Source organism: Nocardia sp. CA-135398 (assembly GCF_050955845.1).
Taxonomy (GTDB): Bacteria; Actinomycetota; Actinomycetes; order Mycobacteriales; family Mycobacteriaceae; genus Nocardia.
Genome location: NZ_CP192084.1, coordinates 2,241,105 through 2,298,775, shown reverse-complemented (window position 1 = coordinate 2,298,775; position 57,671 = coordinate 2,241,105). Strand labels below are relative to the sequence as shown.

General features: G+C 66.3%; 43 protein-coding genes (2 of these 43 cut by a window edge). 17 read left to right on the top strand and 26 right to left on the bottom strand.

The window, feature by feature from the left end; genetic code table 11:
- Together ACQP1T_RS10230 and ACQP1T_RS10225 are read right to left on the bottom strand one after the other, a co-directional pair.
- Positions 1-834, bottom strand: partial view of an electron transfer flavoprotein subunit alpha/FixB family protein gene (locus tag ACQP1T_RS10230; RefSeq protein ID WP_433759699.1) — the 5' portion only. Its footprint begins 123 nt before the window's first position; 834 of the gene's 957 nt are visible here — the first part of the coding sequence; it begins with the start codon at positions 832-834; its stop codon lies off the left edge, out of view.
- Positions 835-866: 32 nt separating this feature from the next.
- A complete protein-coding gene (locus ACQP1T_RS10225; protein WP_364359644.1) occupies positions 867-1,652 on the bottom strand; it encodes an electron transfer flavoprotein subunit beta/FixA family protein in 786 nt (261 codons plus the stop codon).
- A gap of 219 nt (positions 1,653-1,871) precedes the next feature.
- Here ACQP1T_RS10225 and ACQP1T_RS10220 point away from each other — a divergent pair, with 219 nt between their 5' ends.
- From ACQP1T_RS10220 to ACQP1T_RS10210, 3 genes are read left to right on the top strand one after another with little or no spacing between them, the layout of a single operon-like run.
- On the top strand, positions 1,872-2,648 hold the full coding sequence (locus ACQP1T_RS10220; RefSeq protein ID WP_433762125.1) for a class I SAM-dependent methyltransferase: 777 nt from the start codon (positions 1,872-1,874) through the stop codon (positions 2,646-2,648).
- On the top strand, positions 2,645-4,171 hold the full coding sequence (locus tag ACQP1T_RS10215) for a 1,4-alpha-glucan branching protein domain-containing protein (RefSeq protein WP_433759698.1): 1,527 nt from the start codon (positions 2,645-2,647) through the stop codon (positions 4,169-4,171). The genes ACQP1T_RS10220 and ACQP1T_RS10215 overlap by 4 nt, the downstream gene beginning before the upstream one ends.
- A gap of 11 nt (positions 4,172-4,182) precedes the next feature.
- Positions 4,183-5,436: a glycosyltransferase family 4 protein gene (locus ACQP1T_RS10210; RefSeq protein ID WP_433759697.1), complete on the top strand. Its 1,254-nt coding sequence runs from the start codon at positions 4,183-4,185 to the stop codon at positions 5,434-5,436.
- A 3-nt stretch (positions 5,437-5,439) separates the two neighbouring features.
- On the opposite strand, the gene ACQP1T_RS10205 is transcribed toward ACQP1T_RS10210, so the two are convergent.
- Both ACQP1T_RS10205 and ACQP1T_RS10200 read right to left on the bottom strand, forming a co-directional pair.
- Positions 5,440-5,985: a DUF1697 domain-containing protein gene (locus ACQP1T_RS10205; RefSeq protein ID WP_433759696.1), complete on the bottom strand. Its 546-nt coding sequence runs from the start codon at positions 5,983-5,985 to the stop codon at positions 5,440-5,442.
- 166 nt (positions 5,986-6,151) lie between these two features.
- Entirely contained in the window at positions 6,152-6,901 is a 750-nt protein-coding gene (locus tag ACQP1T_RS10200) for an acyltransferase (protein WP_355189333.1), read from the bottom strand.
- 237 nt (positions 6,902-7,138) lie between these two features.
- On the opposite strand from ACQP1T_RS10200, the gene ACQP1T_RS10195 reads away from it, so the two are divergent.
- Positions 7,139-8,470, top strand: a complete 1,332-nt coding sequence (locus ACQP1T_RS10195) for a PQQ-binding-like beta-propeller repeat protein (protein WP_433759695.1) — start codon at positions 7,139-7,141, stop codon at positions 8,468-8,470.
- Positions 8,471-8,662: 192 nt separating this feature from the next.
- Here the strand turns inward: ACQP1T_RS10195 and ACQP1T_RS10190 are convergent, their stop codons facing one another.
- From ACQP1T_RS10190 to ctaD, 8 genes are all read right to left on the bottom strand, one after another.
- Positions 8,663-9,820 (bottom strand): THUMP-like domain-containing protein, encoded by a 1,158-nt coding sequence (locus ACQP1T_RS10190; protein WP_433759694.1) that lies wholly within the window; start codon positions 9,818-9,820, stop codon positions 8,663-8,665.
- On the bottom strand, positions 9,820-10,797 hold the full coding sequence (locus ACQP1T_RS10185) for a class I SAM-dependent methyltransferase (RefSeq protein WP_062984990.1): 978 nt from the start codon (positions 10,795-10,797) through the stop codon (positions 9,820-9,822). The genes ACQP1T_RS10190 and ACQP1T_RS10185 overlap by 1 nt, the downstream gene beginning before the upstream one ends.
- Positions 10,798-11,196: 399 nt before the next feature.
- Positions 11,197-11,973 (bottom strand): enoyl-CoA hydratase-related protein, encoded by a 777-nt coding sequence (locus tag ACQP1T_RS10180; protein WP_433759693.1) that lies wholly within the window; start codon positions 11,971-11,973, stop codon positions 11,197-11,199.
- 18 nt (positions 11,974-11,991) lie between these two features.
- The gene (locus tag ACQP1T_RS10175; protein ID WP_433759692.1) at positions 11,992-12,819 is read right to left on the bottom strand and encodes an NUDIX hydrolase; all 828 of its coding nucleotides are present in this window, start codon (positions 12,817-12,819) and stop codon (positions 11,992-11,994) included.
- A gap of 284 nt (positions 12,820-13,103) precedes the next feature.
- Entirely contained in the window at positions 13,104-13,937 is an 834-nt protein-coding gene (locus ACQP1T_RS10170) for an ABC transporter ATP-binding protein (RefSeq protein WP_397032710.1), read from the bottom strand.
- A 207-nt stretch (positions 13,938-14,144) separates the two neighbouring features.
- Complete coding sequence (locus tag ACQP1T_RS10165) at positions 14,145-14,948, bottom strand: peptidyl-tRNA hydrolase (protein WP_433759691.1); 804 nt, start codon at positions 14,946-14,948, stop codon at positions 14,145-14,147.
- A 108-nt stretch (positions 14,949-15,056) separates the two neighbouring features.
- Positions 15,057-16,280, bottom strand: coding sequence for a phosphoserine phosphatase SerB (gene serB, locus ACQP1T_RS10160; protein WP_433759690.1), 1,224 nt, complete (start codon positions 16,278-16,280; stop codon positions 15,057-15,059).
- Positions 16,281-16,515: 235 nt separating this feature from the next.
- Entirely contained in the window at positions 16,516-18,258 is a 1,743-nt protein-coding gene (gene ctaD, locus ACQP1T_RS10155; RefSeq protein ID WP_062985000.1) for an aa3-type cytochrome oxidase subunit I, read from the bottom strand.
- A gap of 294 nt (positions 18,259-18,552) precedes the next feature.
- On the opposite strand from ctaD, the gene ACQP1T_RS10150 reads away from it, so the two are divergent.
- The 5 genes from ACQP1T_RS10150 to ACQP1T_RS10130 all read left to right on the top strand — a co-directional run bounded on the left by ACQP1T_RS10150 (position 18,553) and on the right by ACQP1T_RS10130 (position 35,931).
- Positions 18,553-19,350, top strand: coding sequence for a VOC family protein (locus ACQP1T_RS10150; RefSeq protein WP_433759689.1), 798 nt, complete (start codon positions 18,553-18,555; stop codon positions 19,348-19,350).
- Between the two features lie 136 nt (positions 19,351-19,486).
- Positions 19,487-20,620: an ABC transporter substrate-binding protein gene (locus ACQP1T_RS10145; protein ID WP_433759688.1), complete on the top strand. Its 1,134-nt coding sequence runs from the start codon at positions 19,487-19,489 to the stop codon at positions 20,618-20,620.
- Between the two features lie 396 nt (positions 20,621-21,016).
- Positions 21,017-21,460: an AMP-binding protein gene (locus tag ACQP1T_RS10140; RefSeq protein WP_433759687.1), complete on the top strand. Its 444-nt coding sequence runs from the start codon at positions 21,017-21,019 to the stop codon at positions 21,458-21,460.
- A gap of 159 nt (positions 21,461-21,619) precedes the next feature.
- Positions 21,620-34,933 (top strand): amino acid adenylation domain-containing protein, encoded by a 13,314-nt coding sequence (locus tag ACQP1T_RS10135; RefSeq protein ID WP_433759686.1) that lies wholly within the window; start codon positions 21,620-21,622, stop codon positions 34,931-34,933.
- A 119-nt stretch (positions 34,934-35,052) separates the two neighbouring features.
- Positions 35,053-35,931 carry an intradiol ring-cleavage dioxygenase gene (locus ACQP1T_RS10130; RefSeq protein ID WP_433762124.1) on the top strand — a complete coding sequence of 293 codons (879 nt, stop codon included), beginning with the start codon at positions 35,053-35,055 and terminating at the stop codon, positions 35,929-35,931.
- Between the two features lie 55 nt (positions 35,932-35,986).
- On the opposite strand, the gene ACQP1T_RS10125 is transcribed toward ACQP1T_RS10130, so the two are convergent.
- Both ACQP1T_RS10125 and ACQP1T_RS10120 read right to left on the bottom strand, forming a co-directional pair.
- Positions 35,987-36,400, bottom strand: coding sequence for a DUF7144 family membrane protein (locus ACQP1T_RS10125; RefSeq protein WP_433759685.1), 414 nt, complete (start codon positions 36,398-36,400; stop codon positions 35,987-35,989).
- 88 nt (positions 36,401-36,488) lie between these two features.
- A complete protein-coding gene (locus ACQP1T_RS10120; RefSeq protein WP_433759684.1) occupies positions 36,489-38,609 on the bottom strand; it encodes an MMPL family transporter in 2,121 nt (706 codons plus the stop codon).
- A gap of 289 nt (positions 38,610-38,898) precedes the next feature.
- Between ACQP1T_RS10120 and nrdF the strand changes: the two genes are divergently transcribed.
- Positions 38,899-39,861, top strand: a complete 963-nt coding sequence (gene nrdF, locus ACQP1T_RS10115; protein WP_364393736.1) for a class 1b ribonucleoside-diphosphate reductase subunit beta — start codon at positions 38,899-38,901, stop codon at positions 39,859-39,861.
- A gap of 105 nt (positions 39,862-39,966) precedes the next feature.
- Here nrdF and mgtE read toward each other — a convergent pair whose 3' ends face one another.
- On the bottom strand, positions 39,967-41,331 hold the full coding sequence (gene mgtE / locus ACQP1T_RS10110; RefSeq protein ID WP_433759683.1) for a magnesium transporter: 1,365 nt from the start codon (positions 41,329-41,331) through the stop codon (positions 39,967-39,969).
- A 493-nt stretch (positions 41,332-41,824) separates the two neighbouring features.
- On the opposite strand from mgtE, the gene ACQP1T_RS10105 reads away from it, so the two are divergent.
- Positions 41,825-42,817 carry an LLM class F420-dependent oxidoreductase gene (locus tag ACQP1T_RS10105; protein WP_433759682.1) on the top strand — a complete coding sequence of 331 codons (993 nt, stop codon included), beginning with the start codon at positions 41,825-41,827 and terminating at the stop codon, positions 42,815-42,817.
- Positions 42,818-42,895: 78 nt separating this feature from the next.
- On the opposite strand, the gene nrdE is transcribed toward ACQP1T_RS10105, so the two are convergent.
- From nrdE to ACQP1T_RS10085, 4 genes are all read right to left on the bottom strand, one after another.
- Positions 42,896-45,001, bottom strand: a complete 2,106-nt coding sequence (nrdE, locus tag ACQP1T_RS10100) for a class 1b ribonucleoside-diphosphate reductase subunit alpha (protein WP_433759681.1) — start codon at positions 44,999-45,001, stop codon at positions 42,896-42,898.
- 38 nt (positions 45,002-45,039) lie between these two features.
- A complete protein-coding gene (nrdI, locus tag ACQP1T_RS10095) occupies positions 45,040-45,501 on the bottom strand; it encodes a class Ib ribonucleoside-diphosphate reductase assembly flavoprotein NrdI (protein ID WP_433759680.1) in 462 nt (153 codons plus the stop codon).
- Positions 45,502-45,549: 48 nt separating this feature from the next.
- The gene (locus ACQP1T_RS10090) at positions 45,550-45,783 is read right to left on the bottom strand and encodes a redoxin NrdH (RefSeq protein ID WP_040693941.1); all 234 of its coding nucleotides are present in this window, start codon (positions 45,781-45,783) and stop codon (positions 45,550-45,552) included.
- A 393-nt stretch (positions 45,784-46,176) separates the two neighbouring features.
- Positions 46,177-46,791: an NAD(P)H-dependent oxidoreductase gene (locus ACQP1T_RS10085; RefSeq protein WP_433759679.1), complete on the bottom strand. Its 615-nt coding sequence runs from the start codon at positions 46,789-46,791 to the stop codon at positions 46,177-46,179.
- A 115-nt stretch (positions 46,792-46,906) separates the two neighbouring features.
- On the opposite strand from ACQP1T_RS10085, the gene ACQP1T_RS10080 reads away from it, so the two are divergent.
- Positions 46,907-47,548, top strand: a complete 642-nt coding sequence (locus ACQP1T_RS10080; RefSeq protein WP_433759678.1) for a TetR/AcrR family transcriptional regulator — start codon at positions 46,907-46,909, stop codon at positions 47,546-47,548.
- A 6-nt stretch (positions 47,549-47,554) separates the two neighbouring features.
- Positions 47,555-48,379: an ammonia-dependent NAD(+) synthetase gene (nadE, locus tag ACQP1T_RS10075; protein WP_433759677.1), complete on the top strand. Its 825-nt coding sequence runs from the start codon at positions 47,555-47,557 to the stop codon at positions 48,377-48,379.
- Here the strand turns inward: nadE and ACQP1T_RS10070 are convergent, their stop codons facing one another.
- From ACQP1T_RS10070 to moaA, 3 genes are all read right to left on the bottom strand, one after another.
- Entirely contained in the window at positions 48,380-48,787 is a 408-nt protein-coding gene (locus tag ACQP1T_RS10070) for a DUF1003 domain-containing protein (protein ID WP_433759676.1), read from the bottom strand.
- 79 nt (positions 48,788-48,866) lie between these two features.
- On the bottom strand, positions 48,867-49,109 hold the full coding sequence (locus tag ACQP1T_RS10065; RefSeq protein ID WP_433759675.1) for a MoaD/ThiS family protein: 243 nt from the start codon (positions 49,107-49,109) through the stop codon (positions 48,867-48,869).
- Positions 49,102-50,145 carry a GTP 3',8-cyclase MoaA gene (moaA, locus tag ACQP1T_RS10060; RefSeq protein ID WP_433762122.1) on the bottom strand — a complete coding sequence of 348 codons (1,044 nt, stop codon included), beginning with the start codon at positions 50,143-50,145 and terminating at the stop codon, positions 49,102-49,104. Before moaA ends, ACQP1T_RS10065 begins: the two co-directional genes overlap by 8 nt.
- A 155-nt stretch (positions 50,146-50,300) precedes the next feature.
- Between moaA and ACQP1T_RS10055 the strand changes: the two genes are divergently transcribed.
- The 4 genes from ACQP1T_RS10055 (at position 50,301) to ACQP1T_RS10040 (ending at position 54,188) form a co-directional block, all read left to right on the top strand.
- Positions 50,301-51,569 carry a molybdopterin molybdotransferase MoeA gene (locus ACQP1T_RS10055; protein WP_433759674.1) on the top strand — a complete coding sequence of 423 codons (1,269 nt, stop codon included), beginning with the start codon at positions 50,301-50,303 and terminating at the stop codon, positions 51,567-51,569.
- Positions 51,566-52,606, top strand: a complete 1,041-nt coding sequence (gene moaCB, locus ACQP1T_RS10050; protein WP_433759673.1) for a bifunctional molybdenum cofactor biosynthesis protein MoaC/MoaB — start codon at positions 51,566-51,568, stop codon at positions 52,604-52,606. The genes ACQP1T_RS10055 and moaCB overlap by 4 nt, the downstream gene beginning before the upstream one ends.
- The gene (locus tag ACQP1T_RS10045) at positions 52,593-53,030 is read left to right on the top strand and encodes a molybdenum cofactor biosynthesis protein MoaE (RefSeq protein WP_433759672.1); all 438 of its coding nucleotides are present in this window, start codon (positions 52,593-52,595) and stop codon (positions 53,028-53,030) included. The genes moaCB and ACQP1T_RS10045 overlap by 14 nt, the downstream gene beginning before the upstream one ends.
- A gap of 147 nt (positions 53,031-53,177) precedes the next feature.
- Positions 53,178-54,188, top strand: a complete 1,011-nt coding sequence (locus tag ACQP1T_RS10040; protein WP_433759671.1) for an AraC family transcriptional regulator ligand-binding domain-containing protein — start codon at positions 53,178-53,180, stop codon at positions 54,186-54,188.
- Between the two features lie 46 nt (positions 54,189-54,234).
- On the opposite strand, the gene ACQP1T_RS10035 is transcribed toward ACQP1T_RS10040, so the two are convergent.
- The 4 genes from ACQP1T_RS10035 to ACQP1T_RS10020 all read right to left on the bottom strand — a co-directional run.
- Positions 54,235-54,426, bottom strand: a complete 192-nt coding sequence (locus ACQP1T_RS10035) for a hypothetical protein (RefSeq protein WP_397035301.1) — start codon at positions 54,424-54,426, stop codon at positions 54,235-54,237.
- A gap of 197 nt (positions 54,427-54,623) precedes the next feature.
- Entirely contained in the window at positions 54,624-55,697 is a 1,074-nt protein-coding gene (locus ACQP1T_RS10030) for a CobW family GTP-binding protein (RefSeq protein WP_433762120.1), read from the bottom strand.
- 150 nt (positions 55,698-55,847) lie between these two features.
- Positions 55,848-57,320: an N-acetylmuramoyl-L-alanine amidase gene (locus ACQP1T_RS10025; RefSeq protein WP_433759670.1), complete on the bottom strand. Its 1,473-nt coding sequence runs from the start codon at positions 57,318-57,320 to the stop codon at positions 55,848-55,850.
- A gap of 207 nt (positions 57,321-57,527) precedes the next feature.
- Positions 57,528-57,671, bottom strand: partial view of a sigma-70 family RNA polymerase sigma factor gene (locus ACQP1T_RS10020; protein ID WP_433759669.1) — the final stretch only. Its footprint extends 432 nt past the window's final position; only the last 144 of its 576 coding nucleotides appear in the window; its start codon lies beyond the right edge, outside the window — the gene reads right to left on this strand; the stop codon is at positions 57,528-57,530.

Below are 57,671 nucleotides of genomic sequence, written 5' to 3'. Positions count from 1 at the left end.
GGTCTTCGAGGTCTGCATACCGGCGCGATGCTGGATGGCGCCGGAGATGCCGAGGGCGATGTAGAGCTGCGGGGAGACCGTCTTACCGGTCTGACCGACCTGGAACTGACCGGGGTAGTAGCCCGAGTCGACCGCGGCACGCGAGGCACCGACGGCGGCGCCGAGCGAATCGGCCAGCGCCTCGACGACCGCGAAGTTGTCCGCGGAACCGACACCGCGACCACCGGAGACGACGATGCTCGCCTCGGTGAGCTCCGGACGGTCGCCACCGACGATCGGCTCGCGCGAGGTCACCTTCACGACGCCCTCTTCCTGCGCGGGCACCTCGACGGTCACCTTCTCGCCCGCACCGGCCGAGGCGGTGGCCTCGACGGCGCCCGGACGCACCGAGATCACCGGCACGTCGCCGGTGGCCTTGGCGTCGACGGTGAACGCGCCACCGAAGATGGAGTGCACGACCGAACCGTCGGACTTGACGTCGATGACATCGACGAGCAGACCGGAGCCGATGCGCGCGGCGAGGCGGCCCGACACCTCCTTGCCCTCGGCGGTGGCGGCGACGATAACGGCGGCCGGGGAAACCGACTCGACCAGACCGGCGAGCACGTCGACCTTCGGGGTCACCAGGAAGTTCTCGACATCGTCGGATTCGGCGATGTAGATCTTCGCGGCGCCCGCGGCGGCCAGCGCGTCGGCCAGCTTCTCGCCGGTGCCGGCCGGGCCGGTCACGACGGCGGCGGGCTCACCGAGCACGCTCGCGGCGGTGAGCAGTTCGGTGCTGACCTTCTTGATCGCACCGTCGGCGTGCTCGACGAGCACAAGTACTTCTGCCATTTGTGTTCTCTCCTAAGCAGTCTCGGGCGGGATCAGATGATCTTCTGACCGACCAGGTACGCGGCGATCTTGGTGCCGCCGTCGCCCTCGTCCGCGATCTTCTCGCCCGCGGTGCGCGGGGGCTTGGGGGTGGCCGCGGTGACGGCGGTGCCCGAGTTGGCGACACCGACGGTCGACGGGTCGACGCCCAGGTCGGCCAGCGTGAAGGTCTGTACTTCCTTCTTCTTCGCGGCCATGATGCCCTTGAAGGACGGGAAGCGCGGCTCGTTGATCTTCTCGGTGACGCTGACGATGGCCGGGAGGGTGGCCTCCAGCTTGAACACGCCCTCGTCGGTCTCCCGCTCGCCGGTGATCTTGTCGCCGTCGACGGTCAGCTTGCGCAGGTGCGTCAGTTGCGGCAGACCCAGGTACTCCGCGATGATCGCGGGCACCGCACCGGAACGACCGTCGGTGGCCTCGTTGCCCGCGATGACCAGCTCGACACCCTCGACCTGGCCCAGCGCGCTGGCCAGCACCCAGGCGGTCTGCACGGCGTCGGAGCCGTGGATCGCCGGATCGTTGATGTGGATGGCCTTGTCGGCGCCCATGGAAAGCGCCTTGCGGATGGCCTCGGTGGCCCGGTCCGGTCCGGCGGCCAGCACGGTGACCTCGCCGCCCTGGGCCTCCTTGATCAGCAGCGCTTCTTCGACGGCGCGCTCGTTGATCTCGTCGAGAACGGCGTCGGCGGCTTCGCGATCGAGGGTGAAGTCACCGTCGGTCAGCTTGCGCTCGGACCAGGTGTCGGGAACCTGCTTGATGAGTACGACGATGTTCGGCATCGGTCTTCGTCGACCTCCTGTTCTGGTTACACGTGTGTGGTGGTCGCACGAGCTGCGCCGTACGTCCTTGTTTGTAGCTCAGGGCGTGACACTACCCTACGTTAAGTTACTCATGGGTAACTTAGTCGCTTCTCTCTCACAACAGTGGTCCTGGCGATATCTTGCGGCCGTCCAACCAGTAACGTCGGAGCGATGAGCGAGGCTGTGATCCCTGCCGCAATGGGCACCACCCCGGGCATTACTCCCGAGACGGCCGTCGAGCCGTTGCCGCTGACCGGCGAGCGGACCGTACCCGGCATCGCCGAGGAGAACTACTGGTTCCGTCGGCACGAGATCGTCTATGCGCGCCTGCTCGAGCGATGCGCCGGAAAGACGGTGCTGGAGGCCGGGTCCGGCGAGGGTTACGGCGCGAACATGATCGCCGACGTGGCCGCCGAGGTGATCGGTCTGGACTACGACACCAGCGCGGTCGAGCACGTGCGCGCCCGCTACCCGCGCGTAAAGATGATCCAGGGCAATCTCGCCGCGCTGCCGCTGGAGAACGAGTCGGTCGATGTCGTGGTGAATTTCCAAGTGATCGAACATCTCTGGGACCAGGGCCAGTTCATCCGGGAATGCCTGCGGGTGCTGCGCCCCGGCGGTGAACTGCTGATCAGCACGCCCAACCGGATCACCTTCTCCCCCGGTCGCGATACCCCGCTCAACCCGTTCCACACCCGCGAACTCAATGCCGACGAACTCACCGAACTGCTCGTCGACGCGGGTTTCCGGGTCACGCTCATGACCGGTGTGCACCACGGGCCGACCCTGAAGGCGTTGGACGTCAAGCACGGTGGTTCGTTCATCGATGCGCAGATCGAGCGCGCGCTTGCCGGACAACCGTGGCCCGCCGAGCTGACCGCCGATGTCGCCGCGGTCGCCATCGACGATTTCGCACTGATCACCGAGGACATCGATGCGAGCCTCGACCTGGTCGCCATCGCGGTGAAGCCGTGACTGAAGTTCCCGGCCAGTTCACCCTGGTCCTGCATTCCCATCTGCCCTGGCTGGCGCACCACGGCCGCTGGCCGGTCGGCGAGGAATGGCTCTACCAATCCTGGGCCGCGTCCTACCTTCCGCTCGTCGACGTACTGAGAACCCTTGCCGCCGAAGGGCGTTCACATCTGCTCAGCCTGGGCATCACGCCGGTGCTCGCCGCCCAGCTGGACGATCCGCATTGCCTTGCGGGCATGCATCATTGGCTCGGCAATTGGCAGCTGCGCGCCGACGAGGCCGCGATGGCGGGCAATATCGCGCTCGGCAGGCATGAGCACCGGCTGGCCGCGGCGGCACTCGCGGAATTCGAACGGCACTGGCGCCACGGCGCGGCTCCGGTGTGGCGACAGCTCATCGACGCCGACGCCATCGAACTGCTCGGTGGCCCGCTCGCGCACCCGTTCCAGCCGCTGCTGCACCCCCGCCTGCGCGCCTTCCAGCTCAGCGAGGGCTTGGTCGATGCCCGGCAGCGCTGGGGCCACACCCCGACCGGCATCTGGGCGCCCGAATGCGGCTACACCCCCGGCATGGAGACCGGATACGCGGCCGCGGGTGTGACGCATTTCATGGTCGACGGACCCGCCTTGCGCGGCGATACCACCCTCGGCCGCCCGGTCCGGGAATCGGATGTGGTGGCCTTCGGGCGGGATCTGCAAGTGAGCTACCGGGTTTGGTCGCCCAAGTCCGGCTATCCGGGGCAGAGCGCCTACCGTGACTTTCATCACTATGACCATGCGACGGGTCTCAAGCCCGCCCGCGTCACCGGCAAGACGGTGGCCGGTCCGGACAAGGCACCGTACGACCCGGAACTGGCGGCCTCGGCGGTGGTCCGCGACGTCGACGATTTCGTGCGGACCGTGCGCGAACGGCTGATCGACGAATCGGCGCGCATCGGACGTCCGGCCCTGGTCGTGGCCGCATTCGACACCGAATTGTTCGGGCACTGGTGGCATGAGGGTCCGCAGTGGCTGGCCCAGGTGTTGCGGGCACTGCCCGAGGCGGGCGTCACCGTCGGCACCCTGGCCGATGCCAGGGCGGGCGGGTTCGTCGGCGAGCCGGTGCCACTGGCTGATTCGTCCTGGGGTTCGGGTAAGGATTGGCGGGTATGGGCCGGTGACCAGGTCGAAGACCTGGTGGAACTGAACGACGATATCGTCCGGCTCACCCTCGATACGCTCGACAAAATGCGGGCTGCGGACGGTGGCCCCGCACTGCGCGACCCGATTGCCGATCAACTGCTGCGCGAGGCCATCCTCACCGTCTCCAGCGACTGGGCATTCATGGTCAGCAAGGACTCCGCGGCCGGCTACGCACGCGACCGCGCGCACCGACATGCCCACGCCGTGCGGGAGATCGCGGCCGCCGTCGGCGCGGGCCAAGTCGCCAAAGCACACCAGTTGGCGGCAGGATGGGGGGCGGCCGACGGGTTCTTCCCGAGTTTGGACGCGCGGCGGCTGGCGATCGCGGACCGAGACTCCGCCTGATAAGGACATTCATGAAGATCTTGATGGTGTCGTGGGAGTACCCACCGGTCGTGGTCGGTGGGCTTGGCCGCCATGTGCATCACCTGGCGGTCGAACTGGCCGCGGCCGGTCACGAAGTGGTCGTGCTCGCCCGCCGCCCCTCCGGCACCGACTCCGTGACCCACCCCACCCACTCCTTCATCGCCGAGGGCGTGCTGGTGGTCGCGGTCGCGGAGGATCCGCCGTGCTTCGACTTCGGCGAGGACATGCTCGCCTGGACGCTGGCCATGGGCCATGCGATGGTGCGCGCGGGTATCGCGCTCGGCAAGCCCGGCATCGGCGACGGCTGGGTGCCTGATGTCGTGCACGCGCACGATTGGCTGGTCGCGCATCCGGCGATCGCGCTGGCCGAGTACTACGACGTGCCGCTGGTGTCGACCATCCACGCCACCGAGGCAGGGCGGCACAGCGGTTGGGTCTCGGGGCGGGTCAACAAGCAGGTGCATTCGGTCGAATGGTGGCTTGCCAATGAATCGGACGCGCTGATCACCTGCTCGACGTCCATGCAGGACGAGGTGGAGCGGCTCTACGGCCCCGAGCGGGTGCCGATGACGGTGATCCGCAATGGAATCGATGTGGGCGCGTGGACCTTTCGGCCGCGGGCACCTCGCACCGGTCCGCCACGGCTGCTCTATGTGGGTCGGCTGGAATACGAGAAGGGCGTGCAGGACGCGATCGCCGCGCTGCCGCGCATCCGCCGCGCCCACCCCGGCACCACACTGACCGTCGCCGGTATCGGCACCCAGTTCGAATGGCTGCGGGAACGTGCACGGGTGCATCGAGTCGCGCGCGCGGTGATCTTCGCCGGTCAGCTCGATCACGAGGAACTGCTGGGCTGGTTGCACGGCGCCGATGCCATCGTGCTGCCGAGCCGCTACGAACCCTTCGGCATCGTCGCACTCGAAGCCGCCGCCGCCGGCACCCCGCTGATCACCTCCACCGCGGGTGGTCTCGGCGAGGCCGTCATCGACGGTGTCACCGGCGCTTCCTTCGAACCGGCGGACGTGGACGGCATCGTCGAAGCCGTGCGCGCCACCCTCGACGATCCGGCCGCCGCCCAGGACCGCGCCTACGCCGCGCGCGAACGCCTCACCGCCGACTTCGCCTGGGATGTGGTGGCCGCGGAAACCGCCCTGGTCTACACCTCGGCCAAACGCCGCGTCCGCAACCCCCTCGGCCGCCCTAGCATCGTGGAACGCCCCCTCCCTGAACGCGATCCGAAGTAGCGCCTAGCTCTCCAGCTTCTTGACGATCTTCTGGATGGTGAGCCAGGTGCGGGTGGTGATTTCCTTGCTGTAGGTCTTCTCCAGCCACGCCATGAAATTCGGTGTGCGCGGTTCGGTGTTGTCGATGACCGCGAGGACGACCCGGGCGGCAGTGTCGTAGCCGACGATCCGGACGCCGGGTTCGGAATATTTGCGCAGTTCTTCGGCGACGTTCGGCGGGGCCTGCTTGAGGAAGGTCGCGGTGAGGTAGGTGCCGCGACCGTGGGTGAGGCCCGGAAACGGATCGGTGTCGAGCAGGTCGCGCAGTTCGTCGTAGGTGCGCACGATGGTGCCGCCCGGAATGCCGAGTTCACTGTTCAGGGCGTCCTGGATGCGGGCTTCCAACTTCCCGATATCGGTGTCCGCGGTACGGAAGACCACATTGCCGCTGGCCAATACCGTGGCGACCTTCTCGAATCCGAGCCCCTCGAACACCCCGCGCAGCTTCTCCCCCTTCATATTGGGGTTCATCGGCATGATCCCGCGCAACAGCGCCGCGTACCTGTTCATGCCGTGACCGTACCGACTGTCACCGACACGCGACGTCCGAAATAGCGCGAGCCCCGAGTCCAGTACGGATCCCGGGGCTCGACGGCGCTCATGCCTATGCCTCGCTTGCGCTCGGCTCCGGCGTGACCGCCCGGGCGGCTGTTTTCTGTTCGCTCACTGCGTCAGCTCATGCCGACTGGGTGGCGCCGTTCTTCTTGCGCTCGATATCTTCCAGCGCGGCAATGTATTTGGCGCGCTCCTCGGCACCGGCCTCCCAGGTCGCCTTGCGATTCTTGACGACCTTGGCGGGTGCGCCGACGGCAATGCTGTAGTCCGGAATCTCGCCCTTGACCACCGCATGCGCGCCGAGCACACAACCGCGGCCGACGCGGGTTTCGCGCAGCACGGTCACCTTGGCGGCGATCCAGGTGTCCGGGCCGATGCGGACCGGGCTCTTGACGATGCCCTGATCCTTGATCGGCATGTTGATGTCGTCCATACGGTGGTCGAAGTCGCAGATGTAGCACCAGTCCGCGACCAGCGTGGATTCACCGATCTCGATATCGAGGTAGGTGTTGACCACATTGTCCTTGCCGAAGACGACCTTGTCGCCGATGCGCAGCGACCCCTCGTGGCAGCGAATGGCATTGCCGTCACCGATATGCACCCAGCGGCCGATCTCCATCCGTCCCAGTTCGGGGGTCGCGTGGATTTCGACGCGCTTGCCGAGGAAGACCATGCCGCGCAGCACGATATGCGGATTGGCCGCCTTGAATTTGAACAGCCGGTAGTACCGCACCAGATACCAAGGCGTATACGCCTTGTTCGCGAGCACCCAGCGCAGCGACGCCAGCGTCAGAAATCGCGCTTGCTGCGGATCCCGGCGACGCGAGCCGCGCCACCGCGAGCGCAACGGTGCGCCCCACATGCTCGTCACGAACTCATCTCCTGTCGTGGTCCTTCATATGGCGACCGTCCCGGTCGCGACGGCTAGAGCTTATCCGGTCGGAAAACACGGCCGGGACCCGTACAACGTCGGCCGACCCTCCCGTACAGTGACTGCTGCGTCGCCGACGGCGGCGGCGAACCTCCACGCGGGCAACCCGACTTGGGTGGTGCACGTTCCGGGGTCGACACGCTTTCGGTCAGGTCCACGACGACAGGAGTGCAGCAGGTGCGAAGCGGCGGCGTACTGGCCAATCCGGCGCGCAGGCTGACCCTGTCCCGACTGGGTGCGGCGGCGGCCATCGGCGCACTGGTATTGACGGGCTGCGGTACCGACGTCGACGACATCACCGTCGGATCGGGCAAGGGCTGGACCACCGCGCACCACGACGGCCGCAACAGTGGCGTCAGCCCGGTCACCGGCTCGCGCAAACTATCGCTGAGCTGGTCACGACCGGTCGGTGGGCCGATCGAGGAACCCTTGACGGTCGGCCCGGACGGGCAGATGTTCCTCACCACGTCGGCCCCGAACAACTGCGCCATTCTCTCGCTGCAGATGCGGACCGGCCGCAAGCGCTTCTGCAACGCGCTGGGACCGAATGCGATCTCCGCGCCATCGGTGGTCGACAGTGGTACCAATGTCTACGTCGGCGACGACAGCGGGGTCAGCGCGTTCAACTCGATCGGGCAGCCGCGCTGGCGGACTCCCGTTGCGGGCGTACCGGTTTCGGCGCAGTTCACCGGCGACGGGAATATCCTGACGGTCACCCAGTCCGGTCAGCTGGATGTGCTGAGCCGCCAGACCGGCGAGCGCGTCGTCAGCACCGCCCAACTGCTCGGCGATCCCGATTTCCTGGAGTACCCGGACCTCACCCGACCCGCGTCGGGTCAGGGTCTCGACGACTGCGCGACAGGCGGACCGCAGTGCCCGGTCGCCAATATTTCGCCGATCGAGGTGTCCAGCGGCCGCTTCTTCGTCACGCTATGGAAGCCGGGCAAGCCGATCGCCGCACTGGTCGCATTGCGCTACGCCGACAATAAGATTCAACAGGAATGGAGCGCGGACCTGCTCACCGACGGCAGCGCGACCAGTCCTACGCTGTCCGCCGACGGCCGCACCGTCTACGTCGGCGACAACTCCAAGCGCCTCATCGCCATCGACGCGGCGGACGGTCGGACCAAATGGGTGCAGCCGCTGGATTGGGCTCCACGCGGCGGCATTTCGGTCTCCCGCGACGGCCTGATCATCCCGGCCGGCGACGACGGTCACCTGCTCGCCCTGCGCGATAACGGTGACACCGCCGAAATCGTCTGGGAGCGTAAGGATCTCACCCTGCGCGGCACCCCCGTCCAGACCGCGGGCGACACCGGCTACACCGCCGCCGCCATCGGCGACGGCATCAACCTGATCACCTTCGACACCAAATCCGGCGCGACCGTCGACTCGGACGTCCTCCCCGACGCCAAGGGCACCACCACCGGCACCTCCATCGGCCCCAAGGGCGAGGTAGTCCTGGCCACCCGCATAGGCGAAGTCTTCACCTTCAAGCCTGAGCAGTAGTCGTTTGGGCCGTCCAACCCCCGCCCCAGCGAGGATGGGTAGAGGCACCAGCAACCAACGGCGCTGAGGGCCAGCGCGGTCCTGAACGCCTGATCACCATGTGCTGGTACCGGCAAACATCGAAAGCGCCCCGCCAGCAATACATTCTCGACGATGGCGGGGCGGGGCTCTCCGATAGTGCGTTCTCGGGGGTTAGGTGCAGAGGAAGGCGGCGGCGGTGCGGGATAGGCGGGTGAGGATGAGGGTGTAGGGGTGGGTGCCTTGGAGTTTCAGGCGTTTACGGAGGGTGTCGGGGTCGATGTCCAGGCCGCGGATGCGGATTTCCAGGGCGCCGCAGTTGCGGCGGGTCAGTTCTTGGCGGAGGGCTTTTTCGCGGAATTCGAGGCGGTCGAGGATGCGGAAGCCGCGGACGCCGTGTGGGACGGTGTTGCCGGTCAGGTACGCGATCTGCGGATCCAGTTGCCAGAGGCCGTGTTCGGCGGCGTAGTGGCGCACCAGGCCCGCGCGGACGATGGCACCGTCGGGGTCGATGATCCACTCGCCGGGGGGCTGTTGCGGGATCTCGTCGGAGCTGGCGTCGGTGTAGGCGACGGATTCGCCACGGGAGGTGAGGACCGTCGCGCGGCGGGTGACGCCGGTCTCGGACAGACCCGGCGACCACAGGCAGGCCTCGCGGACCGCGCCGTCGAGGGAGACGACCTCGATTTCGCCCGGCCAGTTCAGGCGGTCGAAATCCAGTCCGGGAGCGCACTTTACGGCCAGGTCGCGGCCGGGATAGGCGGCAAGCAGATCCGGGAGCGGGGGTTGCAGTTTGGCCGGATCGTGGGTGCGGCGACCGTCCGCGCGGCGGGCCGGATCGGCGATCACGACCGTGCCGGTGCTGGTCGGGACGAGGGCATCGGCCTTGGCCAGCAGGACATTTCGGGATGCGGCGAGGTTGTGCGCGGCCATGGACAGGCGCACGTCGTCGAGGTCGCTGCCGAGTACCGAGGGGCAGGTGCGAGCCAGTTCCGCGAGTTCCGCGCCGATCGAGCAGGTCACATCGTGTACGGCGCGTCCGGACAGGCGCGTGGCGCGGTGTCGGGCCACCAGTGTCGGTGTCGCCTGCTGCAGTGCGTCATCGGTGAACAGCCACTGGTCGGTATCTACCAGTTTGGCCGTGGCGCGGCGGCGCAGGCGCACCGTTTCCACGAGTGCGCCCGACCGCTCGCCGAATTCGCGACGGACCCGCTCCAGATCGCGCAGGTGCGTCGCGGCAGTCAACTCCAGCCGATCCACCTCAGCCAGCGCGGCGCTACCCGCCGCGCTGCCGAGGAAGGCGACATCCTCGCGGCCGAAGCGGTAACCCACTACTTGGCGGCGGCGCCCGGCTTCACGCCGGTGATCATGGCGTTGTAGAAGAACTGGCGCGGCACCACCCGGCGCATAACGTTCTCGTCCAACCAGCTCAGCCGCAGCCATGCGCGGTACATGGCCATCCGGTAGCCCATGGTGAGCTTCTCGTCCGGCACGGCCGCCTCGAAGGTGCGCACCGGCCAACCCCACAGCGCCGCCGCGAACTCCTCGGTGCTCGCCTTGACGTCGGTCGCACCGGCGCGGCGGGCCATGGCCTCGAGGTCGCTCGGATCGAAGGTGTGCAGGTCGACGACCGCCTCCAGCGCCGCGGCACGCGAGGACTCGTCCAGTTCGGCCTGCGGACGCCGCCAACCCGACAGTGCGGGCAGCTTGGTCACGGTGGTGGTGGCCTTCCAGGTGATGCGGCCGAGCCAGCGGGCGTAGAAGTTGCCCGCGGTGGTCGGTTCACCGGCGAAGACGAAACGCCCGCCCGGCTTGAGCACGCGCAGGCACTCCTTGAGCGCCAGTTCCACATCCGGAATGTGGTGCAGCACCGCGTGGCCGACGACGAGGTCGAAGGTGTCGTCCTCGTACGGGATGGTCTCGGCATCGGCGACCCGGCCGTCGACGTCGAGCCCGAGGTTCTCGGCATTGCGCAGTGCGACCTTCACCATGCCCGGTGAGAGATCGGTGACCGAACCGGACTTCGCTACGCCACCCTGCATCAGGTTCAGCAGGAAGAAGCCGGTGCCACAGCCCAGTTCCAGCGCGCGCTCGTACGGCAGCGGCGCGGGGCCGACGGCGGCGTCGAACCGGCCGCGGGCATAGTCGATACAGCGCTCGTCATAGGAAATCGACCATTTGTCGTCATAGGTCTCGGCTTCCCAGTCGTGATAGAGCACCTGGGCGAGCTTCGTATCCTTCAGCGCTGCTTCGACCTCGGCCTCGGTGGCATGCGGGTTCGGCGCCGGGTCATCGGGGTGGACCGTCATGGTGGGCAAGCCTAGCCAACCCTCCAGCGCACGTGTGCAGCGGACCAGTGAGTAGGAACTGATTCCGGCTTGCCACCCCGTCCCCGAGACTCGTTCTGGTTCCGAACCTCCCCGATGATCCGCCCACGCCCCGCCGCACGCCCTGGATGCGACCAGCAACCTGGGGCTCGAGCGGGACGCACGATCATCGAGTGCCGCGGAAGTCGCACGACCCGTCACGCAGGAACGTGTTCCTGTTTATGGTCGGCATCGGCGCTCACGTCGACCGATCCCGACCCGTCCGATCGCGGCACCGAAGGTCCTGGACTCCCGCCCAGGAACGACAGTTGGCAACCCGAACCTCAGCCGGACAAATCGCCTGCCAATCCAGCCGCGGCGCGATCGAGCCCGTCCGATCTCTCAGCGCCCGACGAATGTTGCTGAACCTGGGCCGTCGGCAAGGTAGGACTCCGTGCCGATGCGGCGGTCTTCGGTGGTGAAGAGGGTGGTCCATTCGGTGCGGGCGCGGTCGAGGCCGTGGGGACCTGCTTCGAAGACGGATTTAGCGGCGGCGAGGGCTCGGGTGGGGGCGTCGGTGAATTGTCGGGCCCAGCGCAGGGCGGTGGTGTAGACGTCGTCGGGGGCTACGACCTCGTCGACCAGCCCGAGGGTGCGGGCCTCGTCGGCCTCGACGAAGCGCCCGGTGTAGACGAGATCCTTGGCGGGGCCGGGGCCGATCAGTAGTGAAAGGCGGCGAATGCCCGCGAGGGGGATGAGGCCCGCCTTGATTTGCGGCAGACCGAGTTTGACGTTGTCGCCGATGATGCGGCGGTCGGCGGCGAGGGCGAGTTCCAGGCCGCCGCCGAGGCAGTAGCCGCTGATCGCCGCGACGGTGGGCTGGGGCACCTTGGCCAGGCAACCCAGTGCCGCCTGCAGATCGGCGGCCATGGCTTCGGCCTGCTCCGGGCCGAGCTCGGCGAGTTCGGCGAGGTCGTCGCCCGCGCAGAAGACCCGCTCATCGCCGTAGACGACCAATGCCGCGACCCCGGGCTGCGCGGCGACAATCTCCGCCGCCTCGGCCACCTCCCGCACCAGCTGCGCGTTCAGCAGGTTCAGCGGCGGGCGGTCGATCCGGAGGACGGCAACGCCACGGACGGCGGGATCCTCCGGTAACTCCAGGGTCACGAATTCGGCCATGGCAGGAAACCTACTGCCTCACGGACGCGCGGATCCCCTGAGCCTGCTGGTATCCGGCATTCCGGCGAAGTACCGATGGTTGTCCGGGAACTCGAGCACCTGCCGTCCGCTGTCGCCGGCGAGCACCGGCATGATCGGTTCGATCACCCGGTCGACCGCCAGAATCTCCGCGGTGGAAGCGAATTCGGCAATGGCATCCAGCTGCGACCAGGTCGGCGGTAACAGCACATCGGTGCCAGCGCGCCAGCGCTCGAGCGCCTCGGCCGCGGTGCGCCATTGCACCTCGGCCGCCTCGGAGGTGGCACCATCGGCGAGCTGCCCTTGCGGCAGCACCGCGACGAAGAACCGGGTGTCATAGCGCCGCGGCTCGATCACCGGGGTGATCCAATTCGCCCACGGCCGCAGCAGATCCGCGCGCAGCACCAGCTTCTCCTCGGCGAGGAAGGCCGCGAGCGACACCTCACGCCGCTCCAGCCGAGCCCGGGCATCGTGGTAGCCGGTGGTATCGGAGACGACGGTTTCGCCGGTCGGCCCGGCGAGCAGTACTCCGCATTCCTCGAAGGTTTCGCGCACGGCGGCGGCGACCAGCGCCTTGGCCCTCGGCTCGGTGGTGCCGAATTTCGCGGCCCACCAAGCGGGTTCGGGTCCGGCCCATTCGATATCGGCGGTCCCATCGGACGGATCGACACCCCCGCCCGGAAAAACGGTCATACCGGCGGCGAATGCCATCGCCCCGACTCGGCGCTGCAGGAACACCTCGGGCCCGGTGGCACCGTCACGCACCAACATCACCGTCGACGCGTCCTTGACCGACGGAATCGGATCCTGCGCATTCGTCTCGCTCACGGCCGCGCCTCGCTGACGCTCAGCTCGGTCGTACGCGGTGGCGCACTGTGGCGATGGCTCACTCCCTGACACTCGCTCACGACTGCACCCCCGCTCACGCACGGTTCCGTTATGCCAATTGCGCCGTGCTGACTGCTCGGTCGCTGACGCCGGCGCACAACCGTGCTCCGGTGACGCCCGGTTCCGTCGTGCACAATTGCGCGCTTTGTCGATGGTTCACGCCCGCTCACCCCTGCACCCTAACGCGTGCTTGTTTTACGGCGTAATCCAGATCACTGCCGACGTCAGCGCGAACGGTGCCGCCCCAAGCGGCGCGCGCGCCGCGCGAAGTACCGTCCATCGACGCGATCCAGCGCGATCGACTGACGGAAGGCCTCACTCAGGTTCTCGGCGGTCAGTACATCCGGCAGCAAACCCTGCGCGACCACCGCGCCCTCGTTGAGCAGCAGGCCATGGGTGAAGCCCGGCGGGATCTCCTCGACATGGTGGGTCACCAGGACCATGGCGGGCGAATCGGGATCCGAGGCCAGATCGCCGAGGCGTTCCACCAACTCCTCACGGCCGCCCAGATCCAGACCGGCGGCGGGCTCGTCGAGCAGCAGCAGCTCAGGATCGGTCATCATCGCGCGGGCGATCAGCACCCGCTTGCGCTCCCCCTCGGACAGGGTTCCGTAGGTGCGATCGGAAAGATGTTCGGCACCGAGGCTTTCGAGCATATCGATGGCGCGGTCGGTATCGACATCGTCGTAACGCTCGCGCCAGCGCCCGAGGACCGCGTAACCGGCGGAGACCACCAGATCGCTGACCTTCTCCTCGCGCGGAATTCGGCTGGCCACCGCGGCCGAGGACCAGCCGATGCGTGGTCGTAGTTCGCTGACATCGGTTTTGCCGATGACCTCACCGAGCAGATGGGCGATGCCCGAGGTCGGATGCACTTCGGCGGCGGCCATGCGGAGCAGCGAGGTCTTGCCCGCGCCGTTGGGTCCGAGGACCACCCAGCGTTCGTCGAGCTCGACCTGCCAGGTGACCGGGCCGACGAGGGTGTGACCCGAGCGTCGGATGGTCACGTCGGTGAAATCAATGAGCAGATCGGGATCCGGTTGCGGCACGGGCTCCATCTTGGCCCAAATGCGCGGTGTTCGTACGACCGACCCATGCCGGTAGCCACGACGTGGCCATTCGGCCGCGACGCCGTGCCGCCGCGGCCGGTGCGCGCACCGCTCCCGGCGGATTTTTCGGCGGCTCATCGGTGGAGCGGAACATCCGCGCGACGATCTGCGCCAGCGGAATCGAGCAACCTACCCAAACTGCGAGGATCAAGCCATTCACCCGAGCAATCCGGGTACCGCGATCACAGTTATCGATCCTGGCGCGACTTCAGTGAAACCGGCGTCGCGCACCGCGACGGCGTGCCCACGAGACACCTGCTCGCACAGCGACGCCCACCGCTGCGGTCCGGATTCGCGCACCGCGCATCGGAACTCGCGCCACGACCACCGCAGCGCCTCCTCCTCGGTCAGGGCACCAGCGAGCAACATACTGGCGTGACCGACCTGTGCGGCGGCCTTGCCGAGTGTCATGCCGAGTTTCGCGTTCACCCACAGCGTCGGCAGGTCGGGATCCGCCGGGCCGGGATCGTCGTGTTCGAGGTCGGTGCCGTTGATCTGCAGCCGCCTGATCCGCGAATCGACCTCGCCGACCGGCCCGGGCACGAAGGCTCGCGCCTGCGCACCGTCCACCTCGACGGTCACCCCGTCGACCTCGTTCGCGGCCAGCCACTGCGCACCGCGCGCCCGCCGCGCCACCTTGCGGATCCGGGACCGCTTCCAGGCCAGGAACCGCTGCTCCCACACTCCCTCGGGACCGACCCGCTCATCCAGGCACAGCGCCACCGTGGCCGCCGCCGCGGCCTCCAGTAGCGCACTGCGGCGCGGCGGATCGATCTTCGGAATGTGCAACACCATCTGCATGGCCTGCACCAGGGCGGGATCCTCCGGATCGCCGAGACCGCCGTAACCGCGCGCCAGCTCCGCATGCCGAATGCGGAAACCCGCTATGCCCGTGGACGATTCGGCCGCCGCGCCACCGCCGTCCCGGAGTCCGGCGGCGCTCTCCGGAATACTCGACATCACTCCACCTCGATCGTCAACGAAAACTGCCGTGCGGACGAGACACCGGTCTCCCGGACGTCCTCGAGTGCAAGCTTCGAAACGCCCGCGGCATTCCCGAGACGTGACTCAGCTTCCGACGAGCGGCACCCGACGGATTCCGCCGTCGCGGGCATCTGCGGCCTCCACCTCGTCACGGGTCACGCCGAGGATGAACAGGATGGCATCCAGGTAGGGGTGCGATAGGGCCGCGTCGGCGACCTCACGCAAGGCGGGCTTGGCATTGAAGGCGACACCGAGCCCGGCCGCATTGAGCATGTCGATGTCGTTGGCGCCATCACCGACCGCCACGGTCTGCTCCATCGGCACCCCCGCCTCCGCCGCGAACTTGCGCAGCGCGGTGGCCTTGAAGGCACGGTCGACGATCTCGCCCACCACCCGACCGGTCAGCTTGCCGTCCACCACCTCGAGCGTATTCGCCTGCACGAAGTCCAATTCCAGTTCGTGCGCGAGCGGTTCGATCACCTGACGGAAGCCGCCCGAGACCACACCGCAGCGGAATCCGATGCGGCGCAAGGTCCGAATGGTGGTGCGTGCGCCCGGAGTCAGCTCGATCCGGTCGGCGACCTCCTCGATCACCGATTCGTCCAGCCCCTCGAGGGTCGCCACCCGCTGACGCAGCGATTCGGCGAAGTCGATTTCACCGCGCATGGCCGCCTCGGTGACCTCCCGGACCTGATCCTCCACCCCGGCGTGCGCGGCGAGCATCTCGATCACCTCGCCCTGGATCAGGGTCGAATCGACGTCGAAGACGATGAGCCGCTTGGCCCGGCGGGCCAGTCCGGCCCGCTCCACCGCGACGTCCACCTGTTCGGCGACGGCGACCTCGGCGAGCGCCGTGCGCAGCCGGGCATCGGAATCAGGTCCGGTATCGGTCGCGGTGACCAGCAGTTCCATCCCGGTCACCGGGTAGTCGGCAATGCCGCGGATGGTGTCGATATTGGCGCCGAGCGCGGCGAGCTGACGGGAGATCGAACTGAATGCGCGTGCGGTCACCGGCGCGCCGAGGATGACCACCGCGTGGGTGGACATCGGCTGCCTGCCGATCTGTGCGTCGACCTCCACGTCGACATGCATGCCGACGGTATTCATCGCCTCTTCGAGCTCGTCCTGCAGCGCCTCCGGATCGCTCGGGCAGGTGACCAGCACGCCGAGGGTCAGTCGGCCGCGGATGACGACCTGCTCCACATCCAGCAGGCTCACATGATGCCGCGACATCGCCGCGAGCAGCACGGAGGTCACACCGGGCCGGTCGGGTCCGGTGACGGTGGCGAGGACGGTGGTGTCGGCCAACTGAGGTGCTCCAAGTTAGTTGTTTGCCGTAGCTGTGCTGGACCCCGATGTCGCAACGCTACGGTCGGTACTTGTCCCACAAATGAGTGTGCACCCACTGATGATCAGTAGGTGCACACTCATCATGGCGACGCTACCGCATAGCCGGGTACCTCCCTGGCGAACCACATGGTTGCGCACTCATCTGGAGGGCTCACGCTATGCGCGCTTGGACGGACGAATGTCCGGCCACCGCCTAATGCTTTGCCAAGGCGCCTTCGTGCACCTCGGTGGCATGTTTGCCCGAACCCCAGCCCACGTGCGCCTCGGCCCGCATCCGCTCGACCATGTGCGGGTAGTGCAGCTCGAATGCGGGACGCTCGGAACGGATGCGGGGCAGTTCGTAGAAGTTGTGCCGTGGTGGCGGGCAGGTGGTTGCCCACTCCAGCGAGTTGCCATAACCCCATGGATCATCCACGGTGACGACCTCGCCGTAGCGGTAGCTCTTGAACACATTCCAGATGAACGGCAGCATCGACGCGCCCAGAATGAAGGCGCCGATCGTGGAAATCGTGTTGAGCGTGGTGAATCCGTCAGTCGGCAGGTAGTCGGCGTAGCGGCGCGGCATACCCTCGGCGCCGAGCCAGTGCTGCACCAGGAAGGTGGTGTGGAAGCCGATGAAGGTGGTCCAGAAGTGCCACTTGCCCAAGCGCTCGTCCAGCATGCGTCCGGTGATCTTCGGGAACCAGAAGTAGATACCGGCGTAGGTGGCGAAGACGATGGTGCCGAACAGGACGTAGTGGAAGTGCGCGACGACGAAGTAGCTGTCGGTGACGTGGAAGTCCAGCGGCGGGGAGGCCAGGATGACGCCGGACAGACCGCCGAAGAGGAAGGTGACCAGGAAGCCGAGGGAGAACAGCATCGGCGTCTCGAAGGTCAGCTGGCCGCGCCACATGGTGCCGATCCAGTTGAAGAACTTCACACCGGTCGGGACGGCGATCAGGAAGGTCATGAACGAGAAGTACGGCAGCAGCACGGCGCCGGTGGCGTACATGTGGTGCGCCCACACCGCGATCGACAGCGCCGCGATGCCGAGGGTCGCGTAGACCAGCGTGGTGTAACCGAAGATCGGCTTACGCGAGAAGACCGGGAAGATCTCCGAGACGATGCCGAAGAACGGCAGCGCGATGATGTACACCTCAGGGTGGCCGAAGAACCAGAACAGGTGCTGGTAGAGCAGGATGCCGCCGGTGGCCGGGTCGTAGATGTGACCGCCGAGGTGGCGGTCGTAGGCCAGGCCGAACAGTGCGGCGGTCAGCAGCGGGAAGGCAAGCAGCACGAGAACGCTGGTGACGGCGATGTTCCAGGTGAAGATCGGCAGCCGGAACATGGTCATACCGGGGGCGCGCAGGCAGACCACGGTGGTCAGCATGTTGACGCCGCCGAGGATGGTGCCGAGACCGGAGACCGCGAGGCCGAGGATCCACAGGTCGGTGCCGACGCCGGGCGAATGCAGGATGTCGGTCAGCGGCACGTACGCCGTCCAACCGAAGTCGGCGGCGCCACCGGGGGTGATGAAGCCCGCGGTCGCCATGGTCGCGCCGAATGCGTACAGCCAGTAGCTGAACGCGTTCAGTCGCGGGAAGGCGACGTCGGGTGCGCCGATCTGCAGCGGCAGGACGATATTGGCGAAGCCGAACACGATCGCGGTCGCGTAGAACAGCAGCATGATCGTGCCGTGCATGGTGAACAGCTGGTTGAACTGCTCCGGGGACAGGAACTGCAGACCCGGCCGGGCCAGCTCACCACGCATCAGCAGGGCCATCAGACCACCGATGAGGAAGAACGCCATCGAGGTGGTCAGGTACATGACACCGAGGACCTTGGGGTCGGTGGTGGTGACCATCTTGACGATGAACGAGCCCTTCGGCCCGGTCCGAGCCGGATACGGCCGAGTCGCTTCCAACTGAGGGACTGGCTTTGGCTCTACGGCAGTCACTGATCCTCCTGAAAGGTGCCTTTAGGTCGCTCCGCAGGCTCCGCTGCTCGCATCCGCCCCACTACCGGGGACAGACGAGGAGTTCGCTTGCGCTCCTGAGATCGTAAACCGTGCTGTCACAGCCATCCGCACGGGTCCTACTCTGTGTCGTATTTCGCTGGACAGGCGACCGAGCCCGGCGATCATAAGCATGCCGACCATTTCGAACACCGGCAGTCACAAGCGATGACTTTCCAGAGCGGCCGACGTCTCTATCGGTGACAGTGATCCACCCTCTGCAAGGAGATCCCACTCATGACTGCATCCAAGACCGGCGATCCCTGTTGGGTCGACATCTACACCTCCGATCCGGAAGGCGCCATCGCCTTCTACGGCCAGTTGTTCGGCTGGACCGCCGAGCGCGCTGACGAGGAGTTCGGCGGCTACATCACCTTCCGCAAGGACGGTAAGGCCGTCGCGGGCGGCATGGGCAAGACAGGCGACGGGATCGATGGGCCCGATCAATGGACGGTCTACCTCGCCTCCCCCGATGCCAAGGCCACCGCCGACGCGGCCGTCGCACGTGGCGGCGCGGTCGTCGTGCCGCCCATGGATGTGGGCGATCTCGGCGTGATGGCCGTGCTCGGCGATATCGGCGGCGCGGGCGTCGGCATCTGGCAGCCCGGCACCTTCGGCGGATTCGAGGCCATCGGCATCGCCTCGGGCGGCACATGGAGCGACCACGTCGGCGTACCGTCCTGGTTCGAACTGCACACCCGTGATTACGCCCGCTCGCTCGACTTCTACCGCGATGTCTTCGGCTGGAGCGACACCTTCGCCATCTCCGATACTCCCGAGTTCCGCTACACCACCATTCACGGCAGCACCCCGATGCTCGGCGGTGTCATGGACGCCTCGGCCTTCCTACCCGAGGGCACACCGGCGGGCTGGAAGGTCTACTTCGGCGCCGATGACGTCGACGCGGCCGTCGGCAAGGTCGTCGAACTGGGCGGCGCCGTACTGGCCCAGCCCGAGAACACCCCGTACGGTCGGCTCGCGCAGGTCGCCGACCCGACCGGGGCGCGTTTCAGCATCGGCGGCAACGCCGGGTAATCGAGTCGACGACCGCGCGTAATCCGCTGTCCGATAGCGCGATTGCGCGCAGTCGCGCCGCGCTGCCAGGATGCGACCTGTGCGTGGTGGTGGCCTTCGCGTCCCGGCACACACCGCACGCGGTACCCTCACCCGCATGCCGGTGAGCGCCCCTGTTCGCACCCGAAACCGCACCGTTGGCGACTGCTTGCAGGTCGCTCGAAACCGCACAGACTCCCCCCGATACGGCAGCGCCAGGAATCGCGCGGTCCGGTACGGGGGCACCGCGGTCGCCCTGCTGTGCGCCGCATTGCTCGTCGCTGGCTGCAGTCAGCAGGACGACGCCAGCTCGATCATTCGCACCACGACGAATATCGCTGGCGCGGGTGTGGTCGGCCTGGAGCGCGACACCTCGCAGGCCTGCCCGCTGCCGAGCGCACCCGATCCGTCGAACGGCAGGACCCGCACCGTCACCCACGCCGCGGGCACCTCGGAGGTGCCCGCCGATCCGCAGCGCGTCGTGGTGCTTTCCACCTCCGCATTGGACGCCACCTGCGCGGTCGGGCTGTGGGAGCGGGTCGTCGGCGCGGTCCCGATCGACGGACCCCGCTCGCAGCCCATGTATCTCGGTTACGGCGTGCTGAAGATTCCCGCCGTCGGTTCGGCCGCACAGCCCGATCTCGGGCAGATCGCCGCCCTGCATCCCGATCTCATCATCGGCGATATTTCCAGCGGCCCAGGCGGTTTCGCCGCATTGCAGGCGATCGCGCCGACCGTGCTGGCCGATCCCGGCAGCGGTTGGCAGACCGAATTCGGCACGCTCGCAGCGGGTCTCGGCCGCCGCAATGCCGCGGCAACGGCCCTGGAGAACTACCGCAACGAGGCACGCGAGACCGGTAATGCCCTGGGCGCCAGCCAGTCCCAGGCCTCAGTGGTCCGCTTCACCGCCGATCAGGACCAGGTCCAGGGCAGCAATAGCTTCGCCGGACAGGTCCTCGCCGATGTGGGCGTGCAGCGGCCGACCGCGCAGCGCGGCCCCTCCTTCGAGGTGACCGAGAAGGACCTGATCAAGGTCGAGGGCGACATCATCTATGTCATTTTCGCGGGCGAAGCCGGTGCAGAGCACGGTAAGACGGTGCTGCGTAGCGATGCCTGGAAGGATCTCGGCGCTTCCGCCGATAAGCGCGTCTTCGCGGTCGAAGACACCGTGTGGCACGGTGACGGACTGACCGCGGCCCGTGCCCTGCTCGCCGACCTGCGCAGCAGCTTGAACGGTTTCGTCACCGACTGAGTCTTTGGCCGCGCCTCCGGCGCGGCGTGTTCGCGGCCCCCCGATGTCTCGCGTCCGACCATTTCGAGCGACCTGCAAGCAGTCGCTAGCGGCGCCGTCGAGACTCGCGCCTGCGGCGCATGCGCTTCGACGACTCGGCTGTGTTCGATGGCCGCGCCTGAGGCGCGGACGCGAGACGGGCCGCGAACGGTCGCTCGTAAGACTCGCTCCGCAGTAGTTGCGAGTGGCCTGAACGGTTTCGTCACCGACCGACTCCTCGGCTCCGACACACCTTGGGTATGAATTCGCTCACCCTTGGAGTGCTCCCACCAGCGCTTGGGTAGCTGTCGCCAACCCCTCCCGGCAGCGAGATTAGAAGGGCATCGAAAACAAGACGGAACCTGTGAGGGGATCACAATGAGCACTCTGGTCGCAACGCCCGCCACCAACGTCATCCAGCTGCAGCCGCGCCTGCGCAACGCGGATGTGGTCGCCGGCAATCCCGGGTCGCTCGCCGATGTCGAGCTGGATCGCTGGGCGAACCGGCTGGCCCGGCTGCTGATCGCCCGCGGCGCCACCGCCCACACCCGGATCGCCCTTGCGGTCGAGCCGCAGATCGAGGCGACCGTCTCCGCGGCCGCCGTGCGCAAGCTCCGCGCGACACCGGCCCAGCTGGCCGACGCCGCCGCCGCGGTGCCGGGTGCGGCCATCGGCATCACCACCAGGGCCCGCCGCGCGGAACTCTCCGACAGCATCGACTGGCTGATCCTGGACGACCGCTCGACGCTGCAGCGCTACCTGGTCAGCTCGGACGCCCCCATCACCGATGCCGAGCGGCTCGCGCCGCGGAAGTCCGCCTGACCTGGAAGCACCCCGGCGCGCCCGAACCTCGAGGTTCGGGCGCGCAGTGTTGTGAAACGGCTTCGGTGGACTCGGTGCCGGTCCAAAATGAATCTAGCTACGCGACGGTCGGGACCAGCGGTGCACAACCGCGTCAGACGTCAGAACGCAGGTCTGCTTATGCATGAGTCATTGTCTTCGAGTTCGACAACCGACAACGAGGGCGCGTTCCCGTTATCGGCGGCCCAGCGCGGCATCTGGTTCGCCCAGCACATCGCGGGTGATACGCCCATTTCGATCGCGCAATACGTCGAACTGGTCGGCGAACTCGACCTCGACGCACTGGCGGAGGCCGCGCGCCGGACCGGACGGGAATTCGGCACCGGCTATATCCGGCTGGTCGATGTCGATGGTCAGCCGTACCAGTACGTCGACACCACCTTGGCGGACGAGCCCCTCGTCATCGATCTCCGGGACGAGCCCGATCCGGCCGCGGCCGCGCATGCCTGGATGCGCGCGGAATACGCCGCACCGCTGGATCTCATGCGCGACCGGCTGGTCTCGGTGGCCATGCTGCGGGTCGCCGACGATCGCTGGTTCTGGTACTCGCGCATGCACCACATCGTGCTGGACGGCATGGGGGCACTCGCCCTGGTCCAGCGGACCGGCGAGATCTACAACGCGCTCGTCGAAGGTAAGGAACCTCCCCCCGGCAAGGCCGAACCGCTGCAGAAGATCGTCGACGCCGATCTGGCCTACCGCAGTTCGGACCGATTCGAGGCCGATCGCGAGTACTGGCGCGAGCACCTGGCGGGCATGGCCGATCCGGTCAATCTCGCCGGCCGGGAGGCCGAGGTCGACGCACCGCCGAGCCGAGTCTCGGGTGCGCTGCCCTCGGCGACGGCGGAATTGCTCGATACCGTGGCGAAGGCGGCCGATTCGGGTGTCGCGCCGACCATTGTCGCCGGATTCGGCGCTTATCTCGCCGCGATGACCGGTGCACCGGAGGTGATCCTGAGCCTGCCGGTTTCGGCGCGCACGACGGCCTCGCTGCGCCGCTCCGGCGGCATGGTCGCCAATGTCGTTCCGCTGCGTCTCACCTTGACGCCCACCACGACGGTGGGAGCGGTCATCCGGGCCACGCAGCGCGAGCTGACCGGTGCGCTGCGCAGGCAGCGGTACCGGCAGGAGGATATCGTCCGCGACCTGGGCTGGGCGATGGACGAGGCCACGTCCTTCGGTCCGGCCGTCAATTTGATGATGGTGGACACCAGGATTCAGCTCGGCGCGGTCACCGGCCGACTGCACGTGCTGACCTCCGGGTTGATCGATGATCTGTTCCTCAACCTGTATCCGGGCGTGGGCGGCGAGAGCACCCACATCGATCTTCAGGGCAATGGGAACCTGTACAGCACAGACGAATTGGCGGGGCACCACGCGCGCTTCCTGATGTTCCTGCACCGCTTCCTCGCCGCGGGACCGGATGCACCACTGTGCACCGTCCATGTTGCCTCCGAGGAGGAACAGCGTCAGCTGGTACCCGCGCGCGGACCCGAGGGGGTAGCGGCGCGCACGCTCCCCGACATTATTACGGCTGGTGCGGCGCTCGATCCGGAAGCGGTGGCGCTGCGGTACGGCGACACCCAGATGACCTACCGCGAGGTCGACGAATATACGAACCGTCTGGCCCGGGTGCTGATCGCCGCGGGCGCCGGACCGGAACGCACCGTGGCGATTTCGATTCCGCGTTCGGCCGAATCGGTGCTCGCGACGCTGGCGGTGGCGAAATCCGGTGCCGCATTCGTACCCATCGACCCGACCTATCCCGCCGACCGGATAGAGCATATGGCCGGCGACAGCGGTGTCGTCGCGGGTGTCACCGTGGGTGCGGCGCGAAAGTCATTGCCGGACAGAGTGAATTGGCTGGTCCTGGACGACGAGGCGACGGGCGATACCGTGGCGGTACAGGATTCGGCGGTGCTCACCGATGCCGATCGCCGGATGCCGGTGCATCTGGATCAGATCGCCTACATCATCTACACCTCGGGGTCGACGGGACTGCCCAAGGGCGTGCTGGTGTCCCACCGCGGCCTGGCGAATCTGGTCACCGGTTCCGGCGCGGGCTTCGGGGTATCCGCTGATTCCGTTGTGGCACATGCTGTTTCACCGAGCTTCGATATTTCGGTCGAGGAAATCTTCGTCACCCTCGCGGCGGGCGCGACCCTGGCCGTGGTGCCGCCGTCGGCGTATGCGGGCGAGGAGATGGCGGAAGTACTGCGCGGCCACGGCGTCACACATCTGAATGTGACCCCGGCGGTAGTGGGATCTCTGGATCCTGCGACGCTGCCGGAACTGCGCACGATCGTTGTCGGCGGCGACGCGTGCCCGCCGGAACTGGTAACCACCTGGACCGGTCGAGCGTTGTTGAACGGCTACGGGCCCACCGAAACCACCATCACCGTGACCTTGAGCGGGCCGCTCAGCCCGGATGGGCAGGTCACCATCGGCGGTCTCACCCGAGGCGTCAGCGCTGTCGTGCTCGACCCGTGGCTCCGGCCGGTCGCCCGCGGGGCGGTCGGTGAGTTGTACCTCGCCGGTCCCGGTGTGGCACGCGGATATCACCAGCGCAATGGGCTGACCGCCAGCCGCTTCGTCGCCAACCCGTACGCGGCGGGCGAACGCATGTACCGCACCGGCGATCTCGTGCGCTGGACCGCGCGCGACGAACTGGAATACCACGGCCGCAGCGACTTCCAGGTGAAGGTACGCGGATTTCGCATCGAACTCGGCGAGATCGATGCCGCGCTGCAGCGTCAGCCGGATATCGATTTCGCGCTCACCATCGGCGCCGAATCCCCGACCGGCGCGACCGCGCTGGTGGCCTACGTCAAGGGCAAGCCGGGCGCCGAAATACATCCGGAAGCGCTGAAAGCCGCCGCCGGTGAGACGCTTCCGGCGTATATGGTCCCGTCCGTCATCATGGTGCTGGACCATATCCCGTTGACACCGCTCGGCAAGGTCGACCGCAGGGCATTGCCCGCACCGGATTTCACTGTTCGCGCCGTCGCGGGCCGGGCGCCGTCCACCCCGCGCGAAGCGGCGCTCGCCGAACTGTTCGCCGACGTGCTCGGACTCCAGACGGTCGGGGTCGACGAGAGCTTCTTCGCACTCGGCGGTGACAGTATCGTCTCCATTCAGCTGGTTTCGCGCGCGAAGGCCGCCGGAATCGGCTTCAGTGCCCGAGATGTGTTCGAGCGCAAGACCGTCGCGGCATTGGCGGCGATCGCGACCGAGGTACGCGCGCAGACGGTGACCGAGCTGCCGGGTGGCGGAGTCGGGCCGGTGCAGCTCACACCGATCGTGCACGCGATGGTGGAGCACGGCCCGACCTGGAACCGCTTCGGTCAGGCCGTCTTGATCGGCCTCCCCGCCGATTTCGGCCGGGAACAGCTCGGCCTGGCCGTCAAGGCACTCATAGATCACCACGATGTACTTCGCTCGACGCTGCGGCACACCGAAGGCGGCTGGGAATGGGTTGTCGCCGAATCCGGTTCGGTCGATGTCGATGCGTTGATCGACGTCGTCACGGCCGAAGCGGACCTGGCCGACACCTGCGAGCGCGAATTGCAGCGCGCGGCGGATCTGCTCGATCCCGAGGCGGGCATCGTCGCACGCTTCGTTCTCATCGAGCAGGCCGAGGGCGACCCGGTGTGCTGGCTGGTGCTGCACCATCTGGTGACCGACGGCGTCTCGTGGCGAATCCTGCTGCCGGACTTGGCGATCGCCGCGGCGGGCGGCGCGCTCATGCCGGTCGGCACGTCGTTCCGGCGATGGGCGCACGGCCAGGCCGAGCAGGCGGCCGAGCGCACCGCCGAGCTGCCGCTGTGGCAGCGCGTGCTCGCCACACCCGATCCGGAGATCGGCTCGGCGGCACTGGATCCCGCGGTCGATGTCGTCGCCACCATGGGTCAGTACCAGTCCACCGTCGACCCGGATATCGCGAACACAGTGCTGGCCACCTTGCCAGACCAATTCCATTGCGGCGCCGACGATGTGCTGCTGGCCGGACTCGCACTTGCGGTGAGCCGCTGGCGAGAGCGCTCCACCGCACTGCTCACCCTGGAGGGCCACGGCCGCTCCGAGACAATGCTGCCCGGCGCCGATATCGCCCGCACGGTCGGCTGGTTCACCAGCATCTACCCGGTGGCCATCGACGTGACCGGCATCGATCTCGACGACGCATTCGCCGGTGGCAGCGCGGCGGGTACCGCGATCAAGGCGATCAAGGAACAGCTGCGGGCGGTGCCGGATAAAGGCATCGGCTACGGCATGCTGCGTTATCAGAATCCGGAGACCGCCGCCGTCCTCGCGGACACGCCGACACCGCAGCTGAGCTTCAACTATCTCGGCCGGGCGCTCACTGGTGGACATGCGGGACCTTGGCTCCCACAGCGTTTCGCGGCAACACAGAACGACAACGCACCGATGCCCGCGGTCATCGATATCAATGCCGTACTGACCGATGTCGGACTGGAGGTCACCTGGGCCTACGCCTCCCGGCTGCTGGACGAGGCGGACGTGCGCGAACTCGCCGAGCTGTGGTCGCAGGCGCTGCGGGCACTCGCCACCCACGCCACCTCGCCCGGCGCGGGCGGGCGCACACCATCGGACTTCGAGCTCGTCGCGGTGCAGCAACAGCAGATCGACTCCTGGGAAAGCGCCTATCCGAATCTGGTGGATGTCTGGCCGCTCTCGCCGCTGCAGTACGGCCTGCTCTTCCACGCGCTCTACGACTCCGACACCGCCGACGGCTATACCGTGCAATCGCTGCTCACGCTGGCGGGCACGGTCGATGCCGGTCGACTGCGCAGCGCCGCACAGGCTTTGTTGGGACGACACGAGAACCTGCGTGTCGCGTTCGTCGAGACCGATGACGGTCCACGCCAAGTCGTCCTCGGCCGCGCCGAAATCAGCTGGCACGATGTGGATCTCACCGATATCGCGGATGTCGCTGAACGCGATCGCGAACTGGATCGCCTGATCGCCCTCGATGCCCGCACCCGTTTCGAACTCGCCCGACCACCGCTGATCCGCTTCACCCTCATCCGCACCGCCGCGGATACCTATCGACTGGTGATGACCAATCACCATCTCGTGCTCGACGGCTGGTCGACGCCGCTGCTGGTGCGCGAACTGCTGACGCTCTATGTCATGTCGGGCGACACCTCCGTACTGCCGCCCGCGCACTCGTATCGGGAGTTCCTGACCTGGCTCGATGAGCAGGACAATGCCGCCTCGCTCGCGGCATGGACGCAATCGCTGGCCGGCGTTGATTCGCCGACGCGCGCGGTCTCGACGCTTGCCGGCATCGAATCCACCGAGACCGGCATGATCTCGCACGATCTGCCCCGCGCGACGGTCGAACGGCTGGAGGCCACCGCCCGTGAATCGGGTGCGACGGTGAATACGATGGTGCAGGCCGGGTGGGCCATGCTGCTGGCCATGCTCACCGGCCGCACCGATGTGGTGTTCGGCGGCACCGTTTCCGGCAGGCCGCCGGAGTTGCCCGGCGTCGAAGAGATGGTCGGACTTTTCATCAATACGCTGCCGGTCCGGGTGCAGCTCGATCCGGCCGAGAAGGTCGCGGATCTGCTGACCCGCATCCAGTCCGAGCAGGCGCGGTTGATGGATCACCAGCATGTCGGTCTGGCCGCCATCCACCGGGCCGTCGGCCTCGCCGAATTGTTCGACACCCTGACCGTATTCGAGTCCTATCCCATCGACCGCGAGGCACTCTCGCAGGCACTCGATATCGCGGGTATGCGGGTGCTGGATATCGAGGGCACCGACGCGACACCGTATCCGTTGAATCTCATGGTCATTCCGCTGCGCGGCGACGACGGACACGACACGCTGCGCATCACCCTGAAGTTCATGGCCGACCAGTTGCCGCTCGACGCGGCACAGCCACTGCTGGATCGCTTCGTGCGCCTGCTGATCCAACTGGCCGACAATCCGAATGCCCTTGTCTCCCAACTGCAGTACTGCGACGATGCCGAGCTCGCCACGCTGCTGCCGGTACATGGCACGGAATCGGCTCCGCCGCAGACCCTTCCGGAGGTTCTCTCGGCGGGCGCGCGTATCGATCCGGACGGCATCGCGATCACCGCGGGCGATCTCACCATGAGCTACGGCGAACTCGATGCCTGGTCCAACCGCTTCGCCCGGGTCCTGCTCGGGCGCGGTGTCGGCCGCGAGATCTTCGTCATACTCGCACTGAGCCGTTCCCTGGAATCCATTGTGGCCGTGTGGGCCTTGGCGAAGACCGGTGCGGCGTTCCTACCGCTCGATCCGAGCTACCCGGTGGAGCGGATCGAACATATGCTCGCCGACTCCAAGGCCCCGATCGGCGTGACGGTCACCGAGATCGGTGAGACGCTGCCCGGCAGTATCGACTGGCTGCTGCTCGACGACCTCAACACGATTCGACGGGTCATGCTCGTCTCCGACGCACCCATCACCGACGAGGAGCGCGGCGGCCCGATCAATATCGACCAGACCGCCTACCTGATCTATACCTCGGGCTCGACCGGTAAGCCGAAGGCCGTGCTGCTCAGCCACCGCGGCATCGCGAATGTGACCACCGCACAACGGGACACCCTCGAACTGGGTCCCGATACCAGTGTGCTGCAGGTCATGTCGCCCAGTTTCGACGCATCGGTCTTCGAACTGCTGATGGCCCACTGCGCGGGTGGCCGCCTGGTGGTATCGCCGCCGGATGTCTACGGCGGCGCCGATCTCGAACGCCTGCTGCGCAGTGAACGGGTCACCCACGCCGTGATCACGCCGTCCGCGCTGGCCACCATGGAGCCGAACGACCTCGCCGACCTGCGAGTGCTCTCGGTCGCGGGCGAGGCTGCTACCCCCGAAGTGATCGCACGCTGGGCGGTCGAGCGGCGAATGGTGAACCTCTACGGCCCCACCGAATTCAGCATCTGGGCAACTGGTCCCGCCGAACTGCTGCCGGATGAACCGGTCACCATCGGCGGGCCGATCCGTGGTACCGAGAATCTGGTACTCGACACCTGGTTGCGTCCGGTCCCGGTGGGCATCGCCGGTGAGCTGTATCTGGCCGGTCCGGGCCTGGCCCGTGGCTATTTCAATCGTTTCGAGATGACCGCCGCCCGGTTCATCGCCAATCCGTACGGTGCGCCCGGTGAGCGGATGTATCGCACCGGTGACATGGTCCGCTGGGTCACCGATGCGGATGACGCGCTCGTACTGGAGTATTTGGGCCGCAGCGACTTCCAAGTAAAGATCCGTGGTCTGCGCATCGAGCTCGGCGAAATCGATGCCGTGCTCTCGCGCGACGAGCAGGTCGAATACGCGGTGACCATCGGCCTCCCCGGACCGGCCGGCGCGACCGTGCTGGTCTCGTATGTCCTGCCCACCCCGGGTACCGAACTCGATCCCGAGCGACTGCGCGTCCAGGTGGCGGCCGAGCTGCCCGGCTATATGGTGCCCGGATACCTGGTCATACTCGATGACATTCCGCTCACCCCGGTCGGCAAGTTGGATCGCAAAGCCCTTCCGGTGCCGGACTTCTCGGCAACGCAGCGGCCGTATCTCGCGCCGCGGACACCGGTCGAACAGGCGGTCGCCGAGGTCTTCGGCGAGGTACTCGGCAGCGAGCAGGTGAGCGTCGACCAGTCGTTCTTCGAGCTCGGCGGCAATTCGCTCAGTGCGACCAAGGTTGTCGCCCGGATCAATTCGTCCCTCGGCTCGACCATCGCGCTGCGCGATCTGTTCGACGCGCCGACGGTGGCTCAGCTGTCCGCGCGGGTCATCCCGGCCACCGACGGCAGGCCGGGCCGGTTCGCGCTGGCACCGCGGATCCGTCCGGACCGGATTCCGCTGTCCCCGGCACAGCAACGGATGTGGGTACTCAATCGGATGGATCCCGACTCGCCCGCCTACAACATCGCGGTCGCCTTGCGGCTCACCGGAAACCTCGATGTGGCGGCGATGCAAGATGCGCTGGCCGATGTGGTCGAGCGGCACGAGAGTCTGCGCACCATCTACCCCGCAGACGTCGAGGGACCCCGTCAGGTGGTGATCGGTACCGCGGCGGCCGCGCCGGAGTTGATCGTGGTCGATGCCGAAGACACTGCCGCCCTGCGTCATCGGATCAATGCCTTGGCGGGCACCGGATTCGATATCACCAAGGAACCGCCGCTGCGCGTCGGCATCTTCCGCATCGCCGACGGTGCCGGTGCGGACGGCAAGGCGTTGGTGCCGGTGTCCTCCGGCCCCACGGTGGGCATTCCGCCGGTGGCTTCGCATGCGTCGATGGACGTCGCGCCGGTGTCGTCGAGTCCGGTCGTGGCCGAGGCGCCGATGGTGGTCGAGGCGCCGTCGGTGCATATCGTCGTGCTCGTGGTCCATCACATCAGCGCCGACGGCGCCTCGATGGCGCCATTGGCGGCCGATCTGGTCGCGGCGTACTCCGAACGGACCAGCGGGACCGACACCACCCGCGTGCCACTCACCGTGCAGTACGCCGATTTCGCGCTGTGGCACCGGGAGTTGCTCGGTAGCGAGTCGGATCCGGAATCGCTTGCGGCACGGCAGATCCGGTATTGGACCGATACGCTCACCGGTGCGCCGGATGTGTTGGAACTGCCCGCCGATCGCCCGCGTCCGGCGGTGCAGTCGATGCGCAGCGCCGATGTCGATTTCACGCTGGACGCGCGATTGCACAGCGCCATAATCGAATTCGCTGCCACCAACAATGTCAGCGTATTCATGGTCGTGCACGCCGCGCTTGCGGTGCTGCTGGCCCGGCTCGGCGGCACCGACGATGTGGTGATCGGCACGCCCGTCGCGGGGCGTGGCGAAGAAGCACTCGACGACCTCGTCGGCATGTTCGTCAATACGCTGGCCCTGCGCACGGCGGTCGATACCGGAACCGGATTCCGGCAGTTCCTCGCGACCGTGCGGGCCGCGGATCTGGATGCCTTCGGCAATACCGATGTGCCGTTCGAACGGCTCGTCCAGGTGCTCAACCCGACCAGATCGACCGCACACCATCCGATATTCCAGGTGTCGCTGTCACTGCAGAACTTCGTCGAACCAGTCCTGGAACTGCCGGGACTGCGGTTCGAGGTGGAGGATTTCGATCGCGGTGCCTCGCAATTCGATCTCACGCTCGACCTGCGTGAACGTTTCACCGCCGACGGCCCGGACGGCGTCGAGGGTGTATTGACCTACGCTACCGACCTTTTCGACGAAGCCACCGTGGTGACCTTCGCCGACCGATGGCGTCGCGTACTCGCCGCGATCGTCGCGGATATCGATATCCGCCTGGCCGATATCGATATCCTCGCCGAATCCGAACGCACCGAGCTGGTTCCGGTACGCGGCACCGAGACCGCGGGGACCATCACACTCACCCAGGCGCTCGCCGCATCCGCCACGTCCTATCCGGACCGCCCGGCCCTGGTCGCCGACGGACGCACCACGACCTACCGTGAACTCGACGCCCAGTCGAACCGGTTGGCCCGGCTCCTGCTCGAAGCGGGTGTCGGCACGGAAACCGTAGTGGCGCTGGGCCTGCCCCGCTCCGCCGAACTGCTGATCGGCATGTGGGCGGCCGCCAAGGCCGGTGCGGCCTTCCTGCCGGTCGATCCGAAACATCCGGTGGACCGGATCGATCACATGCTCACCGATTCCGGTGCCCGGGTCGGCCTGACCCTCGCCGCCTACCGGCCGCTACTGCCCGACAGCACCGAGTGGCTGGTGCTCGACGATGCCGAATTCAGTGTGCGCGAAAGGGCGGCAAGCGACGCGGCTTTGGCCACCGGATCGATCCGTCCGGACAACCCCGCCTGGATGATCTACACCTCGGGTTCGACCGGAACACCCAAGGGCGTCTCCGTCTCCCATCGCGGCATAGCCGACCTCATCGCGGCACAACGAGAATCGCTCGGCGTAAACGAGAATTCGCGGGTATTGCAGGTCGCCTCACCGAGTTTCGACGCATCGGTTTTCGAAGCGCTGATGGCATTCGGCTCCGGCGGAGCGTCCGTGGTGGCACCGCCCGAGGTCTTCGGCGGAAGCGCACTGGCCGAATTGATTGCCGCCGAACAGGTTACGCATATGGTGATCACGCCATCGGCCCTGGCCACCATCGACCCCACCAAGGTGTCGAGTGTGCGGGTGCTCGCGGTGGCTGGCGAGGCGGTCGGCGCCGAATTGGTCGAACGCTGGTGCAACGGCCGGACCATGCTGAATCTGTACGGTCCGACCGAATTCACCATCTGGGCAACGGGTTCCGCACTCGTCGCGGGCACACCGGTCACCATCGGTGCGCCGATCCGGGGTGCGGCCGTACTGGTCCTCGATGATCGGCTGCGTCCGGTGCCCGTCGGCGTCGCGGGCGAGTTGTACCTCACGGGCTCCGCACTGGCCCGCTGCTATCACGCCCGACCGAGTCTGACCGCCGCGCGCTTCATCGCGAACCCATACGGCGGCCCCGGCGAACTCATGTACCGCACCGGTGACCTGGTGCGCTGGATCCGGGCGACCGGACTGGAACTGGAGTACATCGGCCGCACCGACTTCCAGGTGAAGGTGCGCGGTCAGCGCATCGAGTTGGGTGAGATCGACGCGGTTCTCGGTCGCGCGGACGGGGTCGACTTCGCCGTCACACTCGGCGTTCCCGGGCCCACCGGATCCACTGCGCTCGCGGCGTATCTCGTGCGCAAGCCCGGTGTCGAACTCGATATCGCCCGGGTGCGTGCGTTCGCCGCCGATACCTTGCCCGCGTATATGGTGCCCGCCGCATTCGTGGTCATGGATGCCATCCCGCTCAATGCCGTGGGCAAACTCGACCGACGAGCCCTGCCGGAACCGGAATTCATCGTCGAGGAGACCGAGTACCGCGCTCCGACGACGCCGACCGAGGAGATCCTGGCGCATATCTATGCCGAGCTGCTCGATCGCGACAAGGTCGGCGTCGATGATTCGTTCTTCGCGCTCGGCGGCGACAGCATCATGGCGATCAAACTGGTCTCCCGCGCGAAATTGCACGGCATCCAGTGCACGCCGCTGCAGGTCTTCGAACATCGCACGGTGGCGGCATTGGCCGCGGTGGTGGCGGGGCCGGTCGCGGCGCTCGACGAACTGCCCGGCGGCGGTATCGGCGAGTTGCCGCTCACACCGGGCGTACGCGATCTGGTCGAGCGCGGCGGCGATATCGACCGCTGCGCGCAGTCCGTGGTGCTGGAACTTCCGGTCGGCATCGAGCGAGCACAGCTCGTCGCGACAATCGCCGCCGTGGTCGATCGGCACGACATACTGCGCTCGCGCCTCTGGCGTGCCGAGGACGGCTGGCACTGGCGGATCGACGAGCCGGGCTCGGTCGATGTCGACGCGCTGGTGCACCGCATCGAATACGACGCCGCCGCCGACGCGCTCGATCTGCGCGAATACGCGGCCACCGAGCTGGATTCCGCGGCCGAACGGCTTTCCCCGGCGAATAGTATTGTGCTGCAGGCTGTCTGGCTGGATCCGATCGGCGATGCCGGGGCCAGGACGCGGCCGGGTCGACTGCTCGTGGTGGCGCATCGACTCGCTGTCGACAGTGCGTCGTGGCGAATACTGGTGGCGGACTTGATCGCCGCATGGGCGCAGGTATCGGTCGGGAACACACCGGTCCTCGCCGATGTCGGTACGTCGATGCGGCGATGGTCGCATGCCCTCGTCGATGAGGCACGGACCGAACGCCGCAGCGCCGAACTCGACTACTGGCAGGGCATGATCGCCGGTCCCGATCCGCTGATCGGCTCCCGCGAGCTCGATGCTGCGCTCGATCGGGTGCACACAACGCGCTCGGTCGAATTCGAGGTATCCGAAGACGTCAGCACCGCACTGCTCAGCACACTGCCCGAACTGTTCCAGGGCACGGTGACCGACACCCTGCTCGCCACGCTGGCATTGGCGCTGGTGCGGTGGCGGAAGGTGAGCGAACCGACGACCCTGCTGCGCTTGGCGGGCGATGGCAGGCAGGACGTGATCCCGGGCGCGGACCTGAATCGCACACTCGGCTGGTTCGCGAATAGCTATCCGGCTCGGCTGGATCTGTCCGCGATCGATATCGATGATGCCCGCGCGGGCGGTGCGGCGATGGGCGCGGCGATCCGCGCGATCAAACATCAACTGCTCGCGATACCGGACCAGGGCGTTGGATACGGGATGCTGCGCTACCTCAATCCCGCTACGGCAGAACAGCTTCCGTCTCGACCGCCGGGACGGATCAGCTTCGAATACCTCGGTCGGCACTCGGACGTCGAAATTCCCGCCGGACTCGAGGGGCTCGGCTGGTCCCCCACCGAGGAATTCGGGGATCTGCACGCGCACGAGCATCCGGAACTCCCGGTCGCGTCCGCGATCGAGGTCAGCGCAGTCGTCATCGACGATCGGTTGCACGCGAATCTCCGCTTCCCCGAAACACTCATCGATCGCTCCGCGATCGCCGAGCTGGCCACACTTTGGTACGAGATGCTCGGTGCGGCAGCCCATTTCGTGCACACTCCAGCCGCACAGCGCGCCGCCGACGACGAAGCCGCGACCATCGCCGCGCAGGTGGCGGCACGCGAGACCGCCGCCGCGCCAGGCGGACTCGGTCTCGATGTGCTGCTTCCGATCCGGCTCGGCGGCACCGAGCCCGCGCTGTTCTGCATCCACTCCTCGTCCGGAATGTCGTGGAGCTACCTGGGATTGGCGGAACGACTGCGGCCCGGTCGCCCGATCTACGGCCTACAGGCGCCGGAACTCAGCGGCCGCGAACCGGCGGCGCGCTCCATCGACGAGTCCGCCGACCGATACATCCGCGAAATCCGCGCCGTACAGCCGACCGGGCCGTACCATCTGCTCGGCTGGTCCTTCGGTGGTCTCATCGCGCACGCCATGGCGGCGAAACTGCAGGCCGAGGGTGAAACCGTCGGTGTCGTCGCCCTGCTGGACACCGACCATGCCGATATCGACAGCGACACCATCGAAGAGCTGTCCGCCGGCGCGTTCGTCAATACCTTCGGCGCGATCTTCGGCATCGATGACGTACCCGCCGATGCGAGCGCCGAGGAAGCCGCCGAACTCATCGAGGCCCGGCTCGGTGTGGAACTGATCGATCCCGAGATCATCGAGCGAATGGCGGCTTCCTACAACGCGTCCGCGCGCACCCGCACCGGTTACCACCGCCCGGTCTACCGCGGTGACCTGCTCTATTTCAGCGCCACCGTGGACAGCTCCGATATCGTCGGGCCGGATGGTTGGCGGCCCTACGCCTCCGGCCGAGTGGTCAACCACGATATCGATGTCGCACACAACGACCTGACCTCACCGCACGCACTTTCGATCATCGCGCCGGTACTCGATGAGCATCTCGCTGCGCGCTCACAGCTTGTTCCCAGCCCAGGCCCACATACCGCCTAGCCCGCGTCCATAGCGTCACGGTCGACAGCTGACCGCGACGACGGAAGGACAACGCAGTGAGCGCAGCGACCACCCAGCACGGCGACGGACACGAGCACGATCTGGGACTCGCCCACGATATGAAGGTGATGTCGCGCCGCCGCGCCCTGGTCTTCTTCGGCGCCGCCGGGGCGGCGACGGTGGCGGCGGGCTGCGCATCGGCGACGACCACCAGCGCTACCTCGTCCAGCACGGCCGCCGCCAGCACGACGATCACCAGCACCGGCACGGTCACCGCCGCGCCGCAGGAGACCGCGGGCCCGTACCCGGGCGACGGCTCCAACGGGCCCAATGTGCTGATTCAATCGGGCGTGGTCCGGTCCGACATCACGACCAGCTTCGGCTCGTATTCCGGTGTCGCACAGGGTGTTCCGATGACACTGCGATTGAAGCTGCAGGACTTGGCCAAGAGCGGCGCCACGGGGGCGGGCATGGCCGTCTACGTCTGGCATTGCGACCGTTCCGGCGAATACTCGCTCTACGGCGAGAGCATTACCGACCAGAACTACTTGCGCGGCGTGCAAGTCGCGGATGCCAATGGTGAGGTGAGCTTCACCTCGATCTTCCCCGCCTGCTACTCCGGGCGCTGGCCGCATATCCATTTCGAGGTCTACGACTCGCTCAGCAGCGCCGTCGCGGGCGATAACGCCCGCCTGACCTCACAGATCGCACTGCCGCAGGACGTCTGTAGCACCGTCTTCGCCGCCGACTCCGGATACGCACAGAGCGTCAGCAACCTTTCCCAGACCTCACTCGCCTCGGACAACGTCTTCGGCGATGGCTGGGATGCCGAAATGGCCACGGTCACCGGCACACCGAGTTCGGGTATGACCGTTTCGATCACCATCGGCGTCGCCCAGAAATCGCAGAACACCCAGTCCGGCGGCGGCACGCCGCCGAGCCAAGGCGGTCCCGGCGGACAAGGTGGCCCGGGTGGACCGCCGCCGCGCACCAGGTAGGCAGACAAATCGGCCCCTACCCGTACCCGACGGGCGGGGGCCGAGAACGCGAAACCTATCGGACGACTGTGCTATCCGCACCGATTTGCCGCGCCAGCGCCCAGATCACCAGCACATCGAGGGCGATCATCACCAACGACCAGAACGGGTACATCGGCGCGAACAGGAAGTTGTCCAGCAGGCTGATCGAGGCCATTACGATACCCGCGAGATAAGCCCAGGTCTGTCCGGTGACAATGCCGACGCCCGCGATAATGATCAGCACCGCGATCACCAGGTGGACCCAGCCCCAGGCCGAGACGTTCACCTGGAAAACCTGATCCTCGGTCAAGACGAAGAGGTCACGCTTGGCGATGGCCGCTATGGCGGCGAGCAGATGCAGCAGGCCGGTGATCAGAAGCAATACGCCCGCGAAGATCGTCATGTCATTGAGCGCGGGTCCGGTCTTGGTCGGGCCGGGACTGGTCATAACACACCCTCCTTGGCGAAACGCGTGGTAACCGACGGCCACAACGTAACTCCTCGACGCGCCTGAAATGCGGCAGCGCGGCGGCGGGTCACTTACTGAGACTGATCTCCGGCTCGGGTTCCGGCGCCGCACGCGGCCGGGCCAGCGCACTCGGCCACCAGATCCGGTCGCCGATATCCAGCGTCAGGGCGGTGACCAGGATCGAACGTACGATCACGGTATCGAGTAGCACGCCGATGGCGATGACAATGCCCATTTCGGCGAAGGTCACCACCGGCATGGTCGCGAATACCGCGAATGTGCCTGCCAGCACAAGTCCGGCCGAGGTGATCACGCCGCCCGTCGCGGCCAAACCGATGAGCGCGCCCGCCTTGGTGCGATGTTTGATCGCCTCCTCGTGCACCCGCGACATCAGGAAGATGTTGTAGTCGATGCCGAGTGCCACCAGGAAGACGAAGGTCAGCAGCGGCAGTCCGGCGTCGGCGCCGGTGAAACCGGCCAGATCGAAGATCCAGCGGCTGAGCCCGAGCGCGGCGAAATAGGACAGCACTACGGTCGCCGTGAGCAGAATCGGTGCGGCCACCGCGCGCAACAGCACCATCAGGATCGCCATCACGATGGCGAGCACCACCGGCACGATGACCCGATTGTCATGCGCCACAGCGCGTTTGATGTCCAGCACGACGGCGGTCTGGCCGCCGACCCTGGCCTGCGGATCCACCGCGTGCACGGCCGCGCGCACCCGGTCGATGGTGGCCTCGGCGGCCCGACTATCCGGCGGATCGGTGAGCGTGCCCTCCAAATAGGCCAGATCGTCCTTGACGATCGGTCGCGAGGGCGCGGTAATTCCGGGTGTCGATCCCAAGGCGGTGGCGACCGCATCGACGCGTCCGGACGAGGCGACCACCATTACCGGCTGACCGGTGCCCGCCTCGAAATGCCGCTCCAGCACCTCGGTTCCGGTGACCGCGGCGGATGAGCCGACAAAGGCGTCCTTATTCGCGATGCCCTCGGCCTCCAGCCCGCTGGCGCCGAGTGCGAGTACGCCGAGTGCCAGCGCGGTGCCGATCCAGACGGTGCGCGGCCGCCGGGCAATCGCGAATCCGACGCGCGCCCAGATGCCGGATTCGGTCTCGTTGGCGGTGCCGAAATTCGGATGCCGTGGCCAGAAGATCCACCGGCCGACGATCACCAGCAGCGCGGGCAGCAGCGTCAACATCGCCAGCAGCGCCACCGTGATTCCGATGGCACAAACCGGCCCGATGCCCTTGGTGGAGTTCATTTCCGCAACCAGCAGCGCCAACATCGACACGATCACGGTGCACCCGCTGGCCAGCACCGCCGGTCCGGCGCGGTGCAGTGCGACCGCCATCGCGTCGTGTTTGTCGGGATGGCGGCGCAGTTCCTCGCGATAGCGCGCGACAAGCAGCAGCGCGTAATCGGTGCCCGCGCCGAAGACCAGTACGGTGAGGATGGCCTGGCTCTGCGCGTTGACAGTCAGGCCGATCTTGGTCGCACCGAATACCGCGGCCTGCGATATCACCAGCGCGAAACCGACCGTGATCAGTGGAAACGCCCACAGCATCGGACCGTAGGTGAGCAGCAGAATGACGATGACGACCGCGGCGGCGGAGTACAGCAGCAGACCGTCGATATCCTTGAACACCTCGCCGAATTCGGCCGCGTACCCGGCCGGTCCGGTGGCATAGAAGGACAATCCCTCGGGTCGCTCCCCCGCCGCGTCATTGATCCCACCGACCACATTCGTCAGGCGGTTCCAGCCCTCGGATCCCATCGAGATCGGCACCAGAATTTCCAGCGCCTGACCATCGCCGGACTGGATCGGGCCGAACACCTTATCCGGCGCCACATGCTCGACCTGCCGGAACCGGTTGGCATCGGCGCCGACCGCCAGTCGATCGGCATCGGTGATCCCGTCGCGGCGCTCGTACACCAGCACCACCGGAATATTGTCGCTGTTGCCGAATTTCTCGGCCAGCTTGAATGCCTGGGTGGATTCGGCGCTGTCCGGCAACCAGGTGACATTGTCGTTCTTCTGTGCGCCGGTGAGCTTTCCGGCGAAAGTGCCGAGTGCCAACAGGGCGATGATCCAGACGCCGAGCACCACCCATTTGCTCCGACGGCCACTCGGCACCCGCGCGAGTCGGCCGAGCAGATCGGACATATCCGGGTCGGTCGGTGCGGACATCGGGCCCCCTCGGTTGCCGCCACTCGGTCGGACCGATGCTACTGCCGGGTTCCGACATCCGCGAGTGAAAAGGTGATGCTGCGCCTATACGGCGCGATGCGTGGATTTCGCGGCGCGTGCCGCACAATGGGTGCCGCACGCGGTGCTCACCGGCGCATCTGCGCCACAGCGAAAGACGCCGCTGCGACACAAGGTGTTGTGCTGCATGGACTTGTCACCCCCAAGGAGTAGTGTCCAGGGCGTAGCAATTCCGTGACGGCAGCGTGCTCGGGAAGGGTGTGGAGGCAGGATGAAACTGATCGATCGGGTGTCGGCCATCAACTGGAATCGGGTGCCCGACGAGAAGGATGCCGAGGTCTGGGATCGCCTGACCGGCAACTTCTGGCTGCCCGAGAAGGTGCCGGTGTCCAATGACATCCCGTCCTGGAACACCCTCACCGCCGACGAGAAGCAACTGACCATGCGGGTCTTCACCGGCCTGACGCTGCTGGACACCATCCAGGGCACCGTCGGCGCGGTGAGCCTGATCCCGGACGCCGCGACACCGCACGAGGAGGCGGTGCTCACCAATATCGCGTTCATGGAGTCGGTGCACGCGAAGAGCTACAGCTCGATCTTCTCCACACTGTGCTCCACCCGCGAGATCGATGACGCGTTCCGCTGGTCGGAGGAGAACCGAAACCTGCAGCGCAAGGCCGAGATCGTGCTCGAGTACTACCGCGGCGACGATCCGCTCAAGCGCAAGGTGGCCTCCACCCTGCTGGAGAGCTTCCTGTTCTACTCCGGCTTCTACCTGCCGATGTACTGGTCCTCGCGGGCCAAGCTCACCAACACCGCCGACCTGATCCGCCTGATCATCCGCGACGAGGCGGTGCACGGCTACTACATCGGCTACAAGTACCAGAAGGGTCTGGAGCTGCTCGGTCAGGCCGAGCGCGACGACCTCAAGAACTACACCTTCGAGCTGCTGTTCGAGCTCTACGACAACGAGGTCGAATACACCCAGGATCTCTACGACGAGGTCGGCCTCACCGAGGACGTCAAGAAGTTCCTGCGCTACAACGCCAACAAGGCGCTGATGAACCTCGGCTACGAGGGCCTGTTCCCCAAGGACGAAACCGAGGTCAACCCGGCCATCCTCTCGGCCCTGTCCCCCAATGCCGACGAGAACCACGACTTCTTCTCCGGCTCCGGCTCGAGCTACGTCATCGGCAAGGCCGTCAATACCGAAGACGAAGACTGGGAGTTCTGAGCTACCCGCAACGCGATCTGGCTCGGTCCCGAGGAACCGAGCCAGATTTCTTTGCCTGACGTTCGCTCGAGAGGCGGCAGGCCTTGTGCGCCAGGATGATTCGCCTCAGATGCCGAGAACCAGCTTGGCGGTGGTGAAGTAGATGATGAGGCCGGTGGCGTCGACCAGGGTGGTGACCATCGGGGCCGAGACGACCGCCGGATCGATGCGGAATCGCTTGGCGAGCAATGGCATCGTGCCGCCGATGGTCGCGGCCCAGCCGCAGATGATGACCAGGGTGATGCCGACGACCAGCGCGGTGCCCGGATCGACGAACAGCGCGCCGATGGCGACGCCCGCGGTGGCCAGCATGGTGCCGAGGACCAAGCCTACGCGGCATTCGCGCCAGATCACCTTGAACAGGTCGGACCCACGTACCTCGCCGACCGCGAGCGCACGCACACATGCGGTCGCCGCCTGGGCGCCCGCATTCCCGCCCGCGCCGATGAGCAGCGGGATGAACAGCGCCAGGTGCGCCGCCTGCTGCAGGGTGCCCTCGAAGAAGTCGGTGACGCTGACCGTCAGGGTGGCCGCGAACAGCAACAGCAGCAACCACAGTGCGCGGTAGCGGGCCAGCTGGAACACCTTGGCCGCCATGTAGTGGCCCTCCCACGGCGCCGAACCCGCCTGCTTGGCGACGTCCTCACTATCGGCGGCCTCGATGACCTCGACGGCGTCATCAATGGTGAGCAGCCCGACCAGCCGGTCCTCGCTGTCGACGACCGGCAGGTTGATGACATTGGTTTCGCGCATCAGCCGCGCCGCGTTCTCGGCGGAGTCGGTCGCGCGCACGAACGTCGGCTCGGTGACGACCAGATCCGAAACCATGGTGTCGGGACGGCTCAGTACCAGCTCGCGCAATTCGACAATGCCGGTAAGTCGGCGACCGGCGTCGACGACGGGCAGTGTGTACACGGTTTCGGCATTGATGCCCTTGATCCGGACCGTCTGCAGTGCGTCCGGCACGCTCAGATTGCGTGGCAGCGCAACGACTTCCGGCGTCATGTACAGCCCGACCGACCCCTCTGGGTAGCCGAGCAGTGCAGCGGTCATCCGGCGTTCGCGCGCGCTCAGTCCGGCCAGCACCTTCTTGGCGACCTTGGCCGGGGCCTCGCGCAGCATCCTGGCGCGGTCGTCGGGGTCCATGGCTTCGACCAGATCGCGGAAGCTCTGATCGCGCAGACCCTCCAGAATCTGTTGCTGGTCAACGGGTTCGAGTTCCTCGAAGACGGCGAGCGCCAGATCCTTGTCGAGCAGACGGAAGGCGACGCCCGCCTGGATGGCGTCCATGCGTGCGAGCTCGTCCGCGATGACATGCGGCTGCTGGTTGTCGAGCCAGTCGAGCGCGGCGTCGACACGATGGGTGTCCACGATGTCCTGCAGGGATGCGGACAGCGTCGGACGTGCTTCGATGAGATCGGTCTGCGACATGGGAGGTCCTCAGCACACGGCGAGTTAGCGAGTGAATCGAAAAACGAAGTCACACCGCGGGCACCAACCCCGGGACCGGCTACAGGACGGTTTTACGAAGGGGCGGCGCCGCGCGGCCTTCGACTGGGAGGTTCGCTGCGCATCGCAACCCCACCTCCTCGACACCGCCACAGGGCCGTCACCACTGCGGATTACTCGAATGCGCCGCCCGGATCGGGCGACCGCACAGCTTCCGGTTGAAGGATACATGCGCCGACCCGGGTGTTCACACTCGAATCGCGTAAAGACCGACGATATCTCGCTCGGATATGACCGGACCCACATCCGGTGTCAGGATGTCAAGGTCGCACCGTCGGCGATTTCGAAGTCGGGCCAGCGAGTTTCCGGCCTGCAGGAGATTCGACGCAGACCGAGCCGAACTCTGCGCCGATCACGGGAGGCCCGCGAGGATCGTTGCGGCTAGTTTCGGTGTAAACACACGAAGGAGAGATCTGTGCGCTTCGGCATCTTCATTCCACAGGGGTGGCGGCTGGATTTGGTCGATATCGACCCGGCGGCGCAGTGGGGGGTGATGCGCGATCTCGCCCAGCGGGCCGATGCCGGAGATATCTGGGAGTCGCTGTGGGTGTACGACCACTTCCACACGGTGCCGGTGCCGACGGAGGAGGCGACGCATGAGGCGTGGACGCTGATGGCAGCGTTCGCGGCTACCACATCGCGAATTCGGTTGGGACAGATGTGTACCGCGATCAGTTACCGCAATCCGGCATACCTGGCCAAGGTCGCCGCGACCACGGATCTGATCTCCGGCGGCCGGGTCGAGATGGGTATCGGCGGCGGCTGGTACGAACACGAGTGGCGCGCCTACGGTTACGGATTCCCGTCCGCGGGTGAGCGACTCGGTCGGCTCGACGAGGGCGTGCAGATCTTCCGCCAAGCCTGGGCCGAGGGCAAGGCCACGCTGGACGGTAAGTACTACCAGGTCGACGGTGCGATCGTGCGGCCACTTCCGTTACAGGAGGGCGGTATTCCGATCTGGGTCGCGGGCGGCGGCGAGAAGAAGACACTGCGAATCGCGGCAAAGTACGCCCAGTACACCAACTTCAGCGGCGCACCCGAGGAATTCACGCACAAGTCCGAGATTCTGCGCGCGCACTGCGCCGAGGTCGGCACCGATTTCGATGCCATCGTGCGCTCCTCGAACTTCAACGCCGTCATCGGATCCACCGAAGCCGAAGTCGAGCAACGCCTTTCGGCCCTGCAGACCCGCCTGGCCACCGTGATCAGCGACGACCAGGCCAAATCCTTCGTCGACGGCATGCTGCGCACCTCCCCCGCGGTCGGCACCCCCGAACAGATCACCGAGCGCCTATCCGCAGTCCGCGACCTCGGCCTCGGCTACGCCATCTTCAACTTCCCCGAATCCGCCTACGACACCACCGGAATCGACCTGTTCGAACGCGAAATAGCCCCCGCCCTGCGCTGACCGATCGAAGCCCGCAGGCCCGCTTCTTCACGAAACAGCCCCTGCGGCAACGGAATACGTTGCCGCAGGGACGCGTGATCACAGCATGCAGGAGACGCAGCCCTCTACTTCGGTTCCCTCCAAAGCCATTTGGCGCAGGCGGATGTAGTAGAGGGTTTTGATGCCCTTGCGCCAGGCGTAGATCTGGGCGCGGTTGAGGTCGCGGGTGGTTGCGGTGTCTTTGAAGAAGAGGGTCAGCGACAGGCCCTGGTCCACGTGTTGGGTGGCGGCGGCGTAGGTGTCGATGATCTTCTCGTAGCCGATTTCGTAGGCATCCTGGTAGTACTCGAGGTTGTCGTTGGTCAGGTAGGGGGCCGGGTAGTAGACGCGGCCGATCTTGCCTTCCTTGCGGATCTCGATCTTCGACGCCACCGGATGGATCGAGCTGGTGGAGTGGTTGATGTAGGAGATCGAACCGGTCGGCGGGACGGCCTGCAGGTTCTGGTTATAGATGCCGTGCTCCATGACCGAGGCCTTCAGCTCACGCCAGTCGTCCTGGGTGGGAATGTGCACGCCCGCATCGGCGAACAGCTGCGCGACCCGCTCGGTCTTCGGCTCCCACAGCTGATCGGTGTACTTGTCGAAGTACTCACCGGAGGCGTACTTGGATTCCGGGAAGCCGCCGAAGTACGCGCCGCGCTCCTTCGCGATCAGATTCGAGGCCCGAATCGCGTGGTACACCACGGTATAGAAGTAGATATTGGTGAAGTCGATACCCTCTTCGGACCCGTAGTGCACCCGCTCGCGAGCCAGGTACCCGTGCAGATTCATCTGGCCGAGGCCGATCGCGTGGGATTCGTTGTTGCCCTGCTCGATCGAGGGCACCGAGTAGATGTGCGTCTGATCCGATACCGCGGTCAGCGCCCGGATCGCCACCTCGATGGTCCGCGCGAAGTCGGGTGAATCCATCGTCTTGGCGATATTCAACGAGCCGAGGTTGCAGGAAATGTCCTTGCCCACCTTGGCATAGGACAGATCGTCGTTGAACAGCGACGGCGTCGACACCTGCAGGATCTCCGAGCACAGATTCGAGTGCGTGATCTTGCCCGCGATCGGATTGGACCGATTCACCGTGTCCTCGAACATGATGTACGGGTAGCCGGATTCGAACTGCAACTCGGCAATGGTCTGGAAGAACTCGCGCGCCTTGATCTTCGACTTGCGGATGCGCTTGTCGTCGACCATCTCGTAGTACTTCTCGGTGACGTTGATATCGGCGAACGGCACGCCGTAGATGCGCTCCACGTCGTATGGCGAGAAGAGGTACATGTCCTCGTTCTTCTTCGCCAGTTCGAAGGTGATGTCCGGGATCACCACACCCAAAGACAGTGTCTTGATGCGGATCTTCTCGTCCGCGTTCTCCCGCTTGGTGTCCAGGAACCGGTAGATGTCGGGGTGATGCGCGTGCAGATACACCGCGCCCGCCCCCTGTCGCGCACCGAGCTGGTTGGCGTAGGAGAACGAGTCCTCGAGCAGCTTCATGATCGGGATGACACCCGAGCTCTGGTTCTCGATCTTCTTGATCGGCGCGCCGTGCTCACGAATATTGGTGAGCAGCAAGGCAACTCCGCCGCCGCGCTTGGACAGCTGCAGCGCCGAGTTGATGGAGCGCCCGATCGACTCCATATTGTCCTCGATGCGAAGCAGGAAGCAGGACACCGGCTCACCGCGCTGCTTCTTGCCCGAGTTGAGGAAGGTCGGGGTGGCGGGCTGAAAGCGCCCGTCGATGATCTCGTCGACCAGCTTGCTCGCGAGCACCTCGTCACCGGCCGCCAGTGTCAGCGCGACCATGCAAACCCGGTCCTCGAACCGCTCCAGGTAACGCTTGCCGTCGAAGGTCTTGAGTGTGTAGGAGGTGTAGTACTTGAACGCGCCGAGGAAGGTCGGGAACCGGAACTTCTTGGCGTAGGCCTGCTGGAACAGCGACTTGATGAACGCGCGGCTGTACTGCTCGAGAACCTCTGCCTCGTAATAGTTCTCGTCGACCAGGTAGTCCAGCTTCTCGTCCAGATTGTGGAAGAAGACGGTGTTCTGGTTGACGTGCTGCAGGAAGTATTGGTGCGCGGCCTCGCGGTCCTTGTCGAACTGGATCTTGCCGTCGGCGCCGTACAGGTTCAGCATCGCGTTGAGGGCGTGGTAGTCCATGACCTCGCCGGTCTCGGCGGTACGGACCGGGGGCTGCTCTAAGCGAGCTGTCTTGCCGGTCGGTGCTGTCGTTGCTGTTGCCAAAACAATCCCAATCCCTCTCGGACGCGCTCGACGTCCTCAGCGGTTCCCATGAGTTCGAAGCGATACAGGTAGGGCACCCCGCACTTACGCGAGATCACCTCGCCCGCATGGCAATAGGTATCGCCGAAGTTCGTGTTTCCCGCCGCGACGACGCCGCGCAGCAGCGCACGGTTGTGCGGATCGTTGAGGAACTTGGCGACCTGCCGCGGCACGAAATCCTTATCGGATCTATTTCCCCCCAGTACGTGCCGACCGCCCCCATAGGTGGGGACGATCAGCACGTATGGTTCGTCTACGCGCAGCGAGTCAGCGGTGTGCAGTGGTATGCGAGTCGCCGGGAGTCCCAGCTTCTCGACGAAGCGGTGCGTATTCTCCGAGGCGCTGGAGAAGTAGACCAACGCTGTCCCTGTAGACATGGCTACCTCCTCCCCCTTCCATCGGATGCACCGGAAAGCTGGATGCGATCAGGCCGCCACGGTCGCGAGCGACTTGATGCGGTCGGGCCGGAAGCCGGACCAGTGGTCCTCACCGGCGACGACGACCGGCGCCTGCAGGTAACCAAGCGCCATGACGTAATCACGCGCCTCGTCGTTCTCGGAGATGTCGATGACTTCGTAGTCCACCCCAGCCTTGTCGAGCGCCTTGTAGGTGGCATTGCACTGGACGCAAGCGGGCTTGGTGTACACGGTGATGGTCATTGATGTCCCTCTCTCCTATGCCTGATCCACAGCCTGTGATCCGTATGCAGTGCTTTGATCCGACTACGCTGCGCAAACTCCTGGATCCGTACCCGAAACCGCTGCTCAGCCGCTCGCGGCCGACGCTGATCTCATCCCGTCTTCCAGTACCGAAGACACTACACCTAGTGGCCGACAGATTCATACAACACGACATGTTGCGAGTCACAAAGATGAAATTCCCAAGCGGTAAGTACCTGGACGCTCGATTCGCAACCCGACACAACAGTGGCGCAGATCACAATTTCGTACCGTAGCGCCCTTCCAGCAAACTTCTTTCGACGAACGAAAAAGGGCCGCCCCCGCACTCCACGGATGGAGCAATGGGGCGACCCCGCTGGCGGGACTCGGCGCTTAGGCGGACACCAGTTCGCCGGTCGCCTGGACCAGTTCGTGCACGGTCGCGCCGAGCTGCGTCAGCGCCTCGGCATCCTCACGCGGATGCGACTGCGCGAACCGCTCGCCGAATGCGGCGAAGTGCAGATGGGCGGCCTCGACCACCCTGGCGCCCGCGACACCGAGCGCCTTGACCACATCGCCGTGCGCCCACTTGGCCGCATTCGGGCTGATCGAACCGCTCACCACCGCGACCGGCCGATCCTTGATCGCACCCGCGCCGTACGGGCGCGATGCCCAGTCGATGGCGTTCTTCAGCACGGCCGGGATACTGCCGTTGTACTCGGGCGTCACCAGCAGCAGCCCGTCGGATGCGGCGACCGCGTCACGCAACGCCTGCGCGGCGGCGGGTACGGAGCCGGGCAGGTCGAGATCCTCGTTGTAGAAGGGGATATCGGCGAGGCCCTCGTAGATGGCGACCTCGACGCCCTCCGGCGCGGTCTGCACCGCGGCCTCGGCGAGGCTGCGATTGATCGATGCCGCGCGAAGGCTGCCGACAAGGGTAAGGATCCGGGTCCGGCTCCCGGCTTCGCCGGACGCGAAGGGCGCTGTGTTATTGATTCGCTCGCTCATGGACGACTCCTGGTGTACTGAATGTGGTGTCCGAACTTCTGCCTACACTAACCGGACCATGGTCCGATTTCATTCCCGGGAGAACCGCGAGGGGCTAGTGAGCTACAGCACATCCATGCCGGAAGGGATGATGCCCGAGCGGCCGCTGCTCGGCGTCGGTGCGCCCCTGCCCGGAAATCACGAGCGCGCCGATGCCGCGCGCAACCGCCAGCTACTCCTGGACGCGGCGCAGGAAATCGTGCGCGAACACGGTGTCGACAGCCTGACCATGGACGCGCTCGCCAAGCGGGCGGGCGTCGGCAAGGGCACCGTCTTCCGACGGTTCGGCAGCAGGTCGGGGCTACTGCGAGCGCTCTTGGACCACGCCGAGCGAAAGTTCCAGGAAGAGTTCATGTTCGGACCGCCACCACTGGGACCGGGCGCGGCGCCGGTGGAGCGGCTGGTCGCCTTCGGCCGGGCCCGGCTACTGGATATCGAGGTCGCGGGCGAACTGCATCGCGCCGCGGAAATCGGCGAGGCGAGCGACCGCTTTACCGGCCCGCCCTACGGACTGCTGCGCGCGCACGTGACGATGCTGCTGCGGGAGGCGCGGGTCGACGGCGATGTCGTGCTGGTCGCCGATGGTCTGCTCGGCCTGCTCGGCGCCGCGTTGGTGATGCATCAAATGCATGTCCTGGGTTACGACCGCTGCCGGATCGGGGACAACTGGGAGGCGTTTGTTCGGCGGGTTGTCATCTCGGCGCGGCCAGTAGAGTGATGCGTCATGGGGAACCTGCGTGCACAGATCATCGCCGAGTTGGGCGTCCAATCGAATATCGAACCGAAGCTCGAGGTGCGGCGTCGGGTCGATTTTCTCAAGGACTATCTGAACGCAAGTCCCGCACGAGGTTTCGTACTCGGCATCAGCGGCGGTCAGGACAGCGCGCTGACCGGACGCCTGTGCCAGCTCGCCGTCGAGGAACTGCGGGCCGACGGGGCCGATGCCGGCTTCATCGCGGTGCGGCTGCCCTACGGCGTGCAGGCCGATGAGGCCGATGCCCGGATCGCACTGCGGTTCATCCAGCCCGACCGTTCGGTGGTGGTGAATATCCGCCCCGGCGCCAATGCCGTTGCCGCCGAGGTGGCCTCGGCGTTGCAGGTGGAAAAACTGCGCGATTTCGTGCGCGGCAATATCAAGGCCCGCGAACGCATGGTGACCCAGTACGCCATCGCCGGTCAGGAGAATATGCTCGTCGTCGGCACCGATCACGCGGCCGAGGCGGTCACCGGTTTCTTCACCAAATTCGGCGACGGCGGCGTCGACATCACACCGCTGACCGGCCTTACCAAGCGCCAGGGGGCGGCGCTGCTGCAGGAACTCGGCGCACCGTCGAGCATCTGGTCCAAGGTGCCGACCGCCGACCTCGAGGACGACCGTCCCGCGCTGCCGGACGAGGAGGCGCTCGGCCTGCGCTACAGCGAGATCGATGACTATCTGGAGGGCATGGACGTCACACCGGAGGTGGCGCAGAAGCTCGAGACGATCTTCCTGAACACCCGCCACAAGCGCACTGTCCCGGTCACGCCGCTCGATACCTGGTGGCGCTGACTACTTCGGATCCGGGGTCTCCAGCAGCCTGCGGTGCAGTTCCTTGGTCATCTCATGGATGGCCCTGGTCAGCTCGGTATTGGTCTTGAGCTCCAGCTCTTGCTCGTTGAAGTCGTGATCGGCCTTCATCTGCTGGAACTGGGCCTGCCGATTCTGGCCGATCATCACGAAGGTCGACAGGAATATCGCCTCCAGGGAGACGACCAGGGTCAGCGTCGGCCATGGACTCTGTTCGGCCCAGATCATCCAGATCGCGAAACCGATGGCGTGGATGTAGACGAAGCGCATCGATCCCGCGAACTTCGTGATCCAGTCCGCCACCCGCAGTTGCAGACTCTCGCCCCGCACCTCGTGGAACCGCACCACCGCCGGGTGCTGCGCGGGTACCTGATTCGACGGCTGGGACATATCGACTCCTGATCCGCTCCGGCGACTGCATTGGGCCAGATGCTAACCCGGTCGACCGGGGCCAACGGTCGGTGCGGAGTCAGCCGCCCGCGAAGGGCGGCAGGACGTCGACGCGCGGAGTCAGCGCGACCGACGGGTCGCGGGTGAGTTCGTCGCCGACGAGGTAGGCGCAGACGGCGAGCATCTTGTCGAGGTCGGGACCGTAGGACTCGGCGAGGGTGGTGCGCAGATCGGCGACGGTGGCGTCGGCCGGGAAGTCCAGGGTTTCCCGATCCTTGCCGACCGCGTCGGCAATCGCGGCGAAGTAGCGGATCTCAACCACCGATGGCTCCCATCGTGCGTTCCGGCGGGACGAAATCCTCGGCATCGATCCCGTGTCCCGCCCATTTGTTCCACATGGCGCCGCGCCAGATAGTGGCGATCGCATCATCGTCCGCGCCCGTGCGCAGTGCTTGGCGCACATCGAATTCCTGATCGCTGAACAGGCACGACCGCAGCATGCCGTCGGCGGTCAGCCGGGTCCGGTCGCAGGTATCACAGAATTTGCGGGTCACCGTCGCGATGATGCCGACCGTCGCCGGGCCGCCGTCGACGAGCCACTTCTCCGCCGGGGCCGCGGGATCGGACCGGCCGACCTCGGTCAGCGCGAAGCGGGTACCGAGCACATCGAGCAATTCGGCCGCGGTCACCATATTGGCGCGGGCCCATTCGTGATCGGCGTCCAGCGGCATCTCCTCGATGAACCGCAGTTCGCAGCCCTCGTCCAGACACCAGCTCAGCAGATCCGGCGCACCGGCGAGGGTGTCGCGCATCAGTACGGCATTGACCTTCATCGGCGCCAGCCCGGCATCCCTGGCCGCGCGGATCCCCGCGAAAACGGATTCCAGCCGATCGCGGCGGGTCAGGCGGGCGAAGCCGAGCCGATCCACGGTATCCAGCGAGACATTCACCCGGCTCAGCCCGGCGGCCGCGAGACCGTGGGCCCGATGGGCGAGTCCGACGCCATTGGTCGTCATGGACAGCGGGACCTGCGGCACCCGCTCGTGACAGCCCGCGATGATCCGCTCCAGATCGCGGCGCAGCAGCGGCTCACCGCCGGTGAACCGGACCTCACGCACCCCCAATTCCCGCACCGCGAGCGTGACGAGCCGCACAATTTCCTCGACCGTCAGCAGTTCGTCCTGCGGGATCGCGGGCAGGCCCTCCTCGGGCATGCAATAGGTACATCGCAGCGAACACTTCTCGGTGATCGATACGCGCAGATCGCGCGCGGTGCGCCCGAATCGATCGACAAGGTAGGGCGTGTCCGGCCGTCCGTCGAGTGCGGGCAGCTTGGACCGCACGGCGGGAATCCCCATCTCGACCAGCGTCACCAGTCCATTATGACCGGTCCACACGCTGTGCCCATGGGCGGACCGCACCATCTCGAGCTCACAAACTCCGAGTTCAGCGGGTGAGCGTTCGTGCGATACGACAGGAGAACTCGCTACCGTTCGGCGATTAGGCTGACCATATGACCTCGCGTGCCGACACCTCCGGTGGCCACCGGCCCAGCCCGCCCGCCGCCGCCCGGTCCGTCGACGCCCATCGGGACATTATCGAGGCGCTGCTGCGCCCGCTTGCCGCCCGCTCGGTCGAATCCGTCGCGGTGCCCGCGGCGCTGGGCCGACAGCTGGCCGACGATATCCACGCGCCGATCGACCTGCCGGTGTTCCGCAACTCCGCGATGGACGGATACGCGGTGCGCGCCGAATCGGTGGTGGTCACTCCGGTGACGCTGCCGCTGGTCGGTGTGGTCGCGGCGGGCGCGGCCGGACAGACGCCACTGCCGCACGGCGCGGCGATGAAGGTGATGACCGGTGCGCCGATTCCGCCCGGCGCCGATTGTGTGGTGCCGGTGGAGGACGTGCACGGCGATGACGCGACGGTGACCATCGAGCGGGGGCGCACCGCGGGTGAGTTCGTGCGCGAACCGGGTACCGATGTGCGCACCGGCGAACTGATTGCTCGCGCGGGCACCACGCTGGCACCCCGTCACATCGCCGCACTGGCGGCGGTCGGGTTGCCGAATGTGCCGGTATTCCAACCGATTCGGGCGGCGGTCATCACCACGGGTGACGAATTGGTCGCCGCCGGAACACCATTGCGCCCCGGTCAGATCTACAACTCCAACGGCATCGCCCTCGCGGCCGCGCTCAGCGCCAACGGCGTCAGCGTGGTCTCGGTGGAACACAGCACCGATGATCCGGCGAAGTTCCGCGCATTGCTTTTCGCCGCGACGAAATCCGCCGATATCGTCTTCACCTCCGGCGGCGTATCGAAGGGTGATTTCGAGGTGGTCAAGGAGGTATTGCAACCGCTGGGTGGCGAATTCGGCTCGGTCGCGGTGCAACCCGGTGGGCCGCAAGGACTTACCGTCGTCAACGGCGTGCCGGTGCTGAGTTTTCCCGGTAATCCGGTGAGCACCATGGTGTCGTTCGAGGTGTTCGCGCGACCCATGCTGCGCCATATCGCGGGCCTGCCCGAGGTGGAGATCTATGAGGTGCCGCTGCGCGATGCGGTGCGTTCCCCCGAGGGAAGACGACAATTCCTGCGCGGTCACCTGGTACGCGACGACCCCGCGGCGCCCGGATTGCATCGGTTGCCGACGGCCGTCTCGGTCGCCTCCGGGCCCGGTTCGCATCTCATCGCGGGCATGGCCTGGGCAGATGTATTGATCGATGTGCCCGCCGAGGTCACCTCGCTGCCGGTCGGCGCACCTGTGCGAGTGTGGTCGCTATGAGCGAGTTGTCCCATGTAGACCGGGAAGGTCGCGCCCGCATGGTCGATGTCAGCGCGAAATCCGACACCACTCGGATCGCGGTAGCGGCCGGTGAGTTGCGTACTACCGCCGAGGTGGTCGCGCTGGTGCGGGCCGATGATATGCCGAAGGCCGATGTGCTCGCGACCGCGCGGATCGCTGGTATCGCGGGCGCGAAGAAGACCTCGGAACTCATTCCGCTGTGCCATCAGCTGGCCCTGTCTTCGGTGAAGGTAGAATTCGGCTTCACCGAGGACACCATCACGATCGAGGCGAGCGCGAAAACCAAGGGCCCCACCGGCGTCGAGATGGAAGCACTGACCGCGGTCGCGGTGGCCGGACTCACCCTACACGACATGGTCAAGGCGGTAGACCCGGCGGCGACGCTCAACGGAGTGCGGCTGCTCACCAAAGAAGGTGGCAAACAAGGACATTGGGAGCGCCCTACTGAGCCGGAACCCGTCGACATCCCAACACTGGTCGATGAGCCGGAGCCCACCACGGAAGACGATGCGCCGGAAGAGATCTCGGAATCCGATCAGCGCACCGCCGTCGTGCTGGTCGCCTCTACCGGAGCCGCGTGCGGCACCCGGGTGGACACCACCGGTCCGGTACTCGCGCAATGGCTTGGTGGACTCGGCTTCTCGGTGCGCGGCCCGCTGATCTACGCCGACGCCGAGATCGATATCGGCTTGGCCGATGCCCTGCGATTCGAGCCGTCGCTGGTGATCAGCACCGGCGGCACCGGCGCCTCCCCCTCCGATGCGACACCCGAGGCGACGCTGGCCGTATTGGACCGCGAATTACCCGGTGTCGCCGAGGCGATTCGGCAGCGCGGCACCGCGAAATTCCCATTGGCCGCGCTCAGTCGCGGGGTGGCCGGACTGGCGGGCCGATCGGTGGTGGTGAATCTGCCCGGCTCCCCCGGTGGTGTCAAAGACGGTATGGCGGTGCTCGAGCCGCTGCTGGATCATCTGCTCGCGCAAGTAGCCGGAGGCGGCAACCATGACAACAAGTGAATTCGCGGGCGTACGCCTGGCCGGTATCAGCGATCAGCCACTCGATCCGGCGGCTGTCGAAGCGGCGGTGACCGGGCCGGAGCACGGTGCCGTAGTGGTTTTCACCGGCAAGGTGCGCAATCACGATGGCGGACAAGCGGTTTCCGCTTTGGAATATTCGGCGCATCCGGAAGCTGAACGGTTCCTGCGAAATTGCTGTGCGGAACTCGCCGAGCGCTCCGGACTCCCGGTCGCGGCCGTCCACCGCATCGGTCAGTTGACTATCGGCGATCTCGCGATCGTCGTCGCGGTCGCCGCCCCGCACCGCGCCGAGGCCTTTACCACCTGTGCGGAATTGGTGGATCGGATCAAACACGAGGTGCCGATCTGGAAGCGCCAGCTCTTCGCCGACGGGCTCTCGGAATGGGTGAACGCCTGCGGGTAAAGCCCCATTGCCTGTGCATAACCGCGTCGTGAGCGCCTGCTGTTGTTTCTCGAAACAACACTGTGACGCGAATTCAGTGTCGATTCAATAGGCGCGGGATAGCGTTCTCCCGCAGAAGATACGTCGATCCGCGGTAGGAGGGGCGCATTGGGAACCGATCAGGTACTGCTGCACAGATTCGTCATCTCGCAGCTCACGGATGCCGGACTGGATCGGGATCGGCTGATCCGCGAGACCGGCCTACCCGAATGGACCATGGTCGGCGAGGACGTCCATCTCCCGAGCCACACCTTCTCGCGACTGTGGGAACTGGGCGAGCACGGGCTCGACGATCCGAATGTCGCATTGCGGGTGGCCAGCCGCTACAAACTCAATAGTTTCGGCCTCTACGACTATCTGTTCGCCACCGCCCCGACACTCGGCGCGGGCCTGGCGACCTGCGGTCCCTATGTCGCCGCGGTGACCACCAATCACCGCTTCGAACTGGTCACGGAGAACGAACACGAGGTCACGCTCTACCTCGACATGATCGACGGCGAGGGCCGCGGCCGCGACCTCACCCAGGTGTGGGGCCTGGCGGCGGTGCTCAGCAGGGCACGGCGCGTGGTCCGGATCCCGCTCGTCCCGTTGCGGGTGGCGTTGCGGCAGCAGGCACCGGCCGAAATCGACGCCTTCGTCGAGGTATTCGGCACCCCCGCGATCGAATTCGGCGCGCCGGTCGATGCGATGACCTTCCGCGCCAGCGATATGGACCTGCCGCTGACCACCAGCGATCCAGTGCTGGCCACCGTGCTACAGCCCCTTGCCGACGCTCTGCCGCCACCGCCGACCTTGGCGACCGCATGGCCGGATCGAGTGGCGAGCGCGCTGGCCGAGGCATTTGCCGACGGCGCGGTATCGCTGGACCGGGTGGCCCGCAGGCTCGCCACCAGTCCGCGGACACTGCAGCGTCGGCTGATGGAGGCGGGTACCACCTGGCGGATGGAATTGGAGCGGGCGCGTGATGCCCGCCTCGCGCAGGCGAGCGCGGACGGTGTCGCGCTGAGCCGATCGCGCCAAGCCGAATTGCTCGGATATTCGGATGTGGGTTCGATGCGGCGGGCAGCCCGCCGTCGATCCATGACCCAGCTCGAGTACCGATCGGAACTATCGGTCTGATCCGCCGCATCCCCCACGCCGCACCCGTACCGTCACCCGGGCGCGATCAGACCTTCAGGAAGGTCGCCGCGATCCGCCAGAAGGTCGAGTCCTCGATGGCGCGAAAATCCCAGCTGTCGGCAATGTCTCGGGATGCGGCGACGATGGCGGGCACATCGAAATCGTCACGCGTCGCGGTGCCTTTGGCCTCCAACGCGGCAACGACGTACGCGGTGGCACTCTCCCAGGTCTCTGACACGGAACTCTCCAATCGGTCGTAGAGACAAATACGGTCGATCACGGTTCATTGGTCGAACCGACACCGCGCGCACTCTGTTCGCTCCGTTGCGCACATGCCGCGCGCGGCGGGGCAATGTCTCAGTTCTATGTCCGTGCGATTGCCGCGCCAAGTACCGAACGCGCCAGCTTCGAGCAGAACGCGCCAACTTTCCGGAGTCAGTGCGGGGTGTAGCGCCAGACGCCGAGCATGGCTTGCTGGTCCAGCGGTTCGGCGGCGGTGTGCACGGTATCGCGCAGCCGCGCCAGGGCCGCGTCGGCGGGCAGCCCCGCACCGATCAGCACCAACTGGGTCGTGCGCGATTCGCCGCGAGACCAAGAATCGGGTTCGAAGACGATGTGGCGACCGACCATGTGTAGCACGAACTTCCGACGCTCGGCTGCGACGCCGAAGGCGGCGAATCCCTTGGCACGGAACAGTCCGGGCGGCGGATCCTCGAGGAATTCGACCAGGCGGCGCGGATCCAATTCCCGGTCGCTGGTGAAGGACACGCTGGTGTAGTCGTCGTGCAGGTGGCGGTGCTGCCCATAGCGGCTGCTTGCAGGTCGCTCGAAAAGATCGGCATGGTCGTGGTGATCGTGGTCGTGGAGCAGTTCGTCGAAGCTCAATTGTTCGGCGACCCGGGGAATTTCGCGCAACGGCTCGTCGAAGAGCAGGCCGGGGTCGATGTGGCCGTGGGTGGTCGCGTAAACCGGCACCTGACCGATCAGCTCGGTGATTTCCTGCCGCAATCCATCCAGCCGCTCCGGCGACACCCGATCGGCCTTGTTGAGTACGACCAGGTCCGCCAGCCGCAGATGGGTGGCGAGTTCGGGATGACGCTCGCGACTGTCCGGGAACTGCTCGGCGTCGACCACCTCGACCAGACCGCCGTAGCGGATGCGTGGGTTCTCGCTACCCACGACCATCCGAATCAGATTGCGCGGTTCGGCCAGTCCGCTGGCCTCGACCACGATCACGTCGATCTTGGCGCGCGGCTGCGCGAGCCTGGTGAACATCTCGTCGAGTTCACCGACATCAACCGCACAACAGACGCACCCGTTGCCGAGTGAGACCATCGCGTCGACCTGTCCGGCCACCAGCATGGAATCGATATTGATGGCCCCGAAGTCGTTGACCACCACGCCGATCCGCGTGCCCCGGCTATTGCGCAGCAGATGGTTGAGCAGCGTCGTCTTCCCGGATCCGAGAAACCCGGCGACTATGAGAACAGGAATCCGCACTGTGTTGATTTTGCAGCGCCTGCGGCGCTGCGTGTTCGCGGCCCCCGGTGTCTCGCGTCGCACCACTAGCGACCTGCAAGCAGTCGCTAGTGGTGCCGTCGAGACTCGCGCCTGCGGCGCATGCGCTTCGATGCGACTATCCACAGTCAGGCGACTGCGTTACTTGGTCGGACCGAGCAGGGTACTGGCCAAGGTGTAGGCCAGGTTGATCAGCTCCGAGGTGATCACGGTGTTGTCCATGCCGAGGGACCTCGCCAACGGCAGCATCATTTGCATGATCGTGCCGACGAGGGCTGGCAGGGCGCCGGTCGTGTTCGGCGTGGACTGGCCCGGCGACAACTGGGAGCCGGGTGTTTGGCCCGAACCGGGTGACTGCGGGGTGTTGGGCGAGAACCCGAAGCCTTGCGACTGCGGCATGTCGGGCAAAAGACCGTAACCCGGTGACTGCGGGGTGTTCGGCGAGAGCCCGTAACCCGGTGACTGCGGCGTATTGGGCGAGAGCCCGTAACCGGGTGACTGCGGTGCGCCCGCTTGTGGGGTACCGGGGGACTGCGCCAATCCCGGTGTCTGTGTGTCCGGCGAGCTCGGCAGCTGCGCGTAGCCCGGTGCCTCGGTATACCCCTGCGGCGGATTCAACGATGCGGGTGCGGTCGGCACGGTCCCCGCGGAATTGGGCGCCACCGCGGGTTCGGGAACGGCTGACGCCTGCGCTCCACCAGGAACCGCGGCGGGAGCCTGCGGAACCGACTGTGCCGGTGGGGTATTCGATAGTGGAGCCGAGGCTGGCCGATCGGTCGACCCGGTCAGCGCCGGAATCGCGCCCAGTGCCGCCGTCGCCTGCTGCTGTGCGCCGAGCAGGAAGCCCACCAAGCCGGTCGTTATGGCCAGGGCGTGCTTGACCTGCCCCTCCGGACTTTCCAAGAGTGCGGCGTCCTCGGCATTGGCGCCATTGCCCATTTCGATGAATACATCGGGCACGGTGGTCATCGCCGGACCGGCCACATCCGCGCGGGTCTGCAGACCGTCCTGTGCGCCCGCATAATTCGCGGCCGGGAATCCGGCCTCCAGATACGCGTCGCGCACCGCCCTCGTCGCCGCGAGACCGAGCCCGGACTGAACCTGATCCGCCTTCGGATCCGGGATCGGCAGCTGCGGCACGATCAGATGGAAACCACGGTCCTGCGCCGGTGCGCCGTCGGCGTGGATGCTCACCGCGACATCGGCACCGGATGCATTGGCGGCTTGGGCGCGTTCATCGACGCAGCCGCCCCATCCGGAATCGTCCTGACGACTGAGTACCACCTTGGCGCCGAGATCCTGCAGGGCCGCCCGGACCAGGTCGGCCACCTTCCAGTTGATGGTGTGCTCCGGCACGCCGTTGACCGTGGTCATGCCGGTGGTCTGGCAGTCCTTGGTGCCGCCGCGACCGTTGCTCACCTGCTTAGCCAAGTTCTCGGCGTGGTTGGGACCCTGATGACCCGGGTCGAGGAATATGGTCTTGCCTGCGAGTTTCGTGGACATATCCGGCGATGCCGGATCGGCGATCGCGGCCGGGGTCAACCCCGACAACGTCACCACCACGGCGGCCGTGACGGCGCCGCAGATACCGGTACTGATGATGCTTGGCTTCATGTGCGGTGTCGGTGCCCCGGGACGGGGCACCCCTCCCTTCCCACTAGTAACACCAAACCCAGTGGTTCACTCTGGCAACGCCAGCATCAGCAAAGCAAGCGCCGTTACCGAAATGTTATCGGCGCGCTCGGGCGCATTCTCGCTGATCAGACGACCAAAAAGCGACTCACGCCGCCGTGAAACGGGGATTGCCGACCAGATGCGGGCTCATGCACCGAGCGGCAAGCGGCGCAAGGAGCGCAGCGCGTAATGCACCCGGGTCTTGACGGTGCCGACCGGCACACCGAAGTCATCGGCCACCTCTTGATAGGCCCGGTCCCGCAGGATCACCTCCACCACCGCCGCGCGCTG

Bases quoted from the DNA above. Each gene is read 5' to 3' on its own strand.
- ACQP1T_RS10225 (WP_364359644.1), bottom strand. From the start codon at position 1,652: ATGCCGAACATCGTCGTACTCATCAAGCAGGTTCCCGACACCTGGTCC.
- ACQP1T_RS10210 (WP_433759697.1), top strand. From the start codon at position 4,183: ATGAAGATCTTGATGGTGTCGTGGGAGTACCCACCGGTCGTGGTCGGT.
- ACQP1T_RS10130 (WP_433762124.1), top strand. From the start codon at position 35,053: ATGAAGGTGATGTCGCGCCGCCGCGCCCTGGTCTTCTTCGGCGCCGCC.
- ACQP1T_RS10120 (WP_433759684.1), bottom strand. From the start codon at position 38,609: ATGTCCGCACCGACCGACCCGGATATGTCCGATCTGCTCGGCCGACTC.
- ACQP1T_RS10205 (WP_433759696.1), bottom strand. From the start codon at position 5,985: ATGAACAGGTACGCGGCGCTGTTGCGCGGGATCATGCCGATGAACCCC.
- ACQP1T_RS10145 (WP_433759688.1), top strand. From the start codon at position 19,487: ATGCCGGTGAGCGCCCCTGTTCGCACCCGAAACCGCACCGTTGGCGAC.
- ACQP1T_RS10170 (WP_397032710.1), bottom strand. From the start codon at position 13,937: ATGGAGCCCGTGCCGCAACCGGATCCCGATCTGCTCATTGATTTCACC.
- ACQP1T_RS10220 (WP_433762125.1), top strand. From the start codon at position 1,872: ATGGGCACCACCCCGGGCATTACTCCCGAGACGGCCGTCGAGCCGTTG.
- ACQP1T_RS10090 (WP_040693941.1), bottom strand. From the start codon at position 45,783: ATGACCATCACCGTGTACACCAAGCCCGCTTGCGTCCAGTGCAATGCC.
- nrdE (WP_433759681.1), bottom strand. From the start codon at position 45,001: ATGGACTACCACGCCCTCAACGCGATGCTGAACCTGTACGGCGCCGAC.
- ACQP1T_RS10080 (WP_433759678.1), top strand. From the start codon at position 46,907: ATGCCGGAAGGGATGATGCCCGAGCGGCCGCTGCTCGGCGTCGGTGCG.
- mgtE (WP_433759683.1), bottom strand. From the start codon at position 41,331: ATGTCGCAGACCGATCTCATCGAAGCACGTCCGACGCTGTCCGCATCC.
- ACQP1T_RS10135 (WP_433759686.1), top strand. From the start codon at position 21,620: ATGCATGAGTCATTGTCTTCGAGTTCGACAACCGACAACGAGGGCGCG.
- ACQP1T_RS10140 (WP_433759687.1), top strand. From the start codon at position 21,017: ATGAGCACTCTGGTCGCAACGCCCGCCACCAACGTCATCCAGCTGCAG.
- ACQP1T_RS10055 (WP_433759674.1), top strand. From the start codon at position 50,301: ATGACCTCGCGTGCCGACACCTCCGGTGGCCACCGGCCCAGCCCGCCC.
- moaCB (WP_433759673.1), top strand. From the start codon at position 51,566: ATGAGCGAGTTGTCCCATGTAGACCGGGAAGGTCGCGCCCGCATGGTC.
- ACQP1T_RS10150 (WP_433759689.1), top strand. From the start codon at position 18,553: ATGACTGCATCCAAGACCGGCGATCCCTGTTGGGTCGACATCTACACC.
- ACQP1T_RS10045 (WP_433759672.1), top strand. From the start codon at position 52,593: ATGACAACAAGTGAATTCGCGGGCGTACGCCTGGCCGGTATCAGCGAT.
- ACQP1T_RS10025 (WP_433759670.1), bottom strand. From the start codon at position 57,320: ATGAAGCCAAGCATCATCAGTACCGGTATCTGCGGCGCCGTCACGGCC.
- ACQP1T_RS10070 (WP_433759676.1), bottom strand. From the start codon at position 48,787: ATGTCCCAGCCGTCGAATCAGGTACCCGCGCAGCACCCGGCGGTGGTG.
- ACQP1T_RS10125 (WP_433759685.1), bottom strand. From the start codon at position 36,400: ATGACCAGTCCCGGCCCGACCAAGACCGGACCCGCGCTCAATGACATG.
- ACQP1T_RS10085 (WP_433759679.1), bottom strand. From the start codon at position 46,791: ATGAGCGAGCGAATCAATAACACAGCGCCCTTCGCGTCCGGCGAAGCC.
- nrdI (WP_433759680.1), bottom strand. From the start codon at position 45,501: ATGTCTACAGGGACAGCGTTGGTCTACTTCTCCAGCGCCTCGGAGAAT.
- ACQP1T_RS10185 (WP_062984990.1), bottom strand. From the start codon at position 10,797: ATGACGGTCCACCCCGATGACCCGGCGCCGAACCCGCATGCCACCGAG.
- nadE (WP_433759677.1), top strand. From the start codon at position 47,555: ATGGGGAACCTGCGTGCACAGATCATCGCCGAGTTGGGCGTCCAATCG.
- ACQP1T_RS10180 (WP_433759693.1), bottom strand. From the start codon at position 11,973: ATGGCCGAATTCGTGACCCTGGAGTTACCGGAGGATCCCGCCGTCCGT.
- ACQP1T_RS10165 (WP_433759691.1), bottom strand. From the start codon at position 14,948: ATGTCGAGTATTCCGGAGAGCGCCGCCGGACTCCGGGACGGCGGTGGC.
- moaA (WP_433762122.1), bottom strand. From the start codon at position 50,145: ATGGGGATTCCCGCCGTGCGGTCCAAGCTGCCCGCACTCGACGGACGG.
- nrdF (WP_364393736.1), top strand. From the start codon at position 38,899: ATGAAACTGATCGATCGGGTGTCGGCCATCAACTGGAATCGGGTGCCC.